At 65.2% G+C, this 57,671-nt stretch carries 51 protein-coding genes and 4 tRNA genes (2 of these 55 cut by a window edge); 38 read left to right on the forward strand and 17 right to left on the reverse strand.

Features of this window, described 5'->3' with window-relative positions; genetic code table 11:
• Positions 1-2,449, reverse strand: partial view of a DNA topoisomerase (ATP-hydrolyzing) subunit A gene (locus LGT36_RS04395; RefSeq protein WP_226096585.1) — the 5' portion only. 14 nt of this gene lie to the left of the window's left edge; the window shows 2,449 of its 2,463 coding nt (coding positions 1-2,449); the start codon lies at positions 2,447-2,449; its stop codon lies off the left edge, out of view.
• Positions 2,450-2,545: 96 nt separating this feature from the next.
• On the opposite strand from LGT36_RS04395, the gene LGT36_RS04400 reads away from it, so the two are divergent.
• Positions 2,546-3,106, forward strand: coding sequence for a DUF5998 family protein (locus tag LGT36_RS04400; protein WP_370634347.1), 561 nt, complete (start codon positions 2,546-2,548; stop codon positions 3,104-3,106).
• On the forward strand, positions 3,057-4,274 hold the full coding sequence (locus LGT36_RS04405) for an alkaline phosphatase family protein (protein WP_226096587.1): 1,218 nt from the start codon (positions 3,057-3,059) through the stop codon (positions 4,272-4,274). The genes LGT36_RS04400 and LGT36_RS04405 overlap by 50 nt, the downstream gene beginning before the upstream one ends.
• 38 nt (positions 4,275-4,312) lie before the next feature.
• Here LGT36_RS04405 and sepH read toward each other — a convergent pair whose 3' ends face one another.
• Entirely contained in the window at positions 4,313-5,326 is a 1,014-nt protein-coding gene (gene sepH, locus LGT36_RS04410) for a septation protein SepH (protein WP_226264699.1), read from the reverse strand.
• 72 nt (positions 5,327-5,398) lie between these two features.
• On the opposite strand from sepH, the gene LGT36_RS04415 reads away from it, so the two are divergent.
• From LGT36_RS04415 to LGT36_RS04435, 5 genes are all read left to right on the forward strand, one after another.
• Positions 5,399-6,205: an inositol monophosphatase family protein gene (locus LGT36_RS04415; RefSeq protein WP_226097015.1), complete on the forward strand. Its 807-nt coding sequence runs from the start codon at positions 5,399-5,401 to the stop codon at positions 6,203-6,205.
• 123 nt (positions 6,206-6,328) lie between these two features.
• Positions 6,329-6,628 (forward strand): DUF4193 domain-containing protein, encoded by a 300-nt coding sequence (locus tag LGT36_RS04420; RefSeq protein ID WP_226097016.1) that lies wholly within the window; start codon positions 6,329-6,331, stop codon positions 6,626-6,628.
• A 36-nt stretch (positions 6,629-6,664) separates the two neighbouring features.
• Positions 6,665-7,114 carry a dUTP diphosphatase gene (dut, locus tag LGT36_RS04425; protein WP_226097017.1) on the forward strand — a complete coding sequence of 150 codons (450 nt, stop codon included), beginning with the start codon at positions 6,665-6,667 and terminating at the stop codon, positions 7,112-7,114.
• Positions 7,111-7,413 (forward strand): OB-fold nucleic acid binding domain-containing protein, encoded by a 303-nt coding sequence (locus LGT36_RS04430; protein WP_226097018.1) that lies wholly within the window; start codon positions 7,111-7,113, stop codon positions 7,411-7,413. The genes dut and LGT36_RS04430 overlap by 4 nt, the downstream gene beginning before the upstream one ends.
• Positions 7,410-8,075, forward strand: coding sequence for a DUF3159 domain-containing protein (locus LGT36_RS04435; protein ID WP_226097019.1), 666 nt, complete (start codon positions 7,410-7,412; stop codon positions 8,073-8,075). Before LGT36_RS04430 ends, LGT36_RS04435 begins: the two co-directional genes overlap by 4 nt.
• On the opposite strand, the gene LGT36_RS04440 is transcribed toward LGT36_RS04435, so the two are convergent.
• On the reverse strand, positions 8,005-8,679 hold the full coding sequence (locus LGT36_RS04440; RefSeq protein WP_226097020.1) for a TrkA family potassium uptake protein: 675 nt from the start codon (positions 8,677-8,679) through the stop codon (positions 8,005-8,007). The two genes, LGT36_RS04435 and LGT36_RS04440, sit on opposite strands and share 71 nt — an antisense overlap.
• Positions 8,676-9,341, reverse strand: coding sequence for a TrkA family potassium uptake protein (locus LGT36_RS04445; RefSeq protein WP_226097021.1), 666 nt, complete (start codon positions 9,339-9,341; stop codon positions 8,676-8,678). The genes LGT36_RS04440 and LGT36_RS04445 overlap by 4 nt, the downstream gene beginning before the upstream one ends.
• A gap of 40 nt (positions 9,342-9,381) precedes the next feature.
• Between LGT36_RS04445 and LGT36_RS04450 the strand changes: the two genes are divergently transcribed.
• From LGT36_RS04450 to dxs, 4 genes are all read left to right on the forward strand, one after another.
• Positions 9,382-11,280 (forward strand): APC family permease, encoded by a 1,899-nt coding sequence (locus LGT36_RS04450; RefSeq protein WP_226097022.1) that lies wholly within the window; start codon positions 9,382-9,384, stop codon positions 11,278-11,280.
• The gene (locus LGT36_RS04455) at positions 11,277-12,467 is read left to right on the forward strand and encodes a class I SAM-dependent RNA methyltransferase (RefSeq protein ID WP_226097023.1); all 1,191 of its coding nucleotides are present in this window, start codon (positions 11,277-11,279) and stop codon (positions 12,465-12,467) included. Before LGT36_RS04450 ends, LGT36_RS04455 begins: the two co-directional genes overlap by 4 nt.
• Positions 12,468-12,515: 48 nt before the next feature.
• Positions 12,516-15,326, forward strand: coding sequence for an aconitate hydratase (locus LGT36_RS04460; protein WP_226097024.1), 2,811 nt, complete (start codon positions 12,516-12,518; stop codon positions 15,324-15,326).
• Between the two features lie 81 nt (positions 15,327-15,407).
• Complete coding sequence (dxs, locus tag LGT36_RS04465) at positions 15,408-17,264, forward strand: 1-deoxy-D-xylulose-5-phosphate synthase (RefSeq protein WP_226097025.1); 1,857 nt, start codon at positions 15,408-15,410, stop codon at positions 17,262-17,264.
• On the opposite strand, the gene LGT36_RS04470 is transcribed toward dxs, so the two are convergent.
• Positions 17,261-18,544 (reverse strand): HRDC domain-containing protein, encoded by a 1,284-nt coding sequence (locus LGT36_RS04470; RefSeq protein WP_226097026.1) that lies wholly within the window; start codon positions 18,542-18,544, stop codon positions 17,261-17,263. The two genes, dxs and LGT36_RS04470, sit on opposite strands and share 4 nt — an antisense overlap.
• The gene (locus tag LGT36_RS04475) at positions 18,541-19,095 is read right to left on the reverse strand and encodes a DUF3000 domain-containing protein (RefSeq protein ID WP_226097027.1); all 555 of its coding nucleotides are present in this window, start codon (positions 19,093-19,095) and stop codon (positions 18,541-18,543) included. The genes LGT36_RS04470 and LGT36_RS04475 overlap by 4 nt, the downstream gene beginning before the upstream one ends.
• 124 nt (positions 19,096-19,219) lie before the next feature.
• Here LGT36_RS04475 and gndA point away from each other — a divergent pair, with 124 nt between their 5' ends.
• From gndA to LGT36_RS04490, 3 genes are all read left to right on the forward strand, one after another.
• Positions 19,220-20,653 carry an NADP-dependent phosphogluconate dehydrogenase gene (gndA, locus tag LGT36_RS04480; RefSeq protein WP_226097028.1) on the forward strand — a complete coding sequence of 478 codons (1,434 nt, stop codon included), beginning with the start codon at positions 19,220-19,222 and terminating at the stop codon, positions 20,651-20,653.
• 44 nt (positions 20,654-20,697) lie between these two features.
• Complete coding sequence (zapE, locus tag LGT36_RS04485) at positions 20,698-21,660, forward strand: cell division protein ZapE (protein ID WP_226097029.1); 963 nt, start codon at positions 20,698-20,700, stop codon at positions 21,658-21,660.
• 128 nt (positions 21,661-21,788) lie between these two features.
• Positions 21,789-22,580, forward strand: coding sequence for a hypothetical protein (locus LGT36_RS04490; RefSeq protein WP_226097030.1), 792 nt, complete (start codon positions 21,789-21,791; stop codon positions 22,578-22,580).
• Between the two features lie 3 nt (positions 22,581-22,583).
• On the opposite strand, the gene LGT36_RS04495 is transcribed toward LGT36_RS04490, so the two are convergent.
• From LGT36_RS04495 to LGT36_RS04510, 4 genes are all read right to left on the reverse strand, one after another.
• Complete coding sequence (locus tag LGT36_RS04495; protein ID WP_226097031.1) at positions 22,584-23,453, reverse strand: polyphosphate kinase 2 family protein; 870 nt, start codon at positions 23,451-23,453, stop codon at positions 22,584-22,586.
• Positions 23,453-25,204: a malto-oligosyltrehalose trehalohydrolase gene (treZ, locus tag LGT36_RS04500; RefSeq protein WP_226097032.1), complete on the reverse strand. Its 1,752-nt coding sequence runs from the start codon at positions 25,202-25,204 to the stop codon at positions 23,453-23,455. The genes LGT36_RS04495 and treZ overlap by 1 nt, the downstream gene beginning before the upstream one ends.
• Positions 25,201-27,633, reverse strand: coding sequence for a malto-oligosyltrehalose synthase (gene treY, locus LGT36_RS04505; protein WP_370634357.1), 2,433 nt, complete (start codon positions 27,631-27,633; stop codon positions 25,201-25,203). The genes treZ and treY overlap by 4 nt, the downstream gene beginning before the upstream one ends.
• Positions 27,634-27,840: 207 nt before the next feature.
• On the reverse strand, positions 27,841-28,410 hold the full coding sequence (locus tag LGT36_RS04510) for an iron transporter (RefSeq protein ID WP_226097034.1): 570 nt from the start codon (positions 28,408-28,410) through the stop codon (positions 27,841-27,843).
• Positions 28,411-28,592: 182 nt separating this feature from the next.
• Between LGT36_RS04510 and LGT36_RS04515 the strand changes: the two genes are divergently transcribed.
• Entirely contained in the window at positions 28,593-29,945 is a 1,353-nt protein-coding gene (locus tag LGT36_RS04515) for a PAS domain-containing protein (RefSeq protein WP_226097035.1), read from the forward strand.
• Between the two features lie 89 nt (positions 29,946-30,034).
• Here LGT36_RS04515 and LGT36_RS04520 read toward each other — a convergent pair.
• The 3 genes from LGT36_RS04520 to LGT36_RS04530 form a co-directional block, all read right to left on the reverse strand.
• A tRNA-Val gene (locus tag LGT36_RS04520) sits at positions 30,035-30,109 on the reverse strand.
• Between the two features lie 6 nt (positions 30,110-30,115).
• Positions 30,116-30,186: transfer RNA gene (locus LGT36_RS04525), tRNA-Cys, on the reverse strand.
• A gap of 32 nt (positions 30,187-30,218) precedes the next feature.
• Positions 30,219-30,291 (reverse strand) — tRNA-Gly (locus tag LGT36_RS04530).
• A 126-nt stretch (positions 30,292-30,417) separates the two neighbouring features.
• On the opposite strand from LGT36_RS04530, the gene LGT36_RS04535 reads away from it, so the two are divergent.
• The 21 genes from LGT36_RS04535 (at position 30,418) to LGT36_RS04635 (ending at position 51,191) form a co-directional block, all read left to right on the forward strand.
• Complete coding sequence (locus tag LGT36_RS04535) at positions 30,418-31,518, forward strand: chorismate-binding protein (RefSeq protein ID WP_226097036.1); 1,101 nt, start codon at positions 30,418-30,420, stop codon at positions 31,516-31,518.
• Positions 31,515-32,396, forward strand: a complete 882-nt coding sequence (locus tag LGT36_RS04540; RefSeq protein WP_226097037.1) for an aminotransferase class IV — start codon at positions 31,515-31,517, stop codon at positions 32,394-32,396. The genes LGT36_RS04535 and LGT36_RS04540 overlap by 4 nt, the downstream gene beginning before the upstream one ends.
• 40 nt (positions 32,397-32,436) lie before the next feature.
• Positions 32,437-32,511 (forward strand) — tRNA-Val (locus LGT36_RS04545).
• Between the two features lie 129 nt (positions 32,512-32,640).
• Positions 32,641-34,305, forward strand: coding sequence for a GGDEF domain-containing protein (locus LGT36_RS04550; RefSeq protein ID WP_226097038.1), 1,665 nt, complete (start codon positions 32,641-32,643; stop codon positions 34,303-34,305).
• 126 nt (positions 34,306-34,431) lie between these two features.
• Entirely contained in the window at positions 34,432-36,429 is a 1,998-nt protein-coding gene (gene thrS / locus LGT36_RS04555; protein WP_226097039.1) for a threonine--tRNA ligase, read from the forward strand.
• Entirely contained in the window at positions 36,429-36,980 is a 552-nt protein-coding gene (locus tag LGT36_RS04560) for an HIT domain-containing protein (protein ID WP_226097040.1), read from the forward strand. The genes thrS and LGT36_RS04560 overlap by 1 nt, the downstream gene beginning before the upstream one ends.
• Positions 36,981-37,000: 20 nt before the next feature.
• Positions 37,001-37,666, forward strand: a complete 666-nt coding sequence (gene pgsA / locus LGT36_RS04565) for a phosphatidylinositol phosphate synthase (RefSeq protein ID WP_226264719.1) — start codon at positions 37,001-37,003, stop codon at positions 37,664-37,666.
• Positions 37,663-38,553, forward strand: a complete 891-nt coding sequence (locus tag LGT36_RS04570; RefSeq protein ID WP_226097284.1) for a phosphatidylinositol mannoside acyltransferase — start codon at positions 37,663-37,665, stop codon at positions 38,551-38,553. Before pgsA ends, LGT36_RS04570 begins: the two co-directional genes overlap by 4 nt.
• The gene (locus LGT36_RS04575; protein ID WP_226097285.1) at positions 38,554-39,705 is read left to right on the forward strand and encodes a glycosyltransferase family 4 protein; all 1,152 of its coding nucleotides are present in this window, start codon (positions 38,554-38,556) and stop codon (positions 39,703-39,705) included.
• On the forward strand, positions 39,702-40,610 hold the full coding sequence (gene pdxS, locus LGT36_RS04580; protein ID WP_226097286.1) for a pyridoxal 5'-phosphate synthase lyase subunit PdxS: 909 nt from the start codon (positions 39,702-39,704) through the stop codon (positions 40,608-40,610). The genes LGT36_RS04575 and pdxS overlap by 4 nt, the downstream gene beginning before the upstream one ends.
• Positions 40,570-41,118: an NUDIX hydrolase gene (locus LGT36_RS04585; RefSeq protein ID WP_226097287.1), complete on the forward strand. Its 549-nt coding sequence runs from the start codon at positions 40,570-40,572 to the stop codon at positions 41,116-41,118. Before pdxS ends, LGT36_RS04585 begins: the two co-directional genes overlap by 41 nt.
• The gene (gene pdxT, locus LGT36_RS04590; RefSeq protein WP_226097288.1) at positions 41,115-41,714 is read left to right on the forward strand and encodes a pyridoxal 5'-phosphate synthase glutaminase subunit PdxT; all 600 of its coding nucleotides are present in this window, start codon (positions 41,115-41,117) and stop codon (positions 41,712-41,714) included. The genes LGT36_RS04585 and pdxT overlap by 4 nt, the downstream gene beginning before the upstream one ends.
• Before the next feature lie 66 nt (positions 41,715-41,780).
• Complete coding sequence (locus LGT36_RS04595) at positions 41,781-42,401, forward strand: winged helix-turn-helix domain-containing protein (protein ID WP_226097289.1); 621 nt, start codon at positions 41,781-41,783, stop codon at positions 42,399-42,401.
• On the forward strand, positions 42,398-42,772 hold the full coding sequence (locus LGT36_RS04600) for a hypothetical protein (protein WP_226097290.1): 375 nt from the start codon (positions 42,398-42,400) through the stop codon (positions 42,770-42,772). Before LGT36_RS04595 ends, LGT36_RS04600 begins: the two co-directional genes overlap by 4 nt.
• Before the next feature lie 62 nt (positions 42,773-42,834).
• Positions 42,835-43,590, forward strand: a complete 756-nt coding sequence (locus tag LGT36_RS04605) for a YebC/PmpR family DNA-binding transcriptional regulator (RefSeq protein ID WP_226097291.1) — start codon at positions 42,835-42,837, stop codon at positions 43,588-43,590.
• Between the two features lie 2 nt (positions 43,591-43,592).
• Complete coding sequence (gene ruvC, locus LGT36_RS04610; protein WP_226097292.1) at positions 43,593-44,147, forward strand: crossover junction endodeoxyribonuclease RuvC; 555 nt, start codon at positions 43,593-43,595, stop codon at positions 44,145-44,147.
• 49 nt (positions 44,148-44,196) lie between these two features.
• Positions 44,197-44,790 carry a Holliday junction branch migration protein RuvA gene (ruvA, locus tag LGT36_RS04615; RefSeq protein ID WP_226097293.1) on the forward strand — a complete coding sequence of 198 codons (594 nt, stop codon included), beginning with the start codon at positions 44,197-44,199 and terminating at the stop codon, positions 44,788-44,790.
• Complete coding sequence (gene ruvB, locus LGT36_RS04620) at positions 44,783-45,886, forward strand: Holliday junction branch migration DNA helicase RuvB (protein ID WP_226097294.1); 1,104 nt, start codon at positions 44,783-44,785, stop codon at positions 45,884-45,886. Before ruvA ends, ruvB begins: the two co-directional genes overlap by 8 nt.
• A gap of 117 nt (positions 45,887-46,003) precedes the next feature.
• A complete protein-coding gene (secD, locus tag LGT36_RS04625) occupies positions 46,004-47,824 on the forward strand; it encodes a protein translocase subunit SecD (RefSeq protein WP_226097295.1) in 1,821 nt (606 codons plus the stop codon).
• A 2-nt stretch (positions 47,825-47,826) separates the two neighbouring features.
• Positions 47,827-48,906, forward strand: coding sequence for a protein translocase subunit SecF (gene secF / locus LGT36_RS04630; RefSeq protein ID WP_226097296.1), 1,080 nt, complete (start codon positions 47,827-47,829; stop codon positions 48,904-48,906).
• Between the two features lie 32 nt (positions 48,907-48,938).
• Positions 48,939-51,191 (forward strand): bifunctional (p)ppGpp synthetase/guanosine-3',5'-bis(diphosphate) 3'-pyrophosphohydrolase, encoded by a 2,253-nt coding sequence (locus tag LGT36_RS04635; RefSeq protein ID WP_226097297.1) that lies wholly within the window; start codon positions 48,939-48,941, stop codon positions 51,189-51,191.
• Here the strand turns inward: LGT36_RS04635 and LGT36_RS04640 are convergent.
• From LGT36_RS04640 to LGT36_RS04650, 3 genes are all read right to left on the reverse strand, one after another.
• Positions 51,160-51,747 carry a hypothetical protein gene (locus tag LGT36_RS04640; protein ID WP_226097298.1) on the reverse strand — a complete coding sequence of 196 codons (588 nt, stop codon included), beginning with the start codon at positions 51,745-51,747 and terminating at the stop codon, positions 51,160-51,162. The genes LGT36_RS04635 and LGT36_RS04640 overlap by 32 nt on opposite strands.
• Before the next feature lie 78 nt (positions 51,748-51,825).
• Positions 51,826-53,178 (reverse strand): DUF349 domain-containing protein, encoded by a 1,353-nt coding sequence (locus LGT36_RS04645; RefSeq protein WP_226264718.1) that lies wholly within the window; start codon positions 53,176-53,178, stop codon positions 51,826-51,828.
• A complete protein-coding gene (locus tag LGT36_RS04650; RefSeq protein WP_226097300.1) occupies positions 53,175-53,906 on the reverse strand; it encodes a peptidylprolyl isomerase in 732 nt (243 codons plus the stop codon). Before LGT36_RS04650 ends, LGT36_RS04645 begins: the two co-directional genes overlap by 4 nt.
• A gap of 79 nt (positions 53,907-53,985) precedes the next feature.
• Here LGT36_RS04650 and hisS point away from each other — a divergent pair, with 79 nt between their 5' ends.
• Together hisS and aspS are read left to right on the forward strand one after the other, a co-directional pair.
• Positions 53,986-55,317 (forward strand): histidine--tRNA ligase, encoded by a 1,332-nt coding sequence (hisS, locus tag LGT36_RS04655; protein ID WP_226097301.1) that lies wholly within the window; start codon positions 53,986-53,988, stop codon positions 55,315-55,317.
• Positions 55,318-55,383: 66 nt separating this feature from the next.
• Positions 55,384-57,159 carry an aspartate--tRNA ligase gene (gene aspS, locus LGT36_RS04660; RefSeq protein WP_226097302.1) on the forward strand — a complete coding sequence of 592 codons (1,776 nt, stop codon included), beginning with the start codon at positions 55,384-55,386 and terminating at the stop codon, positions 57,157-57,159.
• On the opposite strand, the gene LGT36_RS04665 is transcribed toward aspS, so the two are convergent.
• On the reverse strand, positions 57,156-57,671 hold the final stretch of the coding sequence (locus tag LGT36_RS04665; protein ID WP_226097303.1) for an MFS transporter. It continues 738 nt past the right edge of the window; 516 of the gene's 1,254 nt are visible here — the last part of the coding sequence; its start codon lies beyond the right edge, outside the window — the gene reads right to left on this strand; its stop codon occupies positions 57,156-57,158. The genes aspS and LGT36_RS04665 overlap by 4 nt on opposite strands.

Genomic DNA, 57,671 nt, shown 5'->3' on the forward strand with positions numbered 1-57,671 from the left:
CGACGGGAGTGTTCAGCGGAACGCCAGAACCATCGCGTCGTCCGATTGCTTCTGGGAGATCGATCGGCTGACCAGCACCCGACGCTGCGCGTGCTGGTGCAGGCCCCACCCAGGTTGCCAACAGTGAGTCCTCACCCTTCAGGAAGCGGTGAGCACGCACGCCGCCCGTCGCACGTCCCTTGCCGGGGTACTCGGCGAGCGGTGTCACCTTCGCGGCACCTGGTTGGGTGCCTGGCAAGCCGTCGGATGAGCCGGAAATGGTGACGACGTGGTTGTCCTGCTGCGCGTCCACCACAAAGAACCCTGCGACGGAGGCTCCTGCACCGATTTTGATACCCGTCATTCCACCCGCTGTGCGACCTTGAGGCCGCACGGAAGAGGCAGCGAAACGCAAGAGCTGCGCGTCGGACGTCACAAAGACCAGTTCGCGATCGTCAGCTGCAGGGGCAGCGCCTACTACGGCATCACCCTCCTTGAGCGCGATGACGTCCCAGGCGTCCTTCGAGGGCGCGGGCTCGGGGGCGACGCGCTTCACCGTCCCGTCCTTCGTGCCAAGCGCGAGGGGTGTTTGGCCGTCGAGCGGCACCAACGCAATGGGCTCCTCGTCCCGGTCAAGCATGACCAACTCGCGCACGGGCGCCCCGCCTGACAGCGAGGGCGGGCCGTCGGTGGGGGGAAGGCTCGGCACCTCGAGCAGGGACAGTCTGAGGATCCGGCCACGCGAGGTGAGCACCCCCACGTCGGAGCGCACCGTGGAAGCGATCGCAGAGCGCAAGGCGTCGTGCGGAGCACGCCTGCCCTCGCGCGACACCGGGTGTTCGTCGGAAGTGCGCGCGACCAGGCCCGTTGTTGACAGCAGTGCGTGGCAAGGCGTGTCGGCGATCTCCAGGTTCGCTGGGGCCGCGTTGCGGCCGGAAGAGGGCGCGGTCGCCGAGGCAGCACCGGGCATTCCCGCGAGGGAAGCGGCGGCAGGGGCGCCAGCGTCTGCCAAGAGGATGGTCCGCCTCGGCGTCCCATACTCGGCGGCAACGGCGTCCATCTCGCGGCCAACCACGGCGCGGAGAGCACCTTCCGAGTGCAGGATGTCCTCAAGCTCGGCAATCTCTGCCATCAACTGGCTCTTTTCGTTCTCCAACTCGATCCTGGAGAACTTGGTGAGCCTTCTTAGCCGCAACTCGAGGATGTACTCAGCCTGCACTTGAGAGAGGTCGAACGCCGTCATCAGGCGATCCTTGGCCGCACCGGAGTCGTCCGACGTGCGAATGATCTGAATGACGTCGTCAATATCGAGGATCGCGACGAGCAGGCCGTCCACCAAGTGCAACCGTTCGCGTCGCGAGCTCAGCCGGTGTTCCGATCGCCTCCTGGTCACCTCGATGCGGTGATCGACCCACACCCTGAGCAGCTCCTTGAGACCAAGCGTGCGTGGCTCGCCGTCGACCAGCGCGACGTTGTTGATCGAGTAGGCCTCCTCGAGCGGCGTGTAGCGATACAACTGCTCCAGCACGGCCTCGGGGGAGAAGCCGGTGCGGATCTCGATGACGAGGCGCAAGCCGTGATGGCGGTCGGTCAGGTCAGTCACGGCTTGAATGCCCTGCAGGCGCTTCGCCGTGACCCCGTCCTTGATCTTCTCGATCACGCGCTCGGGACCCACCGTGTACGGCAACTCCGTCACGACGATTCCTTGACGCTTGGCCGTGACCTTCTCGATCCGGGCGGTCGCGCGGGTCTTGAAGGCGCCCTTGCCCGTCTCGTATGCCTGCCGGATTCCATCGAGACCGACGATCTTGCCGCCGGAGGGCAAGTCCGGACCAGGTACGAACTTCATGAGCTCGTCGAGGCTTGCCTTGGGGTTGGCGAGCAGGTGGCGCGCGGCAGAGACCACTTCGATGAGGTTGTGCGGCGCCATGTTGGTGGCCATGCCCACTGCGATGCCTGAGGCTCCATTGACGAGCAAGTTGGGAATCGCGCTCGGCAGCACGGAGGGCTGTTGAAGCTTGTTGTCGTAGTTGGGGACAAAGTCGACGACGTTCTCTCCGAGGTCGGCCGTCATGGCCATTGATGCGGGGGCTAGCCGCGCTTCGGTATAGCGGGAAGCGGCAGGGCCGTCGTCAAGCGAGCCAAAGTTTCCGTGTCCGTCGACCAGCGGCAGGCGCAGCGAGAAGGACTGCGCCATGCGTACGAGGGCGTCGTAGATCGCCTGGTCTCCGTGCGGGTGGAGCTTACCCATCACCTCGCCGACGACGCGGGAAGACTTCACGTGCGCCCTGTCTGGGCGCAATCCCATGTCGCCCATGGTGTAGACGATGCGCCTTTGAACAGGCTTCAAACCGTCCCTCGCGTCAGGCAATGCCCTGGAGTAGATCACCGAATAGGCGTACTCAAGGAACGACGCCTCCATCTCGGCGCTCACGTCAATATCGACGATCTGTGCGTCGGACTCGGGCATGCAACACTCCGTTCTGGCTTGGGGCTCACGGCATTGTCTCGCGCCCGCAGCCAAGGGGTTGGCCACGCCACGCGAGCAGGTGAGACAATGCCACACATGTCCACCTCCCTTACACAGGCCGTCGTCGGTGCTGGCTACTACCCGGCCCTGGCCAACCACGTGCTCAGGAACGCGATCGGCGACGAGGAGGTTCGCGGCCACTTTGTGCACGCGGAGACCACCTTCGACACGTCGGAAGTGCGACGGCACATGACGGTGCTCGTCGTGACAAACGCCCGACTGATTCGGGTGCACATTGACGATGGAGCGAGCCCTGAGAGCGGCGGCACGCCGGCGGCGTCTGCGACAGTGGAGAGTGCCCCACTGCGCGTGGTCACTTCTGTCGCATTGACGCACGTCGTGCTCGAACCAGAGTCCTTTCGGGAGGGAGATGTCCCGGGCGAGCTCGTGCTCGCGGTCGGATGGGGGATCCACTCACGCATCGACCTTGAGCCCGCCAATTGCGGCGACGAGTCGTGCGATGCAGACCACGGCTACACGGGGGACTTCACAGGCGACGACACCCTCGCGCGCGTGAGCGTGCTCGCAGACGGAGCAGACACCGTGCGTGCTCTCGAGGACTTCACGGCCACCCTTCAACGCCTCGCCGGCCACTGAATTGGGGGCGATCGCACGGCTCAGAGCTGCAGGGCTTGAGCTGCCCGACTACGGCGGCAGGGAGCTTGGCGCCGTCCTATCGGGGTCGCTCGCAGCGATTGGCGCTGGCCATGCGGTGGCACACCGCGACGCGGAAGCCGACCGTGAACGCCTCGGAATCCCACACTCACGCCACGTGGTCGTGGTGCTTCTCGACGGACTCGGGCACTATCAACTCGAAGCGAGAAGAGGGCATGCCCCCTTCCTGCGCAGCATCGAGTCGGGCGTCGTCACCGCAGGCTTTCCCACGACGACGGCGGCGTCGCTATCGCTTTTTGGCACCGGACTGCCAGCCGGACAAACGGGGATGTCTGGCTACACGGCACGCAACCCGCGCACCGGGCAGCTTGCCAATCTGATTTCTTGGGAGGGGGCCTACCGCGCCGAGGAATGGCAGCCGATGCCGTCGCTCCTTGCGGAGGCTGATCGAGAGGGATTCCCCGTCACGACGTTGGGCAAGCGCACCTTCGCCGGCTCCGGTCTGACCCATGCGGTACTGCGCGGCGGCCAGTTTGTGGGCGCCGAGCATCTTGCCGATCGGATCGATGTCGCGCTTGCCGTGGCGCAGAAGCCCGGAGTCTCGTATTGCTATTGGGGAGAGATCGACGCCGCGGGACATGCGAAAGGCTGGCAATCGAATCAGTGGGTCGCCGCTCTGGAGGACGCCGACAGGGAGCTAAGGCGGCTCGCTGGCAATCTGCCAGCCGATGCGGTCATGGTGGTCACGGCGGACCACGGAATGGTCGACGTGCCTGGCGCGCCCAGGTGGGACGTCGGCCAGACCGCCGCACTGGCTCAAGATGTCGAGCTTGTCGCAGGCGAGCCGCGCGCGCTGCACCTCCACGTGGACCCTTCACACGTCGCATCCGTCGCAGCTCGCTGGCAAGACGTGCTGGGCCACGATGCCGTCGTCATGACGAGGGACGAGGCAGAGACGGCGGGGCTTTTTGGTCCCATCTCGCTCGAAGTCAAAGAGCGCATCGGCGACGTGGTGGTCGCGATGGCTGGGCGAGCAACTGTGGTGGACTCGCGGGCGCAGAGCGCGCGTTCCATGGCGCTCGTGGGGATGCACGGATCGCTCACCCCCGAGGAACTGCACGTCCCTTTGCTGATGGCGCAAGGACGCTAGCAGCGGCGCTCGCTCATGGTGAGCGAAGGCTCCGGCTGTCAGTCGTTCTTGGCTCCGAAGACGATCTCGTCCCAACTGGGAACGGACGCGCGACCCTTGCGGGGGCGCTTTTCTGCAGGGGGACCCTGAGGCGCCGGTTGCTGAGGAGCAGCCGGGCTGTGAGCGCCTTGGCCAGGTGGGTCTTGGCGAGCATTTCCCGCCGGGTGGGGGATGGTGGTGGGCCGCTGCGATGCCGCTCCACGTGCGGGGCCAAAACCTTCGAAGGCCTCGTCGTCTTCGTCGTCGTCCAACTCGAGCGGCTCCCGCATGCCCCTGCGACTGGCAAGGTCCTCGAGCAACGCGTCCGTGGTGTCGGGCGGAGCCGCCTTGCCATCTGCCACCTGCTCAGCGCTCGTAATCTCCGCGGGACGGTGGGGCTGCAAGGGGATGGGGCCACTGTCGGCGCGGACCGCGCTCAAGTGGCGGCGAGGCACCGGCGCATCGAGAAGCTCGGTTTCCGTCAACCAGGAAGCCTCGTCGTCCTCCGCAGTGAGCGCCTTGGCGACGTGGTCGTAGGTCCAGAGCGCTCGCACCGACCTACCGTCGACACGGTAGTCAGCGGCGACCTTCCACGGCTCGTCGATCTCGCGCCAGGCGTCCCACACCACGGACTCGGGGTCGACGCCGCGGCCGGCGAGGCGGTCGCCAACCAGGTCTCCCAACGTCGGGGAGGTGTGATCGCGGCCGATGCGCGTCGTCTTCGCCATGTCGACGATGTAGGAACGTTCCGCGAGCACGGGAGCCTCGAACTTGGTGATGGCTTCGACGGGCTCGCCCGTCAGTTCGGCGAGCTCTGCCGCATTGAGGCCCGCTCTGATGCGCTGCTGGATCTCGCGAGGGCTCAGCCGCGTCGCGGGTGGATCGTCGTCTCGGTCGCGGCGCATGACACGTGCGTGGCGCACCAACTCACGTAACTCGTCAGTAATGGCGAGCCGATGCTCGTCGCCGTCTGTCGTGACAACGATGAGATGGGTCCCGTCCTCTGACAGTCCCTTGAGGCTCATTCCGGTCATTGCTCTACTGTGCCACGCCGGATGCCGCGAGGGGCGGCGCCGCGCCAGCGCGTCCTGTGCGAGGCTCTTGGTATGCACTCAACGCGCGAACTCATGGACCTTGCCGCGAGCCTTGCGAGCCAGGCAGGACAACTGGTGATCGAGGGTCGATCGCAAGCGGAGGTCACCCTCACCAAGAGTTCGCCCATCGACATCGTGACGCAGATGGATGTGGCGGCAGAGAAGCTCTTGCGATCGCGGCTCGCTCAGGAGCGCCCTGATGACGCGATCCTCGGCGAAGAGGGCGAGGACGTCCCCGGCAAGACGGGCGTGACCTGGGTGATCGATCCGATCGACGGGACCGTCAACTACCTGTATGGACTGCCGCATTTCGCTGTGTCTGTTGCCGCCGTCGAAGGGGGTACCGACCCTGCGTCTTGGCGCGTTCTTGCCGGCGCGGTGTATGGGGGCGGGGGAGTCGAGTGGAAGGCCGCGGCCGGGCATGGTGCGTGGCGCAACGGAAAGCAGCTGGAACGGGGCGAGGCGCCTGCACTCGCGTCGACGCTTGTGGCGACCGGCTTCAGCTACGTCGCAGAGAGACGGGTCGCTCAGGGGCGCGTTGTCGCCGAGTTGCTCGGACAGGTTCGCGACATCAGGCGGCTGGGGGCGGCAAGCCTCGACTTGTGCCTGGTGGCTGAGGGTTCGGTGGATGCGTATTACGAGCACGGACTCAAGCCTTGGGACTTCGCTGCAGGATCGCTGATCGCTCAGGAGGCCGGCGTGAGGGTCGGTGGAATCGACGGGGGAGCAGCGGACGGTGAACTCCTCATTGCCGCCGCGCCTGAGGCGTGGGACGAGTTCAGGGACGTCCTCGAGAGGGCCGGCGCGCGACTGCCGTGAGGCCGGTGGCAACCGCCAACTCGCGCAAATGCGGATTGTGGTGCAGAATGCCTGCGCTGAGTGGGAACAAAACCTCGGCCGCAAGCATTCATCACACACCTACAAGGTGAAGGAGATCCACGGATGGCGACCGACTATGACGCCCCCCGCAAGACCGACGACGAAATCGCGGCTGACTCGATCGAGGAGTTGAAGGCGCGTCGCTCGGATAAGAGCTCGGGCGTGGTCGATGAGGATGAGGCGGAAGCGGCCGATAGTTTTGAGCTTCCTGGCGCCGACCTGTCCGGCGAGGAACTGTCTGTCAGGGTTCTTCCGCCACAACAGGACGAGTTCACGTGCATGTCGTGCTTCCTTGTCCACCACCGCAGCCAACTTGCCGAGTTCAAGGGCGACCAGCCGATCTGCACTGAGTGCGCCGCGTAGCGTCGGCCGCACCCACGGTGGCAGCCCTGAAGGCCCATGACTGACGTCGAAGTTCTCATCAGCACGACGGCAGCCGATGTCCCGCTGCCCGCCTATGCCCACCCTGGTGACGCGGGAGCAGACCTCACGACCCGTGAGACGCTGGTGCTCGCTCCCGGTCAACGTGCCACGGTGCGCACAGGCGTGCGCATCGCGTTGCCTGCCGGCTATGTCGCGCTCGTGCACCCGCGTTCTGGGTTGGCGGCGCGTCACGGAGTGACGATCGTGAATGGTCCAGGCACTGTCGACGCTGGCTACAGGGGCGAGATCAGCGTCACCTTGCTCAACACGGACCTCCACTCGTCAGTGGAGTTCGCGGTAGGGGACAGAATTGCTCAACTGGTGATCCAGAAGGTCGAACAGGCGGTCTTTGTCCCCGTCGCGACTCTGCCTGGTTCTCATCGCGGCGAGGGGGGCTTCGGCTCCACGGGAACCGCGAGCCCATGAGCGTGGCAGGCAAAGTGCCAGTGCACAGCGACTGGACGCCGCTCGGGGAGGTGACCGCCCGCTCGCTCGAACGCACCGGTGGGCGGATTTCCTACGTCGAGGTCAGTCCGCGTGACGCGCCGGCTCGACTCACTGTGCGACTCGTCGATTCGACCGGCGCGCTCGATCTGGTGTTTCTAGGCCGACGAGTGGTCGCCGGGCTCGAGCCGGGCGCAATCGTCAGCGTCGAGGGCCGAGTCGCGGCCAACGAGGACGTGCCGCGAATCTTCAACCCGCGATATGAACTGTGTCTGACGTGACGCCCTCACAGCCAGCGGGCGGCGCGAGTTCGCTCCTGGGCGATGACTTCGACTGGTCGGAGGCCATCGGCGGCTGGCGCGGCCTTGTCGAGTCGGTCGCCCCCGGCGGCGTCTTCGTGACCGCCTACCTCATCTGGGGAGGCTTCCGCGTGCCCGTGATCGCCGCCATTGCGACGGTCGTGGCGATGGTCGCGGTGCGGCTCATCCAGAGAACTCCAGTGACGCAAGCGCTCGGCGGGCTTCTAGGCGTCGCCATCGGCGCCATCTGGGCTTGGCGTGCAGGGGACGCCACCGAGTTCTTCGTCCCCAGCTTCTTCTACACCGGCGGATATGCGGTCGCCCTGCTCGCATCGATGCTGCTGCGCTGGCCGGCGGTGGGAATTGTGGTGGGCCTGCTCAAGGGCTGGGGAGGTCGTTGGCGGCTCTACCCGCGTGTGGCGCGCCGCTTCCAAGCAGCCACCGCGTTCTACTTGGGCACGCAGCTGGTCAAACTCGCTGTGCAGCTCCCGTTGTACTTCGCGGGCGCAACGGCGGCGCTCGGAGTGGCGAAGCTGGCTCTCGGCTTGCCATGGTTTGCCGTCGCCCTGTTCGTTATGTGGCGGATGGTGCGGAACGTAGAACTTCCTGAAGAGCCTGAGGATCAGCTTCAGCAGAGAGAATGAACAACAGCTCGTCACGTGCCTCGACGGTGTCTTCCGGGGTGGGAGCGATCGTCCTATCGCCTCGCACGATGCACGACAAGACCGTGTCAGCGGGCAGCGTGATGTCCCGCAATGCGACGCCAACGAGCGGAGAGTCGGACGGCAGCGTGACCTCGATGATGGACGCGCCAGACTGGTGGAAGGTGAAGACCTTGACTAGATCGCCGACGGCGACGGCCTCTTCGACCATGGCCGTCATGATGCGCGGCGTAGACACGGCGACGTCGACTCCCCATTGAGCGTCGTACATCCATTCGTTGCGCGGATTGTTCACGCGGGCCACCGTGCGAGGTACCCCAAACTCGGTCTTGGCGAGGAATGAGATCACCAGATTGGCTTTGTCGTCTCCTGTCGCGGCGACCACCACGTCCATGGACTCGACGCCTGCCTCGCGCAAAGCCATGAGCTCGCAAGCGTCGGCAAGCATCCACTCAGCCTCCGCGACTTGCGACACGCGCATCGCGGCAGGGTTCTGGTCGATGAGCAGAACCTCGTGAGAGTGCTCGATGAGGTCTCTGGCGATGGAACGGCCAACGGAGCCAGCGCCGGCAATCAGGACCTTCATGACGCCGCCTTCGGCGGGTGAGCAAAGGCCTTGGCGACGGCGCGCTCGGTGGCGGTCATCACGAGCGCGTAAACATCGTCCCCGTCTTGAAGGACGGTGGCGTCGCTGGGCAATACCGCGTCACCAAAACGGGTGAGGTACGCGATGCGCGCGCCGGATGCCCGCTCCAACTCTTCGCATGTATGACCAACCCAGCCGTCGTTGAAGGGAAGCCTGCGCATGGCCAAGCCAGCGTCGGCGTCTTCATAGAGCTCTTCCGAACCGCCTGGTAGCAGCCGGGTGACGATCTGGGCTGCCGTCCACGGCACCGGCGCGACCGTAGGGATACCGAGTCGGCGGTACACCTCAGCGCGTCCAGAGTCGGCGATGCGCGCGACGACGTTTTGCACGCCGTAGGTTTCGCGGACGACGCGAGCAGCGAGGATGTTCGAGTTGTCGCCGTCAGAAACGGCGGCGAAGGCGTAGGCCTCTTCGACCCCTGCGGTGGTCAGCGTGTCCCTGTCGAAGCCGAGTCCCGTGATCTTCTGACCCTTGAAGTCGGAAGGAAGCCTGCGGAAGGCATCGGCGCGTACGTCAATGACAGCCACCGTGTGGCCGCGCGACTCGAATTCGCTCGCCAACGTGGCACCTGTTCGGCCACAACCCATGATCACCACGTGCACGCCACCACGCTATACCGCCCGGAGCCTAGGATGGTGCGACGTGCGACGGTTTCTTGAACGAGTGAAGCGACTTGTGTTCGGCGCGCCCGTTGCGACCGACCTGTCGAAGCCCCAGGCGCTGCGCAGCAGACTCGCGCTTCCAGTGTTTGGCGCTGGCGTGGTCTCGGCCGTCGCTTACGGTCCCGACGCCGTGGTGGCCGCGTTGCGGTCAGGCTCGCAACAGTCGGCGATTCCCTTCATGGCCGGTGGCGTCGTCGTCATCTTGCTACTCATTGGCTTTGCGTACGCGTCGCAAGTGCGCGCCTTCCCCCATGAACGCGGCGACTACGGGGTGGTGAGAGACCGGCTCGGCCAGAGGTTCGGCATGATCACCGGGGCGTCTTTGCTCATCGATTACCTCTTCACTGTGTCGATCGCCGTCTCGGCCATTGCCGAGATTGTCGTGTTCTTGATCCCCGAATGGTTTGGATCCGAGGCCACGATCGCGGTCGCTGCCCTCGCCTTCATGACGCTTGCGAACCTGCGCGGCGTCCGTGACAGACGGCGCGTGCTGTTGGCGGTCTGGCATGGCTTCTTGGTGGTGCTCGCTGTGCTCGCGGTGGTCGGCATCGTGCGCCAAAGCGGAACCACGGCCGCGCCTGTGATGGCGGATTCGACCAACACGTGGTCGGTATTGGTCGCCTATGCGGGTGCGGTGGCGTCGGGCGCGGTGATGGCGACAGGCCTTGAGCACCTCGCCTCATCGGGCCCTTATCACGCGGAACCCCGTGGTAAGCGGGCCTCGCGCACTCTGCTGACAGCGGTCGTGGCGGCCGCGATCGCGTTCTTTGTGATCAGTTGGCTCGCGTGGACGTACCGACTCACGGGTTGGGCCAATGGCTCGATCATGATGCAAGTCTCGGAGCGGGTGTTCGGCAACTCGATCGGCGTATGGGCCGTCGGCATCTCAGCCGTTGCGATCCTGTACGCGGCCGCGACGTCGGTGTTCAGGCGCTTCGCACGACTGACGGGCCTCCTCGCCTCCGACGGCGTGTTGCCGCGACAAATGGCAATGCGCAACGACCGACTCGTTCTTCGTGGTGCCATCCTGCTCGTCGCCGCTCTGTCGGCAACCATCGTGATCTCCCAGCATGCGAGCGTCGACCGCCTCGTCCACATGTTCATCGTGGGCGTCTTCACCGCGATCGTCCTCAGCCAGCGGGCGATGATCGAGTGGACCACCGCCAAGCTGAAGTTGGTGACGGAGCCACATGAGCGTTGGATGCTGCAGGCCCGCCGCGTCCTTCACATGGTGGCGTCAGTGGTCGCGGTCGGTGTGCTCGTCGTGACGGCGGTCTTCAACTTCGCCAACGGCGCATGGATAGCCATCGTGCTCATCGTGGTGGTGGTCGTGATGATGCACTCCATCAAACGCCACTACGCCGCGGTGAAGGCGGACATCTCTCTTGACAAGGCCGCGAGGTCCCCAAGCCTGCCTTCCGCCACCCACGGGATTGTTCTCGTTGCCCAGATGCACCGGCCGGCCCTGCACGCCCTGGCCTACGCGAAGGCCGCGCGTCACAGCACGCTCAAGGCCGTCACGGTGCAAATCGACAGGGGCGCAGCGGTGGCGCTGCAGCGCCGCTGGTCGACCATGGACCTCGGCGTGCCGCTCGTCGTGCTTGACTCGCCATACCGCGACCTGGTTGGCCCCATGCTTGAGTACGTCAAGAACATGCACAGGGCGTCGCCGCGAGAGGCAGTGTTCGTCTATGTGCCCGAATACATCGTCGGGCGATGGTGGGAGCAACTGCTCCACAACCGTGCGACCGCTCGGCTACGGGCTCAACTTCTGAACGTGCCAAACGTAGTCGTGAGCGCCGTGCCGTGGATGCTCGAATCTGCGCGCCGCGAGGGGCCAGTCGACGATCTCATCAACAAAGGACCGGAGCCTCAGTGACCCACACGATTCGCCTGACCATTGGTGCCCCAGCCCACGGCGGTCACTGCATCGCTCGGCACGAGGGCCGCGCCGTCTTTGTCAGAGGAGCGTTGCCAGGCGAAGTCGTCGACGCTCGTATCGACGATGCGGCCGCGGATGCCCGATTCTGGAACGCCGAAGTCACGGCCGTCCTGGAGGCCTCGCCGGACAGAGTCGAACACCCGTGGCCCGAGGCAGGGGTTGGTGGCGTCGGCGGTGCGGAGCTCGGCCACGTCGCGCTTCCCGCCCAACGGGAGTGGAAGCTCGCGGTCGTGTGCGAGTCCCTGTCCCGCTTCGCCGGTATCGAGTACCAGGGCGACGTCAAGGGGGCTCCTGGAGACGACGAGCGGGCGGGCTTGCGCTATCGGACCAGGGTGGCCGCGACGGCGGGTGAGGACGGGCGCGCGACGATGGCCATCCCCGGTAGCGGCGTGAGGCACGCTCTGAGCGCCATGCCGCTAGCCGTTGAGGAGGCCGAGGCGGCGTTGCTGTCAGCCAAGGCCGAACCAGGTCAGTTGATCGAGGTGGCGAGGACGTCGCTGGGGGAGACCTACGTCTCCCGCGGCAAGGGCGACCACAAGATTCTCACCGAAACGGTGAGCGTCGGGGGGCGTAGCTTTGCATACGCCTTGCGAGCGGGCGAGTTCTGGCAGGTCCACCGCGAGGCCCCTGGTGTCCTGCTTGCCGAGGTGCTCCGTCTGGTGGGCGACGCGCCGCGGGTTCTCGACCTGTATTCAGGCGCGGGACTCTTCGCCGTCCCCTTCGCGGCCGAGGGCAGGGACGTCACCGCCGTGGAACTGGCAGGAGCGAACTCGAAAGGAAAGTCGAGCCTGCAGCAGAACCTGCGTGGCTACGCGAGCGCGACTGCAGTGGCAGGGGACACGCGCAAGACGGTCACGGCCATGGTCGCGGCCGATCAAGACTGGTCGCGCGGCGCGGTAGTGCTCGACCCTCCTCGTTCGGGAGCGAAGTCAGCGACCGTGCAAGCGATCGCTGCGCTTGAGCCACAACGCATCGTCTACGTCGCTTGCGACCCCGTCGCTCTGGCACGCGACGCGAAGACCCTCTCCGAGCGCGGATACCGCGCCGCGGAGATTCAAGCATTCGACCTGTTCCCCATGACCCATCACATCGAGACGGTGGCACTCTTCGAACGCACACCTTGAGCGTGCGCTCGCCTCGGTAGGATGGAATCTCACGAGTCAAGGAGCGCAATGAGCATCAACAGCCTGGGATCAAAGTCCACCCTCACCGTGGGCCCAACGTCGTACGAGATCTACCGCCTGGATGCAGTGCCAGGGCTGGAGAAGCTTCCGTACTCGCTGAAGATCCTGGCAGAGGCGCTCTTACGGACAGAGGACGGTGCCAACATCACCGCCGATCACGTGAAGGCGCTCGCTGGGTGGAATCCTGCGGCCGAACCCGACACGGAGATTCAGTTCACCCCGGCCCGTGTGGTCATGCAGGACTTCACCGGCGTCCCTTGCGTCGTCGACCTCGCCACCATGCGAGAAGCAGTGGTCGAACTCGGCGGGGACCCTGCGGTCATTAACCCGCTCGCCCCTGCAGAGATGGTCATCGACCACTCGGTCGTCATCGACATCTTTGGCCGCGGGGATGCTTTGCAACGCAACACCGACCTCGAGTATGAGCGCAACCGCGAGCGCTACCAATTCTTGCGCTGGGGCCAGACGGCCTTCGACAACTTCAAGGTGGTGCCGCCAGGCACAGGAATCGTCCACCAAGTCAATCTTGAGTACCTCGCCCGTGGTGTCATGACGAAGGACGCAGACGGGGTCACGCAGGCGTACCCAGACTCGTGCGTCGGTACTGACTCTCACACCACGATGATCAACGGCCTGGGAGTACTCGGCTGGGGCGTCGGCGGCATCGAAGCGGAGGCGGCGATGCTCGGCCAACCGGTGTCCATGCTCATCCCCAAGGTGGTCGGCTTCAAGCTTTCCGGCCAGATCCCTGCGGGAGCGACGGCGACGGACGTGGTGTTGACCATCACCGAGATGCTGCGCAAGCACGGGGTTGTGGGCAAGTTCGTGGAGTTCTACGGAGAAGGTGTGGGCGCAGTGCCGCTCGCGAATCGCGCCACCATCGGCAATATGAGCCCCGAGTTCGGCTCGACTGCCGCGATCTTCCCGATCGACGACGTCACGATCGAGTACTTGCGCATGACGGGTCGCCAGCCCGAGCAAGTGGCACTCGTCGAGGCGTACTGCAAGGAGCAGGGGCTGTGGCATGACCCGAGCGCGGCCGACTACGTGGAGCCGGTGTTCTCGGAGTACCTTGAACTGGATTTGAGCACTGTGGTGCCCTCGATTGCAGGGCCAAAGCGTCCCCAAGACCGCATCGCTCTCACCGACGCGAAGACGGGTTTTGCGGGCGTCATCGGGGACTACGCCCGCCACGAGGAGCAGGTCACCAAGGGACTCGACGAGTCAGTAGAAGAGACCTTCCCCGCTTCGGATCCCATTGCCGCCGAGTCGCACGCTGGCGACGCGCCGCAGCCGCGCGCCGTCGCGAGTGAGGCGGGAAACCGCCCCCAGAAGGTGGTCCCGTTGACTCTGGCCGATGGCACGGCGACCGACCTCGACCATGGTCGCGTGGTCATCGCTTCGATCACCTCGTGCACGAACACCTCGAACCCCTCGGTCATGCTCGCGGCTGCTCTGCTCGCTCGCAATGCCAATCAGAAGGGTTTGAGGTCCAAGCCTTGGGTCAAGACGTCGATGGCTCCCGGCTCTCAGGTGGTGACGGACTACTACGAGAAGGCCGGACTGTGGCCAGACCTCGAGGCACTCGGCTTCCACCTGGTGGGCTACGGCTGCACCACGTGCATCGGCAACTCTGGGCCGCTACCCGCCGAGGTGTCGGAGGCCGTGAACGAGCACGACCTTGCCGTCGTCTCTGTGCTGTCAGGAAACCGCAACTTTGAGGGACGCATCAATCCAGACGTCAAGATGAACTACTTGGCGTCACCTCCGCTCGTCATTGCCTACGCCCTCGCTGGCACGATGGACTTTGACTTCGAGTCGGAGCCGCTCGGTGTCGACCACGACGGCAAAGACGTCTACCTCAAGGACATCTGGCCGTCACCAGCTGAGGTGGAGTCTGTGGTCGGCTCCTCGATCACCGAGTCGATGTTCGCGACCAACTACGCGGACGTCTTTGCCGGAGATGAGCGGTGGCGCGGCTTGCCCACGCCTGCAGGCAAGACCTTCGAATGGGATGCGGACTCGACGTATGTGCGCAAGCCCCCGTATTTCGAGGGAATGGCCGCCAGCCCAGAGCCGGTCAAGGATATCGCTGGCGCGCGCGTCCTGGCGCTGCTTGGCGACTCGGTGACCACGGATCACATTTCTCCCGCTGGCTCGATCAAGGCGGACAGCCCGGCGGGCGTGTACTTGGCCGAGCACGGGATCGACCGCAAGGACTTCAACAGCTACGGCTCACGGCGCGGTAACCACGAGATCATGATCAGGGGCACCTTCGCCAACATTAGGCTCAGAAACCTCCTGCTTGACGGCGTGGAGGGCGGCTTCACGTTCAACTTCCTGAGTGACGCCCAGGACACCATTTACGATGCCGCACAGGCCTACGCCGAGGCAGGCGTCCCGCTCGTCGTGCTAGCCGGCAAGGAGTATGGCACGGGCTCCAGCCGCGACTGGGCGGCAAAGGGCACCAGCCTGCTGGGCGTCCGCGCCGTAGTCGCCGAAAGCTTCGAGCGCATTCACCGCTCGAACCTCATCGGGATGGGCGTGCTGCCGCTGCAGTTCCCTGAAGGGAAGTCGGCGGGAGACCTTGGTCTCGACGGCACGGAGACGTTCAGCATCGAGGGCATCGCGGCCTTCAGCGAGGGCGATCACCCCAGGTCGCTCACCGTGGTGGCGGAGAAGGCCGACGGGTCGGCCGTCAGTTTCGATGCCCGCGTACGGATCGACACGCCAGGAGAGGCCGACTACTTCCGGCACGGTGGCATCCTGCAGTACGTGTTGCGTTCGCTCGTCGCTTGACGGCCAACGCGCGGAAGCGAACCTCGCTCCCGTTCGTTGGAGGACTTACAGTGAGACCGAACCGGGAAGTCAGGAGAAAGCGTGCTGGAGCGCATCGAATCACCGCGTGATGTGCGCTCGCTGACCCCAGGGGAGTTGCGCGAACTTGCTGAAGAGATCAGGGACTACCTCGTCGACGCCGTGTCGAAATCGGGTGGGCACCTTGGTCCCAACCTCGGCGTCGTCGAACTGACGCTCGCGCTGCATCGCGTCTTCGACTCACCCACCGACCGCATCGTGTTTGACACTGGCCATCAGTCGTACGTCCACAAGCTGCTGACGGGACGGCGCGACTTCTCGACGCTGCGCAAGCGCGGCGGCCTGGCGGGCTATCCCTCCCGTGCAGAATCCGATCACGATGTGGTCGAGAACTCGCATGCCTCGACGGCACTGTCCTGGGCTGCTGGCATCGCGAGGGGTCACACCTTGAGAGGCGAGACTGACAGAACGACGGTCGCCATCATCGGCGACGGCGCGCTGACGGGCGGCATGGCCTGGGAGGCGCTCAACTCCCTTGCGGACTGCAACGACAGGGTCGTGATTGTGGTCAACGACAACGGCAGGTCGTACGCCCCCACGATCGGCGGGCTGGCCCGCCGCCTTGACGGCATGCGCACGTCTCAGGCGTATGAGAACTTCCTCAGTTGGGGCAAGCGCACGTTCCACGCGCGCGGGCCGGTCAGAGACTTCACGTATCAGACAGTCATGCACGGCAAGCGCGCGCTCAAGGGTCTCATCGGCCCCCAAGGCATGTTCGAGGACCTCGGCCTGAAGTACATGGGGCCTGTCGACGGGCACGACGTGGCTCAAGTGGAAGCGGCTCTCACTCACGCCAAGGGCTTCGGTGCGCCGGTGATCGTCCATGTCGTGACCGAGAAAGGGCGCGGCTACGAGCCTGCTGAGCTGGATGTCGCCGATCGTTTCCACGCCGTCGGGCAGATTCACCCGGAGACAGGACTGCCCGTTGAGCCGTCACGGTTCGGGTGGACGGCTGTCTTTGCCGACGAGATGCTCGCGGCAGGCTCCGAGCGAGACGACCTTGTGGGAATGACGGCAGCCATGCTGCAGCCCGTCGGCCTCCAGCCTTTCGCCGATGCCTACCCCGGCAGGGTGATCGACGTCGGCATCGCCGAACAGCACGCTGTCACGGCCGCCGCAGGGCTCGCGTTCTCCGGAATGCATCCTGTTGTGGCGGTCTACGCGACCTTCCTCAACAGGGCCTTCGATCAGCTCTTGATGGATGTGGCGCTGCACAAGGCGGGCGTCACCTTCATGCTCGATCGGGCGGGCATCACTGGGGATGACGGGCCGAGTCACAACGGCATGTGGGATATGGCTCTGCTGCGCCACGTCCCTGGCTTGCGGATGGCGGCCCCTCGCGATGAGAAGACCTTGCGTTCGGCCTTCCGTGCGGCCATTGACATCGACGACGCCCCGACAGTGGTGCGCTACCCGAAGGGGGCAGTGGGCGAGGCGATGCCCGCAGTGCGCAGTGTCGAGGACATCGACGTGCTCGCCGAGCACGGAACGGTGCCGCAGGTGGTGGTGTTTGGCATCGGCTCGATGGCAGGCACCGCGATTGAGGTTGCAGGCAAACTCGCGGCGGGCGGCACCTCGGTGATCGCCGCGACCGCCACCTGGGTACACCCGGTGCCAGAAGGCTTGCTCGAGGTGCTGGGCGATGCCGAACTCGTCGTGACGGTCGAGGACGGACTGACGGACGCCGGTGTGGGCGAAGAGTGGGCCGAGTTCGCGAGGCTCGCGGGCCACGAGGTCCACTGGTCGCACCACGGTGTCCCGCGGGAATTCATCGAACACGCGTCTCGGGCACAGGTGCTCGAGCAAGTCGGGCTTGAGGCCTCAGTGATCGCCGACGCCGCGGCAGCGCGCCTCGGCTAGCCCTCGGACGTGCCGGACCGCTGGTCAGCGTCGAGCACCGCAGCGCGCATGAAGGCCTCAGCGAGGGGTTGTGCGGTGAGGTCGATCTGCCAGGGCCGTGCTGAACGCGACGTCAAGAAGTCCCTGACCCACTGAACGCCGCCGTCTCGGTACTCCCAACAGGCCCTCCTGGCCGCATCCGGCTGCAACAGGTTTTCCACGGGAACGTCATGGCGTTCGGCCAAGGCGGCGAGTGCGAGCTTCGCCTCCGTGAGTCTCGCCGCCGCCTCTGGTCGCTTGTCAGGCCAGGCCCTTGGCGGGGGAGGGCCGTCGCCGGCCGGAGCTCTCCGTGCGGGAAGGGCCTTCTCTGACAGGGCGAGCGCCGCCTCAATGGCTGGCCACCAGCGCGGGGCCGCCTTCTTGGTGCCGCGGGTGCGCCACTCGGGGATGTCCAAGAGCGCTTCAAGAGAGGCTGGCTTGCTGCTCGCGGCAGCGATGATCGCCGCGTCCCTCAGCACGCGACCAGGAGTGACGTCGCGTCGTTGGGCCTCCCGCTCTCGCTCCTCCCACAGGGCACGCACGATCGCGAGCCCGCGCTGGTCACGCACCGTGTGAGTACCAGAGGTGCGCCGCCAGGGATCTATCCGGGGCTCGGCTGGGGGAGCCAGGCGCACCGCTTCAAACTCTTGGCGAGCCCATTCGCTCTTACCTGCCGCTTCAAGATGCCCAGCAAGGCCATCCCTGAGTTCCAGCAGAATCTCGACGTCAAGGGCCGCGTAGGCAAGCCACGAGTCGGGAAGAGGGCGCACCGACCAGTCCTGTGCCGAGTGCTCCTTCGCAAGAGCGAAACCCAGTTCTCGCTCCACGACGGCCGCGAGTCCCACCTTGGGCCATCCGAGCAGCCTAGCTGCGAGTTCTGTGTCGAAGATGGCGGATGGATGGATTCCCAGGTCCTTCACGCCCGGCAGATCCTGGCTTGCGGCGTGGAACACGTACTCAGCGTCCCCCATGGCTTCATGAAATGCGCTGAGGTCGGGCAGTGCGGCCGCATCGATGAGGGCGATGCCGGCGCCTGCACGCTTGAACTGCACCAGGTACGTGGCTTGGCCGTAGCGAAAGCCCGATGCACGTTCAGCGTCGGCCGCGATGGGACCCTTGCCTGTCTTGAAGGCTTCAATGACGCCGTGAAGTTGCTCAGCAGTCGTGACGATGTCGGGAACCCCGTCGGCAGGCTCCGTCAGGAGGATGGGCGCGGGGCCTTCCTCCTCTGTCGCTGCCGGTTCTTCTTGTGGTGAGCTCATCTGTGTCCTCCTGGAAGCACGGAAACCCCCTGTGGCGCTGGCGGAACACCCGCGCACATGGCGAGCAGTTCCGTCCACGCAACGATGTGCGGGGCAAGATCAGAGTCGGTGGGGGTCCACGACACCCTCAACTCGACGGTCACGTCGTCTTCATTCCGCGCGAGCTGGCCGAACGACCGTGACACCACCTTGGTCACCGTGCCGCCGAAATGCTCGTGAGGAACGTCGCTGAGTGCCTCGTTAAGCCACGACCACGCCGCGTCCGCCCAGAGATCGTCTTGGCCGACCTCGGCCTCGACTCGCGCCTGGACCAGCGCCACCACACGGAAGGTCCCGTTCCACGCATCCTGACCCGCGGGATCGTGAAGAGCGACAAACCGGCCGGTCGTCTCGAGGTCCTCTGGCAGGACGGTGCCGTTGATGGCGACAGCGAAGGGTGCGATGCGCGACGGCGCAGGCGTTTCGACCAAGCGCACGTCGCGACGCGTGCGCGCCCCCTGCAAGGACAGCAGTGCCTCGCGGAACGCGGCCGGGACGGCCGTGGCATTCATGGCATGAGCCTATGGCGCGGCCGACTGCGTGGCTGGTACGCCACGCCCTCGGCGCTGCGGGTAGGCCCTTTGGGCATTCCCGTCTAGGCTGGGATGCCGTACCCCTGACGGACAAGGAAGTGACATGGCGCTTGCCCAGATTGGCGTGACCGGACTCGCAGTGATGGGTCGGAATCTCGCGAGAAACTTTGCTAGGAATGGCTTCACGGTGGCTGTACATAATCGCAGCCCGCAGAAGATGCGGTCCTTGATTGCCGACCATGGCGACGAAGGCGAGTTCCTCGGCTCCGAGTCTCTCGACGACTTCGTGGCTTCCCTAGAGAAGCCCCGCAAGATCGTCGTGATGGTCCAGGCTGGGGCCGCGACCGACGCCGTGATCGATGCGCTCGTGCCCCTCATTGACAAGGGCGACATCATCGTCGATGCCGGCAACGCTCACTTTCCCGACACCCGCCGACGCGAGGCAGAGCTCAGCGCGAAGGGCATCCTGTTCGTGGGTTCCGGCGTGTCAGGTGGCGAAGAGGGCGCCCTTCTTGGACCGTCGATCATGCCCGGTGGGCCAGCGGAGTCTTACGCCTCGCTCGGACCGATCCTTGAGAAGATCTCGGCCAAGGTCGATGGTGTGCCCTGCTGCACCCACGTCGGTCCAGACGGCGCTGGTCACTTTGTCAAGATGGTGCACAACGGCATCGAGTATGCCGACATGCAACTCATCGCAGAGGCATACGCCGTGTTGCGTGCTGGTCTCGACCTTGAACCGCGTGAGATTGCGAAGATCTTTGCCGAGTGGAACGAAGGCGATCTTGAGAGCTTCCTGATCGAGATCACGGCGGAGGTGCTGTCACACAAGGACGCCGCGACGGGCAAGCCGCTCGTCGACGTCATCCTCGACGAGGCAGGGCAAAAGGGCACGGGCCGTTGGACGGTGCAGAATGCGCTGGATCTTGGCGTGCCGGTGACGGGCATTGCCGAGGCAACCTTTGCGCGTGCCATCTCCTCGCAGCGGGCGCAGCGCGAGGTTGCCCCCGAACTCTTGAGTGGTTCCGCAGGCGACTTCCATATTGGCAACAAGGAGGGGTTCATCGAAGACGTGCGCGTCGCCCTGTATGCCTCCAAGGTCGTGGCCTACGCGCAGGGCTTCGATCAGATCCAGGCCGCGTCAGAGGAGTACGGCTGGAACATCGACCGCGGCGCCATGGCGCGTATCTGGCGCGGTGGTTGCATCATCAGGGCGAGGTTCCTCAACCGCATCACCGAGGCCTACGAGCGCAACCCTGAGCTTCCCAGCCTGTTGGTCGACCCGTACTTCACCGATGCTGTCGCCAACGGTCTGTCTGGATGGCGCAGGGTGGTGGCGCAGGCGGCACTTGCAGGAGTGCCTGCGCCCGCGTTCGGATCCTCGCTCGCGTACTACGACTCCTTGAGGAGCGAGCGCCTGCCTGCCGCGCTGATTCAGGGCCAACGCGACTTCTTTGGGGCGCACACCTACAAGCGGATCGACAAGGAAGGCACCTTCCACACGCTGTGGTCGGGCGACCGTTCCGAGGTAGAGGCTTAGCGGCTGAACTATCCACCGCTCGTGTACTGCTCTTGGGGTCGACCGTGAAGATTGTGGGACGTCGTCCCGTTGTCGAGGGAGTTGACCTCGTCGCGTCCCTTACAGTGCCAGCGCACTTTGCCGACGCAACGTTCGACACGTACCGACCAGACCCCCACTTCCCTTCGCAGGAGAGGGCCCTCGCCGCCGTTCGCGAGTTCGCGGCGGGGGCGAGCGGTCGGTTCCGCAGGAGCTCCGCCGGTAAAGGCTTGTATCTCGACGGCGGTTACGGCGTGGGCAAGACGCACCTGCTCGCGGCTCTCGCCTCCCACGTGGGTCACGGGGCGGCCTTTGGGACCTTCGTCGAGTACACGCACCTGGTAGGCGCGCTCGGCTTCACCACCGCGAGGGACGCGTTGGCGGGCTTCCGCGTGGTCTGCATCGACGAGTTTGAACTCGACGATCCTGGCGACACGGTCTTGATGGCCAGGCTGATGCGTGAGCTGGCAGACGCTGGTGTGGCTCTCGCCGCGACATCGAACACTCTTCCCGACTCTCTGGGCGAGGGCCGGTTCGCTGCTGATGACTTCAAGCGAGAGATCCAGGCGGTCGCTCGCGTGTTCGAGGTCGTCACGATCGACGGCCCCGACTACCGCCACCGTGGCGAACTTGCCTTCGTGAATTCGAGTCCAGAGGCCGTGGCGCTCGTGTCGCAAAAGTGGGGCGGGACGGTCGAAACGTGGCCTGAACTCGTCGCCGATCTCCAGCACGTCCACCCAAGCAGACTTGGCGCCTACATCGATGGCGTGCGCTACCTGGGCCTCATGGACGTGGCTGCCTTGAACGACCAAGCGCAGGCACTGCGCGTTGTCAGCCTGGTGGACAGGTTGTACGACGCAGACGTGAGCGTCGTCGCCTCGGGAACATCCCTTGGTGAGGTGTTCACGGCCGAGATGCTGGCCGGTGGCTATCGCAAGAAGTACTTCCGTGCGCTCTCACGACTGTCCGCGCTCAGCGTCGGCGAATAGCAGGCAACACACCGCGTGCGCCACCGCACCGACGAGCTGCACGGCCGCTGTGGCGAAGTCGACACGTGACGCACCAGCAGAGGGCTCAGAAACGGACGCGAGGCGACGATGGGCACCATGAGGAGGGTGTGCCCCTTCACGGGCATGTGCCTGTTGCTGGGCTTGAAGAGAAGGAGTCAGTGGTGGTCAACATCTACGGCCGTGCGACACCGATCGCGATCGGGACGGCGGCCCGGACCCCGTTGACGGCGGCGACGGGATTGGATCCGGCCACCCCCGAGGCGGTGAAGGCCGCACATCACCAGGGTCGCATCGAAGCCGTCGCCCAGGCATTGGCGGTCATTGGCACGATCGAGGGCACCTTCAGGGTCGACGCCGACGGTGATACCAGCCACCCGTCGTTCACGACCGCTGACCTACTGCGTCAAGTGGCGCTCCAGATCCGTGAAGAAGTCTTCGACCCGACCTCTCGCTCCACTCTCGAGATCGCCGCCCGAGCCAACGAGGCGCACGAGTTGTCGAACTACGTGCTTGAGGTCTCCAGCCACTACGCGGGTAGTAGCAATAACCCTGTCTCGGAGGCGCTCACCTTTGTCGCGAGCGACATCCGCAAGGGCACCGAGGGCGTCAACAAACTGCGCCAGGCCTCCAGCGTAGAGACAGAGCCTGAGCTTCTCACTGTGCTCGCGGTAGACGAGGACGACGACGTGCGGTGGTGGGCGGCACAGAACCCTGCCACCCCTGCAGAAGGCTTGCTTGAGGCACTCCACCGCGAGAAGCACCCGATGGTTCTCACGGCGCTGCTCGCCAATCCACGCGTCCCGGCTGACGAGGCCGAGCCCTTTGTCACGCACTCCGCGCGTGATGTCAGTAGAGTCGCTCAGCGTCGGCTGTCGGAGGAAGAGCAACCGCCGATGTAGGTGCTACGCCTCGTGGCGTAGCGCCGTCACCCGTGCTTTCTCTTTGTCCACGTCGAAGTCCGCCACCGGCCACGTGAGGTTCATGCTCTCTAGGGTCGAGGCGAGCAACTCGGTGACCGCGAGTCGCGCGAACCATTTGTTGTCGGCGGGGATCGCGTACCAAGGCGCCGCGTCGGTCGAGCATCGGTCAAACACGGCCTGGTAGGCCTCCATGTAGGAGGTCCACCGAGACCGTTCGTCGAGGTCTGCTGGGTTGTACTTCCAGTGCTTGTCTGGACGGTCTAGCCGTGACTCAAGGCGATCGAGTTGCTCCTCAGGGGAGACCATGAGCGCGCACTTGAGAATGAGCGTGCCCTCGTCGACACGACGGCGCTCCCAGGCGTTGATCTCGTCGTACCGGGCGCCCCACACGCTGGAGTCCACGAGTTCGTGCACCCGCACCACCAAAACATCCTCGTAGTGCGAGCGATCAAAGACTCCGATCCTGCCGGCTGCTGGTAGTGCGCGTTCGATCCTCCACAAGTAGTGATGTGAGCGTTCCTCTTGAGTGGGCACTCCAAACGACGTGTGCTGCACGCCTTGAGGGTCGACCATGCCGAGGACGTGGCGGACGATGCCGCCCTTTCCAGAAGTGTCCATTCCCTGCAGCACCAGCAACACTGACCGCCGACCCCCCGAGCGACCTTCCGCGAACAGTTGTTCCTGGAGTTCTTCGAGTCGCTCGCCGCGCCTGGCCATCAGCCGTTCGCCGTCCTCTTCGTCGCCGAAGAAGCCGGGCGTCGAGGCGCAATCGAAGTCGTCGATGGCAAAGTCGTCGCCAACCAGAAGAGTCTCCACCGGCGACGCCCTCCACGCGCCCTTCTTGCTGGCCACTACTCCTCCTCCGCGACCACGAGGGCGACTGCGTCGGGGGCAAGGGAGAGTTTTCCCTCGGCGTCCGTGACGTCGCCGAAGGTGGCGAAGGCCTTCCCCTGAACTCGCATCGGCGAGTCTGAGAGGTTGGCGTGGACGCGCACTGGCCCGCTCATCGTGACCTGGCGGGCGGCGGCTTCGGTGACGGTGACAGGGTGACGCTTCCACGCGCCCTCGCCGAGCGTGAACGGGCGAGCTTGCATGACCGAACGCATCCACTCCTCGATCGCCGCGTGGTTGGTGCCAGCGGCACTGAGCCCAGGCCCCAGCTTTGACCTCAAGAAGGTTTGCCTGTCTTGAGGATCGGGTACCTGTACTTGGCCGCCGTAGAGCTCTTCCCACCCGTGACCTGCGAACTCGCTCATGCGCCCTTGCGAGACCGCTGAACCTAGCGGCTCGTCGTGATCGGTGAAGAACATGAAGGGCCTGGTCTCCCCGTACTCCTCACCCATGAAAAGCATCGGCGTGAACGGGCTGAGGAGGATGAGGGCGAGCGAGGCAGCCTGGGCGCCTGGACTGAGTGCGGATGACGGTCGATCGCCTAGAGCCCTGTTGCCCACCTGGTCGTGATTGGAAGCGAAGACGACGAACCGCTTCCGATCCATCTCGTCCGGTACAGGCGCGCCCCAACGCTTGCCGCGGAAAGTCGACACGCCCCCGTCGTGGACGAACACCTTGCGATACGCCTTGTCGAGCGCTTCGATCGAGCCGAAGTCGGCGTAGTAGCCGTGCGTCTCTCCCGTGAGGTAGGCGTGAAGCGCGTGGTGCACGTCGTCAGCCCACTGAGCGGTCATGCCAAGGCCTCCGTGTGTGACGGGCGTGACCATTGCGGGCTGGTTGAGGTCGGACTCTGCGACGAGGGATAGCGGCCTGCCGACGCGCTGCGAGAGCGCCGCCGTGCGCTCGGACAATTCGGCAAGAATGTGGGTAGGGGAGTCGTCGACGAGGGCGTGAACAGCGTCGAGCCTGAGCGCGTCGATATGGAAGTCTTCGAACCACCGCAACGCGTTGTCGATGATGAAGTCCCGCGCGCCTCGCGCGCCGGCCTGATCGAGATTGACCGCCCAACCCCACGGCGTCTCGTGCGCGTCGGTGAAGTACGGCCCGAACTGGCTTAAGTAGTTGCCGTCGGGACCCAAGTGGTTGTAGACCACGTCGAGGCATACGCCGATGCCCTGCGCGTGTGCCGCGTCAACGAACCTCTGCAGGGCGGCTGGGCCGCCATATGCCTCGTGGACTGCGTACAAGGACACGCCGTCGTAACCCCAACCGCGATTGCCTGGAAAAGCAGCGACCGGCATCAGCTCGATCATTTCGATGCCGCGAGCAGCCAGATCCTCGAGTTGACGGCCCACGATCGCGTCGAGAGTGCCAGCGGGCGTGAAGGTGCCCACGTGAAGCTCGTAAGTGACGGCGCCGCGTGCATCTCGGCCCTCCCACATTCCGTCAGCCCAACGGTGGATAGAGGCGTCGAAGGCTCGTGAGAAGCCGTGGACACCGTGTGGCTGCCAGGGACTGCGTGGATCAGGGAAGGGGCCTTCGCCGTCGATCTCGAAAGCGTAGTCGTCGCCCGCGCGTACTCCCTGGGCGCTCCACCAGCCGTCGGAGTCTTTGATCATCTCGACGGACGTCTGCGGGTGGCCAGCACCTGCTGGTCTTACGTGGCACGTCACGGCGGAGGCTTCTGGGGCCCATACGGTCGTCTTGTTCATACACGCTCCAAGAGGGCAACGGGATGTGCTTTGAGAATGTCGGCAAGCGCCGCCTGGCCCCCCTCGAAGGTGGCTCCAGTAAGCGTGTCTTCCCATGCGCCGTCTGGCAGTGTCACCGTGTGTTCACCCCATCCGCCAAGGTTCTCAAGTTCGATGGCGATGCGGGTGGCGATCGTGATGACTTGCGGCACATCGTCCTCGGTGCGGGCGAAGACCACGGCGTGTCCCGAGGAAGAGGGCAGCGGCACGTAGCCAGCAGATTGGCCAATGAAGGCACCTGGATGAGTGGCTCGCGCGTGCAGTGCCCTTGCGGTGACCCTGTGCTTCTCCTCCGAGACGTTGCGGGTCTTGCTGCGACCGGTCACCCGACCAAGTTGGCTCGCGAGGTGAACGAAGTCTACGGGCCTCCTATTGTCGGGATCGACGAGCATCGGCCGGAACTCTTCTGTGCCTTGATACACGTCGGGGACCCCCGGAATCGTGAGCTGAACGATCTTCTGGGCAAGAACGGCTGCCCTCACACCGTCAGCCGTGTGCATCGTCCACTCGTCAACGAGTTGACGCACCGCGGGGTCCGCGTGTGTCGCCTGAGCGAACCACAACACCGCCGTTTCGTAGGGCTCGTTGACGCCTGTCCAGGTCGTGTGGGTCTTCGCCTCGCGCATCGCCTTGATGAGGTAACCCTCCAGGCGATCCCACTCCATGAGCGCTCCGTCCACGGCGACGGTCCCCACGAGCGTCTGCCACCACAGGTTCTCGGTCCGACCATCGAGTTCAGCCGGACGTAACTCCGAGGTCGCTGCGCGCACCTTGGAGAGCCATTCGTCCCACGCCTCGGGTACCTCGCTCAATGTTCCGAGCCGAGCTCTCACGTCCTCCGATCTCTTGGTGTCGTGAGTCGTGAGCGTCGTCATGGCGTGCGGGTAGGTGTACTGCTGATCAGCCGCCCACGCGTGGAAGGCCTCTGGCGGCACCGCGAAGCGATCCGCGGGGGAGCCGACTTCGCACAAAGGAAGCAAGTGCGTCCACCGGTAGTACGCGGTGTCCTCAACGCCTTTGGCCATGACCGCTCCGCAGGCCTGTTGGAAGCGTGTCACGAGGTGCATGCGGGTCGCGTCGAAGGTCTTGCCTGCCGAACCGACCTCGGATCCCTTCAAGAGGTCGACGACGACGTCGAGCGTTTCGTGACGCTCAGGGTCGAGTTGGGCTCTCGCGTTCGTGGCCGCGGTGTCGATCGCCTCAATGGATGGAGGCTGAGACGTCGCACCAGGAATGACGTAGGCGCGATAGCGGCCGAAAGTGACGAGCATCGTGCGCAAGCAGTCGTAGAGAGCGCTCCAAGTGTGGTCGCGTAGCCGCACGTCTGACTTGCACACCTCGTGGGCCAGGGTGGCGAGTCTGCGCGCCTCTGACGACAGCGATTCCTGGACGATCTCCCTCTTGGCCTCGTCGATGATGCTCGGCAGCGCTCCCATGGCGTCGCCTGTCAGTTGGAAGAGTGTTCCCGCGAGCGGAGCGGAGCCCGCGGGGTTGCGTAAGAGGGCGCCGATGCGCCACGAAGCGTCGTAGCCCGTGGTTCCCGCCGTCTTCCACGAGGTAGGCAGTCGCTCCTCATCTTCGAGGATCTTCTCGACCACAATCCACGCACCATTGGTGGCATCCGAGAGCTGAGCGATGTAGCCGGCGGGGTCGGCCAGGCCGTCAGGATGATCGATGCGCAGCCCCTGAAGGGTGCCGTCGTTGACTAGATCTACGATGCGGCGGTGCGTTGCCTCGAAGACGTCGGGATCCTCGACACGTACCGCAACGAGCGAGCCTACGTCGAAGAAGCGCCGGTAGTTGAGCTCCTCGTTGGCCACTCTCCAATAGGCGAGGCGATAGTGCTGCTCTTGGACCAAGGTATCCATTGGCAAGTTCTCGGTGCCCTCCCTGACAGGGAAGACGTGGTCGTAGTACCTGAGCACAGGAACCTCGCCGGCCTCCTCGAAGCCAGGGATCTCCATCGAGTCCAGCGCCAGTTCACCCCTTGCCAGGACGGAGCCGATCCGATCTCCTAGCACCGGCATGAGGACGCCGTCATTGGACGACCAGTCGACGTCGAACCAGTGCGCGTAGGGTGATGCCTCGCCTTCCGCCAAAACCGACCACAAGGCCTGATTGTGAAAGACGGGGGTCGGCACGGACATGTGGTTTGGCACCACGTCCGCGATCAATCCGAGCCCGCGTTCGCCTGCCTCCCACGACAGCCTTCTCAACCCCTCTTCGCCGCCAAGAACCGCCGCCACGTGTGAGTGATCGACCACGTCGTAGAAGTGGGTTGAGCCGGGAGCCGCCGTCAAAATGGGAGAGAGGTACAGGTGGCTGACCCCGAGTGCCACAAAGTAGTCCAACTGATCCCGCGCGTCGTCAAAGGTGAAGTCAGGAGTCATTTGGAGGCGGTACGTCGAGACGGGCACAGGCGCGTCCGGTCGATGTCCCAACCGTTTGGGGCGTTCGTGAGGTGCATCTGCCATGTGTGTTTTCCCAGGTTCGTCAGGTACTTCAGCCATCATGTCACGGGGCTCTTGCCGCGGCATTGCGCAGGGCGTCGGCTGATGAAACCCTTGCTCGCGCCCTCGTCCGCAGTGGGAGGTTCGCTACCTCGGGGGCTCCACCGGCTCGGCACCCCGTTCGATCGCCACGCCGGTGAACTCGGCGTCGACGGCGTCGGCAAAGCGTCGGCCGTTGATCTCGTCATGCCGACTGAAGCCCGCCGGTTCGATGTGCACGCGCAAGGTGTACTCGCCGTCCTCAGGAACCGTCCAGTTGCGTGCGTAGTGGTAAATCATGGGGTGCCAGACCAATTCTTGGGTGTACGGACCGAGAACGGCGCCTCGAGGAGTCTCAAGCGAGGCTGTGACCGTGAGTCCCGGGACGAATCTGCCGTCAGCCGCATCGCAGACGATGACCTCAACGTGCGCATTCGTTTGGTCAGGGTTGTGCCACACAAGTTCGCCGTCTTCCATGGCGTACACCCCCTCAGCGTCCTCAATGGCGTAGGCGATCAGATAGTCGCCCTTGAGCTGGAGACCTCCGTCATGCGCGACGTCGTTGGCCATGTGGTCAAGGGCGGCCCTATAGGCGTCACCTTGTGCGCGAGCCAGGTCAAGCTGGCGGTCCGTGGCCTCTGAACTTGCAGGGTTCATCGGGGGCGTCGTGTCGTTCATCATGATCCTTTCTCAAGGTCTTGTCAGAAACGAGGTCGCTACGACCACACCAAGCGCCAACGATCACATCGCCGCGAGGCATTCCCCCCGCGAGGCGTGTCGGCGGTCCTTGGCGACTGCGGCTAGGGTGCGAAAGGTCAGCACAGGCTCCTCAAGACTGGAACGAAAGAGGCACGCGATTCATGGCATCACGAGGTGTCCAGCCGACCGGCGAATGCCGTCAGTACACGCCAGATCAGGTCTTCTTCTCCACCACTGACAAGCGCGGCACGATCGTGACCGTCAACTCGACATTCGTCGAGCTCTCGCGTTACGCGGAAGAGGAACTGGTGGGTTCGCCCCACAACCTGATTCGGCACCCCGACATGCCAGGAGGCGTCTTCCACATCATGTGGGAGCGACTGCACGCGGGCTTGTCCATGATGGGCTACGTGCAGAACCTCGCGAAAGACGGGGCGTACTACCTGACCTTCTCCACAGTCACGCCGCTGAGCGAGGGCTACATTTCCGTACGTAGCGCCATTTCGCGCCCCGACTTGTGGGAGCCGATCGCTCACGCCTACGCGCGCACCCGAGCCCTTGAGAACTCTTGGCGCGAGTCAGGAATGTCGAAAGCGGAGGCCGCTTCGCGCGGGGCGACCGAACTCGGCCAGCGGCTGGCGGCGATGGGATACGAGAGCTACGACGATGTGGTGCGCGCGATCGTGCCTGCGGAGGTAGACCGGCGGCGCACCTTGGCCCCTCCCACGGCCCCTGTCACGGAGCCAGGGCAGTTGCTCCATGACGTGGTGCAGGCGATCGGCGCGGTGGACCGTGAACTCGCGAACCTGCGGACCCGTTACGACGATGCGACCGCGGTGGCGGCGAGCTTGGATCGCGCTCAAGCCGCCTTCGCGTTGACGCTCGTGGGTTTGGAGGAGGCTGCCGCCGCCGCCGACACCGCCGCCGCTACCGTGGCAGCGGAAGCGCCAGCGGCTGCTAAGACGGCGCACGCCGCTCTCTCGCTCGCCGCCGCGGCCAGAGCCAACCTCGGCCCGCTCTCGCGGCTACTCGCCGACGTGCGAGCGGTCGTGTTGGACTTGCGCGCCAGCCTTGCGCTATCGGTTCTTCACAACGACATGGCGATGGGGTTCGCGAGCGAAGTCGCTGCGGGGTCGTCTGTGGGGGACCCGCAGGGCACCGTGGTACTGCTCGGCGAAACGGTGGCGACGTCGGTGCGTGGTGGAGAGACGCTCGGCCGGCGGGTGCAAGAGGAACTCGGTCAAGTGGTTGCTGCGATCAGTTCAGCGCGCGAGTCGCTCGAGGAGTTTCAAAGGATGCTCACGAACTGGCGCCACGTCATCGTACGCTCGGGCGTCTCCGCACGCCTCACCGGCCTCCTGGGTCCCATTGACGCGCGGCTCTCCCTCGGGTTGACCGAGCTGAGGGACCTCGACGAACTCGCGTCCAGATGCGAGACGCTCAGCCGCACCCTTGAAGCCCAACAACTGCTCGACGCCGCAGATGCGCTCGTGATCGCTGCAAGGCGTCTCTAGTCCCACGGGCCACGCGAGGGCTGGTCGCCTCTCGGGCGTCCCCTGAAATGCAAAATACGCCCGGGGCCTCGGCCCTGGGCGTATCCGCATGGTGGGCGATACTGGGTTCGAACCAGTGACCTCTTCCGTGTCAGGGAAGCGCGCTACCGCTGCGCCAATCGCCCCATGCGAGGTGGAGACGGGATTCGAACCCGTGTAGACGGCTTTGCAGGCCGCTGCCTCGCCTCTCGGCCACTCCACCGTCAAGCGGACGCCCTAGGGCGCCTACCACCGAGCGGACGACGGGATTCGAACCCGCGACCCTCACCTTGGCAAGGTGATGCTCTACCAACTGAGCCACGTCCGCGTGCAAGGTTTTGAGGCCTTGAACGAGGATTGACTGTAGCCCATCCCCGCGCCGATTACCAACTCTCGCCGCGCCGCGCACGCCAGGCGGGCGGCGCACCGTGTGGCGGGCCAGTAGCGTGAGCGCATGACGTGGCTCGATGATCCTCGCCGGCGCGGTAGCGCGGCATTTCGAGGGGTGCGAGCTGCACGACCGGTGGAGCACGTGGACGCGAGTGTCGACGGTCATCGCTTGAGTTCCGGCGGGTTCTGGGTCGTTGTCGCGACCTTTGAGGGGCGCCTCGATGCGTGGCGCATGGCAGAAGTCGAGCGCGCGCCGGCGGCGGGCGAGGACGCTGCAGACTCTCGGGAATGGCATGGCCCCGACGCTTCGGCGTGGCGGAGTTCGTTGTCACGCGACGAGTACCTGCGAGGCGTCGAGGCCGTTCGGCGGGACATTTTCGAGGGCGAGGTCTACCAGGCAAATCTGTGCCGCGTACTGAGCGCACCGCTCCCGGCGCCGCCGCCAGGGCCAGACGCCGTGGCGCTTTCCCACGTCCTCGCCACAGGAAATCCCGCACGGCATGCCGCGCGCATCGTCATTCCTGGCGCCGCCCCATGGCCCGGGTGCTGGGTCGTGTCTGCCTCGCCGGAACTGTACCTCCGTGTCGATGGCGGAACCATAGCGTCGTCTCCCATCAAGGGGACCACCACGCCAGGTGCGCCCATGCTCGATAAGGACGTCGCGGAGAACGTCATGATTACCGACCTCATCCGCAACGACCTCTCGCACGTGGCTGTGCCTGGCAGCGTGGCTGTTCCTGAGCTTCTCGGGCGTCACGAGCACCCCGGTTTGGCGCACCTGCAATCGACGGTGACCGCGACGCTGGCCCCCGCCTACGACTGGACCAGCGACCTGTGGCCCGCACTGCTCGCTGGCACCTTCCCACCGGGTTCAGTGAGCGGTGCGCCCAAGTCGTCGGCGCTGCGCATCATTGCGCGGGAGGAGACGGCGGCGCGGGGACCCTATTGCGGTGCGATTGGTTGGATCGATGCTGACAATCGGCAGGCGGAGCTTGCCGTGGGGATCCGCACCTTCTGGTGGGATGAAGGCGCTGGCGGGACGCTGCACTTCGGAACCGGTGCCGGGATCACGTGGGGCTCCGACCCTGCGGGCGAGTGGGCGGAGACGGAACTCAAGGCCAGGAGGTTGATTGGCCTGGCATCTGCGGACACAATGGCGACATGAGCGCTCTCGTGTGGGTGGACGGAACCCTTCACCCGGCGAGCGCGCCAGTCATCCAGGCAGGTAACCACGGAGTCACCGTCGGCGACGGAGTCTTCGAAACGCTAGCGGTGCGAGGCGGCGAGCCCTTCGCGCTGACACGGCACTTGGTCAGGCTGCAGTACTCACTCGACCGGATGGGGATGCAATCCCTTGACATGAGCTTGGTGCGCGACGGCGTCAGGCAAGTGCTGGACGCCAACGGCGCGGACGTCAGCAGGCTGCGCATCACCGTGATTTCCGGACAAGGTCCCATGGGCTCTGTGCGCGGCCCTGGAACCCCCAACATCATCATCTCGGGTGGAAAGGGCAACGCACCCAAGACCTGCAGGGCCGTGAGGGCTCCCTGGCAACGTAACGAGCGTTCCGCGGTTGCAGGGGTCAAGTCCACGTCGTATGCAGAAAACGTGGTCATGGTGCAATACGCGACCAAGCAGGGCGCCGACGAGTCGCTCATGTCCAACACCTACGGCTACCTGTGTGAGGGCACAGGATCCAACGTCTTCATCGAACGTCACGGTGAGGTCGTCACGCCGCCGCTTTCGTCTGGCTGCCTCGCGGGCATCACCCGCGGGTTGATCCTCGAATGGGGAGCGAAGGCTGGCATGCCAGTCCGTGTTGCCGCGCCGGGTGAGTTGAAGATGACGGTGCTGGAGGAAGTGCGCCACGGCGAGGCCTTTGCGGCGGTGAGTTCTTCCACGAGAGGGCTCGCACCGGTCGTGTGGCTCGACGGTGCCGATCTGGGACAAGGCTCCTTGCTCCGTCGGCTTGCAGACCTCTACGAGTCCCACGCCGACGTGGAGCATGACCCGCCACCGCCGCGCCAACGTGCGGCTGTGTGACACGAGCGGGTCAACACCCGCTAGTATTGAGTCCGCTTCGGGGCGATTGGCGCAGGGGTAGCGCGCTTCCTTCACACGGAAGAGGTCACTGGTTCGATCCCAGTATCGCCCACCAACTTTTGCTTCCACCGCTGTGCGAGCGCCACGTGCGCTCCGGCGTTGCCGTCCCCCTCACGGCCTGCCCCTGAGAGAGCGCTCACTTCGCTGCCGAGCTAGCCGATGGGCCACTCAGGAGGCAACCAGCGTGAAGGCCGCGCATGTGACGACGACGCGCAAGATCGGTCTTGCGGTCGGGGTGGTGGCGTGCCTGTTTGCTGCCCGGCTCGCCCTCGGAGACAGCGGACTCCTCCTGGACTCCTCACTTGCGCTGTTGGCTGCGTTGAGCGCCTGGCGCGCGAGACGACTCGCTCGCCGCGCACGCAGCCGTCGTGCTTGGCGCTTCCAAATCCTCTTTCCCCTGGTGTGGTCCGTTGCGCCTGTGGCATGGCTCGCAGGCGATCAGGCCGTGATCGCCGATGCGCTCCGCTTGGCCGCCATTCTGTGCGCCATAGCGGCGTGGTGGCACACCTCCCACGCGGTCGACACCTGGTCCAGAGTGCGCCTCGTCGTTGATGGCGGCCTTGCAGCGGTCGCGATCTTTGTGGCGGGTTGGGGCTTTGTTTTCCACGAGGCGTGGAGTCAGAAGGGCGGCGGAGCCCAGGGTGCCATGGCCATAGCGATCCCGGTTGCGGCCGTGGGGGCAGCAACCTTTCTCATCGGCCTGACGCTTACTGAGATGCAGGGAAGAAGTCGCCTCATGCCGGCGCTCTTCGTCGCGGCCCTCGTCGTGCTCGCGTGGTCAGACGTCGCGTGGGCCCGCGCTGAGACGCCGTTGTGGGCGGCGGGGTGGGGAATTGCCGTGGTGGCCACCCGTACTTATCAGGGGACATCCGACCGCCGTGAGGTCATCAGTACTCACTGGCAGTACGCCCTTGCGCCTTATCTTCTGGTTGCTCCAGCCGCTATCGCGGTCGCCGTTGGATGGGACAGGGGCGGTGTTGCGGGGCCCCAGGCGGCCGGCGGCGTGGTGATGGCCTTTCTGCTCCTGGTGCGTCAACACGTCACATTGCTAGAGAACCGACGGCTGGTCCAGCGGTTGGCCGAAACCGAGAGCCTTTTGCGTCATCAGGCGACGCACGACCATCTCACGGGGCTCGCAGGCAGGGTTCTTCTGCTCGAAAGGCTGCAGAAGATTACGACGATGCCGAGCGTCACCGCCTTCCCTGTCGCCTTGATCTTCATCGATCTCGACGGATTCAAGGCTGTCAATGACCGCCACGGCCACGCCGGCGGCGATCACCTCCTTATGGAGGTCGCACGGCGACTCGGCCGCCTGCTTGAGCCGGTGGGTGATAGCGCCCTGGCCGTGCGTGTCAGCGGCGACGAGTTCGCGGTGCTCCTCGAACGGGACCAGGCGATCGCGGCCGAGCCCCTTGCCCGCCAGATCCTCGATGAGCTCACACACCCCATCAATGTCAACGGCGCCGTCGTCTCCGTCGGTGCAAGCGTCGGCGTCGCGTCTGCCACGAGCGCCTCCCTGGACGCCTCTCGGTTGCTCGCAGCGGCTGACGAGGCGATGTATCGCATGAAGCGCGAAGGAAAGGGCGGCGTAGAGATCGCGGATGGTGCGCTGCCGACGCAAGGGCGGAATGCTCGCCCATCACCTCATGTTGCCCTTGGTGCACCCATTGACGACGAGAGGAGCGTTGCCATGAACGACCACAGTTGGTCAGACAAGGCCAAGGGCGCTCTGCCCGACGACGACACGGTCGAGCAGGCGTCCGACAAGGTCCAGGACAAGTCTCCTGACCAGGTCGACACCGAGGTTGCCAAGGCCGAGCAGTGGACCAAGGACCACAACAAGGACTGAACAAGGTGTCCACGCCACGGCCCCGTCCCCAGCGGGCGGGGCCGCCGTGTGCCCACGCGAGGCCCCGGGTCGGTAGCATCGTCTGCGAGCGCGCCTCGCGTTCCACACGACTCAAGGAGACCTCACGTGCCGAGCATCAACGCGACCATTGACGGAGTCGAGCGTCAGGTCGAACAGGGCACGACTGGTCTCGACCTGTACGGAGACCGTCGCGACGTCGTCGTCATGAGGGTCGATGGAGAACTCAAGGACCTCGCGGCGCAGATCGGTGCCGACGACGTGGTCGAAGGCGTCCTGATTTCTGAGCCTGACGGCCTCAATGTCTTGAGGCATTCGGCGACCCACGTGATGGCACAGGCCGTGCAGCAATTGCGGCCGGAAGCCAAACTGGGCGTCGGCCCGTACATCACCGACGGTTTCTACTACGACTTCGATGTCGCCGAGCCCTTCACGCCCGACGACCTCAAGGCCATCGAGAAGTCGATGCAGCGCATTGTGAAGGAAGGCCAGACCTTCCGTCGCAGGGCAGTCACCACTGAGGAGGCGTTGGCGGAACTCGCCGACGAGCCGTACAAGTGCCAACTGCTCAACAAGGCGGCCGGTGTTGACGGAGCAGAGGGAGTCTCGGTCGAGGTGGGTGCTGGAGAGACCACCATCTACGACAACCTGAACCGCCAAGGCGAGACCGTGTGGAAGGACCTGTGCCGCGGTCCCCACGTTCCTAGCACCAAGGTGTTGGCCAATGGTTGGAGCTTGATGCGGTCAGCCGCCGCGTACTGGCTCGGTAGCGAAAAGAACCCGCAGTTGCAACGCGTCTACGGCACCGCTTGGCCCACCAAAGAAGAACTGCTCGCGTACAAGGACCGCCTCGCAGAGGCCGAACGACGCGATCACCGCCGCCTCGGCGTCGAGATGGATCTGTTCTCCTTCCCCGACGAAATCGGCTCTGGCCTCGCCGTCTTCCATCCCAAGGGCGGCATCGTCCGCATGGAGATGGAGAACTATTCGCGCAGGCGCCACATCGAGGAAGGCTACGAGTTCGTCTACACGCCTCACGCCACCAAGGCCAACCTCTTCGAGGTCTCCGGCCACCTCGACTGGTATGCGGACGGGATGTACCCGCCTATGCACATGGACGAGGAGCGCGACGCGCAGGGCAATGTCACCAAGCAGGGCCAGGACTACTACCTGAAGCCCATGAACTGCCCCATGCACAACCTGATCTTCCGGTCCCGCGGGCGTTCCTATAGAGAACTGCCGTTGCGCATGTTCGAGTTCGGCACTGTGTATCGCAACGAGAAGTCCGGCGTGATCCACGGCCTGACGAGGGCCCGCGGTTTCACTCAAGACGACGCTCACATCTACTGCACCCGCGAGCAGATGAAGGACGAGCTCACCACCACCTTGAACTTTGTGTTGGGCTTGCTCAAGGACTACGGCCTGCAGGACTTCTACCTCGAACTGTCGACTCGCAACCCGGAGAAGTCTGTCGGCTCTGACGAGATATGGGAGGAGGCCACAGAGACGCTGCGCCAAGTGGGCGAGGAGTCAGGCCTCGAGCTGGTGGCCGATCCTGAGGGCGCCGCCTTCTATGGTCCGAAGATCTCGGTGCAGACCCGTGACGCGATCGGCCGTTCGTGGCAGATGTCCACCATCCAGCTGGACTTCAACCTGCCCGAGCGCTTTGAACTCGAGTACACGGCCGCCGACAACACGCGCCAGCGTCCCGTGATGATTCACCGGGCCCTGTTTGGCTCCATTGAGCGCTTCTTCGCGATTCTCACGGAGCACTACGCCGGGCAGTTCCCCGTGTGGCTCGCGCCGGTGCAGGTCAAGGCGATCCCCGTGGCCGAGGCGTTCGACGGCTACCTCCAGGACGTCGCTTCGCAACTGCGCGCGAAGGGCGTGCGGGTCGAGGTCGACACGTCGGACGAGCGCTTCCCCAAGAAGATTCGCACCGCCTCGAAGGAGAAGGTCCCGTTCGTGCTCATTGCGGGCGGCGACGATGCCGACGCAGGTGCAGTGTCCTTCCGGTTCCGTGACGGCAGCCAAGACAATCAAGTACCAGTCGACGTGGCCGTGGCGCGCATTGTGGAAGCTATCGAGTCGAGGGCCCAAGTCTGATGGTCGAGTGGGCCGATGCGGACACCATGGGCGGCGAGCCTGATGGTTTCGAACGCTTGTGGACTCCGCACCGCATGGCATATGTGCGCAATGCCTCCGACCGTGCCGACGTCGAGGGCGGTCAACAGTGTCCGCTGTGCAAGACCGCCGAGGACGTTGATCGCGATCACCTCATCGTGCATAGGGGTGAGACCTGCTACGTCGTGCTCAACCTCTTCCCCTACAACCCCGGCCACCTCATGATCTGTCCCTACCGACACGTCGGCTGGTACACGGACGTCACCGACGCCGAACGGGACGAAATAGCGGCGCTGACCCAAACGGGCATGCGAGTTCTGCAGAGCCTTACCGGTACCCAAGGCTTCAACATCGGCATCAATCAAGGCAAGACTGGCGGAGCTGGCATCCACGAACACCTGCACCAGCACGTGGTGCCTCGCTGGGTGGGGGACTCGAACTTCTTGCCCATCATCGGGCAAACAAAGGCTCTTCCAGAGCTTCTGGATGACACGTGGCAGCGTGTCAGTGACGCGTGGCCGAAGGCCGCATAGCGGTCCGACGAGGAGAAGACATGTTTGGCAAATTGCGGCCGTTGATGGCCGCGCTCTGGCGGGCGCCGGCGAGCGCGCTGGTCAAGATTGGTGTACATCCGAATGCGGTGACCATTGTGGGGACGGTCGGAGTCGTCGTTGGTGCGGTCGTGTTCCTTCCGCGCGGCGGATCCGCGCTGTTTTGGGGCGTCATGGTCATCACCTTCTCTGTGATCACCGACATGCTTGACGGGACGATGGCCCGCCTGTCTGGCAAGAGCAGCAGGCTGGGCGCCTACCTCGACTCGACTCTTGATCGCGTTGCCGATGCCGCGATCTTCGGCTCTTTGCTGTGGGGCTTCAGGGTCGATGAACCGGCCACGGCACTTGCGGCGCTGTTGTGCCTCACGCTCGGCTCCTTCGTTCCCTACGCCAAGGCGCGAGCAGGAAGTCTCGGAATCGAGACGGCGAATGGCATTGCCGAGCGATCGGACCGCTTGGTCATTGCACTGACAGCGACTGGCCTGGTGGGCCTTGGCCTCCCATTGACGGTGCTCACGGTGACTTTGTGGCTGCTCGCGGCCGCTGCGGCCTTCACCGTCGGTCAGCGCACCTGGTCGGTGATCAAGGTGCAACGCGAAGAAAACCGTGCGGCGCACGAAGACGCTGTCGCCCCCGCTTCGGCGGATCCCGCTGCTCGAGGATGAACGCCTTTGTGGTGGCATGGCGCGTGTCGCGGCGCTTGCCCGTCAGTGCGATTCGTGGCGCTGCCTGGCTGATCGCCATGTACGCGTGGCTCAGAAGGGCGAAGCCGAGCCGACGTCTTGAGCAGAACCTCCATAAGGTCACGGGGCTTGAAGGGCGTGCGCTGAGGCGCTTGTCCCGGAAGGGAATGGCCTCGGCTGCCAGGTACTACGCCGAGGTCCTGGAGCTGCCGCGCATGACAGGTGAAGTGATTGACGCCCGCGTACGCATGGAGGGATTCGCAGATATCGAGTGGGTGTTCGAGCGCGACAACGGCATGGTTGCGGTGTTGGGCCATTCAGGCAACTGGGACCTCATTGGTGCTTACGCTTGCCGGAACATCATCGGGGTAACGTCCGTCGCCGAGGTGCTTGAGCCGCGCTCGGTCTACGACGAGTTCGTCGCGTTTCGCGAGCAACTCGGCATGCAGATCCTGGGTCATGAGGGCGGGTCGACCTTTCGGAAGCTACTCAGGATCGCGACATCGGAGCACACCCTCGTGTGCCTGCTGAGCGATCGCGACTTGTCTGGCAGCGGCGTCGAGGTCACGATGTGGGGTCATCGCGTGCGAGTGGCTCCAGGGCCGGCTGCTTTGGCACATGGTGCGCGCACGGTGCTCCTACCGGTGAGCGTCCGTTATGAGCGCCTCAAGGGAGCGCGCAGGCGCGCCGCGAAGTCGCGATGGGGGATCGTGATGACGTTTGGCCCGGTCTTGAAGCCTGAAGACTTCCCAGGTAGTGACAGGGTGGAGACCATGACACAGGCCTGGGCGACGTCGCTGGCAAGCGGCATCGAGAAGCATCCAGAAGACTGGCATATGCTGCAACGGTTCGGCTGGGTGGAGGCATAAGTGCGCATCGGCATTGTGTGTCCCTACTCGCTGGATAGACCTGGCGGCGTTCAGTTGCACGTCATCGACCTCGCAGAGGCGCTCATTCACCGCGGACATCAGGTTTCCGTCCTTGCTCCATCGGCAACGGACGACGGTCTTCCCGGCTACGTGCGATCGGCTGGCCGCTCCTTCTCCGTGCATTACAACGGCTCCACCGCGCGGCTTACGTTCGGGCTGGTTGCTGCCGCTCGAGTGAGGCGCTGGATGGCCGATGGCCACTTCGACGTGGTGCACCTTCACGAGCCGGGAGCGCCCTCGCTGAGCGTCATTGCGATGTGGGCCCGCCTGGGTCCAACGGTAGGCACCTTTCACACGTCGAACGACGCCTCGCGACTGATGAGGCTGGGCAAGCCGTGGATCAAGCCAGGCTTCGAGGAACTCGATGCCCGCATCGCTGTCTCGCCCTCCGCCGCACGCACGGTGAAAGAGCACTTGCGCGTCGAGGCGACGCACATCATTCCCAACGGCGTGGACACGTCGACCTACTTCGAAGCCAAGCCGCGAGAAGAGTGGACAGGGACGGCCGACGCGCCGACGATCGGGATTCTGGGGAGGATGGACGAGCCGCGCAAGGGTCTCGATGACTTCCTCGCTGCCATCCCGTACGTGCGGGAGCGTCACCTCAGGGCGCGCTTCTTGGTGGCAGGGCGATTCTCTGATCGCGTCGCGGCGCGGATCGCGCGTGCTGGGGGCGAAGTCGTCGGCGAGGTCGACGAAGCCCAGAAGGCGTCGTTCATGTCTTCTGTGGATGTGTATTGCGCCCCGAACACCGGCGGCGAGTCCTTCGGCATCGTGCTGGTGGAAGCGATGGCCGCTGGAGCCGCCGTCGTGGCGAGCGACCTGGTGGCCTTCAGGGATGTCGCTACCTCCGACGACGGCGAAGAGTGCGCGGCGTTCTTTCCCGTCAACGAGGCCGAGGGCCTCGCCGCACAAGTGTGTGCGCTGCTGGACGATCCCGTTGGCAGGGCCGCTCTGGCGGAACGTGGGCGGGTGCGGGCAGGCACCTTTGACTGGCACCAAGTCGTCCCTCGCATCGAAGAGACCTATCGCGACGCCATTAGACTTGACGCAAGCTTCTTCCCCCAACGAGCGAAGGAAACACCAGCATGAGCGACACCCCAGCATCCGTCAGCCCGCAGGTCGGCACCGACCTTGTCAAGCGTGGCATGGCCGAGATGCTCAAGGGCGGCGTCATCATGGACGTGGTGACGGCCGATCAGGCGAAGATCGCAGAAGACGCCGGTGCGGTAGCGGTCATGGCGCTCGAGCGTGTGCCAGCTGACATTCGCGCTCAAGGCGGCGTGGCCCGTATGTCGGACCCCGACCTTGTCCAGGGCATCATCGACGCGGTCTCGATCCCCGTGATGGCCAAGGCGCGCATCGGTCACTTTGTCGAGGCCCAGGTCCTGCAGAGCCTCGGCGTCGACTACATCGATGAGTCAGAAGTGCTGACGCCGGCCGACTATGCCCACCACATCGACAAGTGGAACTTCACTGTGCCGTTTGTGTGTGGTGCGACAAACCTTGGTGAGGCCTTGCGCCGCATCTCCGAGGGCGCCGCCATGATTCGCTCGAAGGGCGAGGCTGGCACTGGCGACGTGTCCAACGCGACGACGCACATGCGGAAGATCCGCGCCGAGATCAGGGCCCTCACGTCGATGCCGGAAGACGAGCTCTACGTGGCAGCGAAGGAACTGCAGGCGCCGCTGCCGCTTGTGAAGGAGATCGCCGCGACCGGCAAACTCCCTGTGGTGTTGTTCACCGCCGGCGGCATTGCCACCCCAGCCGACGCCGCCATGATGATGCAGTTGGGCGCAGAGGGCGTTTTCGTGGGCTCCGGCATCTTCAAGTCGGGCAACCCTGCCGAGCGCGCCAGGGCGATCGTCAAGGCAACCACCTTCTTTGATGACCCGAGCGTGATTGCTGAGGTGTCGCGCGGACTGGGTGAGGCGATGGTGGGCATCAACGTGGACGATGTCCCTGAGCCGCACCGCCTCGCCGAGCGTGGTTGGTAACGCGCCCACTAGTGGGCAGGTGACGCGGGAAGGCGCCCGCGTGCTGTTGCTGTCGCACGACGGCAAACTGTTGGCGCTGAGAGGTCACGACCCGCACGTGCCCAGCCGGTCATGGTGGTTCACCCCAGGCGGTGGCATTGAGGGGAATGAGACTCCCCGTGAGGCTGCCGTCAGGGAGCTTGCGGAAGAAACGGGGTTCGTCATTGACCCCGGCGAACTTGTGGGGCCCGTCTGGGAACGTACGGCGTACTTTGACTTCATGAGCAGGCCCTTTGTGCAACACGAGTACTTCTTTGTCGCCCGGCTTGGCGACGCCGACGCTGCGCCGGCTGGAGCCTTCGCATGGACGGCAGATGAGGACGAGACCATTGACGAGATCGCCTGGTTGACCCCTTCGCAGCTCGCGGAGGCGACGATTGAGGTGTTTCCCGAGCAGTTGCGGGAGTCGTGGGACGCCTTCGCAGACTGGGGAGGCGCGTTGATTAGCCTGGGCGAGGCGTACGAGTGAGCACCATCGGAGTATTGGCCTTGCAGGGCGATGTGCGCGAGCACGAGGCCGCCTTGGAGCGCGTGGGTGCGACTCCTGTGCGGGTGCGAAGGCTGGCCGAACTTGAGGCCGTCGACGCGCTCATCATCCCCGGCGGTGAGTCCACGACGATCGACAAGTTGCTCAGAATCTTCGGGCTCTTCGAGCCCCTGCGGGAGCGCATTGACGCCGGAATGCCGGTGCTCGGCACGTGCGCAGGGATGATCATGCTGGCTACGGACATCATTGGCGGCATCGAGGGGCAGCGGACACTCGGAGCAATTCCGATGACCGTGCGGCGCAATGCCTTCGGGCGCCAAGTCGATTCCGCCGAGGTGGAGTTGTCGTGGCTCCCTGACGGCTCGACGATGCACGCGACCTTCATCAGGGCGCCGTGGGTGGAGTCTCACGCCGACTCGGTAGAAGTGCTTGCCACCGCGGCAGGGCCAGACGGTTCCCGCCATCCCGTCGCGGTGCGTCACGGCAACGCGCTAGCGACGAGCTTCCACTCGGAGATCTCTGATGATGACAGGGTTCACGCGCTGCTCCTGGCGATGACGCAGTCGTTGAGCCGGTAGAGCCCGCGCCGCCAGTATCAAGGCCTGGCCCTTGATAGTAGGGCATCAAGTGCGTAGGCTTGATCCATGTTTGTGGTGACAGCCGACCAAAGACGATCCACCCGACACGGCGACCGTGTGGATGGGTTGCTCGCATCTCTTGAACCCTGGACGATCGCATGGTCCGACCAGGTGACACTCGCGCCAGAGCGCACCGTGGGCGACGAGGTGCAAGCCGTACTCGATGGCGCCGAGGCCACTGTGGACTTGGCGCTGACGCTGATGCGCGCGAGCGACTGGTCCGTCGGTGTAGGCGTGGGTCCTGTGAATCTCCCCCTGAAGTCGACAGCCCGTGCCAGTTCGGGTGCGGCGTTTGTCAACGCGAGGCGCGCCGTCGAGAGGGCTCGCGGCAGGGGAGAGCCCGTTCCTCTCGTCGTCGCTGGCGACAACCCGGCAACCGAGGAGGCCGCCACTGCGCTACTCCAGTTGCTCGCCTCCGTCGTGCGCAGGCGCTCGGACGCTGGGTGGGAGGTCTACGACCTGCTCCAACCGGGCGTGACTCAACGCGACGTCGCGGCACGGCTCGGCATTTCTACCCAAGCGGTGAGCCAACGCATTGCCTCTGGCATGCTGGACGAGGAACGCAGGGCACGCCCGGTGGCGGTCGACCTGCTGAGAAGCGCCGACGAAGGGGATGGGCGGTCATGACCGTGCTGGTGTTGGCCTTGGTGGCCGTCGCTTCGTTGTCGCTGTCGGCAGGGGGCGGGCTCTGGCTCGTCGGCGCCATCCTGAGACGCATCGGCCAGGAAGTCGAGGCGCCAGGGCTCCTTCGCGGCGGGCGGTGGATCGGAGTACTCGAGCGTCTCGCCATTACAGGAGGCATCCTCGCCGGGCATCCAGAGGCGGCCGCCGTCGTGATCGCCGTCAAGGGTCTTGGGCGGTATCCGGAACTGCGCGGTGGGGCCGGCGAGACGGCAAGTAGAGCGTCCGAGCGCTTCATCGTCGGCACCCTTGCGAGCTTTCTCTGGGCAGCGCTTGTAGGAGTCGTCGGCGTGATGATCGCCGGTGCTCTTGACTGAGAACCAGGCGGCGACCTCGGCTGGCCTAGACTGGACGGCGATTCCCGACGTCAAGGAGCAACGTGTCCGGTCACTCTAAGTGGGCTACCACCAAGCACAAGAAGGCGGTTGTTGACGCCAAGCGAAGCAAGCTCTTTGCGAAGCTCATCAAGAACATCGAAGTTGCCGCCAGGGTGGGCGGGGGAGACCTCGCGGGCAACCCGACGCTCTACGACGCCGTGCAGAAGGCCAAGAAGTCGTCTGTTCCGAACGACAACATCGACCGGGCGGTCAAGCGCGGTTCTGGGCTCGAGGCTGGGGCCGCCGAGTACGAGACGATCATGTACGAGGGCTACGGACCCGGCGGTGTCGCGATGTTGATCGAGTGCCTCACCGACAACCGCAACCGCGCCGCCATGGAAGTCCGCACAGCGTTGACTCGCAACAACGGAACTCTTGCCGATCCTGGCTCCGTGTCTTACCTGTTCTCCCGCAAGGGTCAGGTCATCGTCACCAAGGACACGGGCGCCACTGAGGACGACCTCATGGAGGCCGCTCTCGACGCAGGTGTCGAAGAGATCAACGACCTTGGCGAGGCCTTCGAGTTGGTGTCGGAGGCCACCGACGTGGTGGCAGTGCGGACCGCCGTGCAGGCGGCGAGCATCGACTATGAGCAGGCAGAGGTGACCTGGATTCCCTCGATGAAGGTCGAAACTGACGTCGACACGACGCGAAAGATGCTGCGCCTCATTGACGCCCTTGAAGACAGCGACGACGTCCAGAACGTGTACGCCAACTTCGACGCTTCCGACGAGGTCCTCGCAGAAGCCTCCGAATAGCCATGCGCGTCCTCGGCGTCGACCCTGGCCTCACCCGCTGCGGCCTTGGCGTTGTCGAGACCGGACGTGGGCGCTCGGTGAGTCTGGTCGACGTGAGCGTGGCCATGTCTCCCGCCGACGCCGAGCCCGCTGATCGGTTGGTGATCATTGCCGACGCAGTTGAGGCGGCGCTTGATCGGTTTCACCCCGACGCTGTCGCCGTGGAGAGGGTGTTCGCACAACACAATGTGCGAACCGTCATGGGCACCGCCCAGGTCTCAGGACTCGTCATGGTGGCGGCGCGCAGGCGGGGCATTCCCGTGGCCCTCTACACGCCCTCTGAGGTCAAGGCCGCCGTCTCTGGCTCGGGGAGGGCCGACAAGGACCAGGTCGGATACATGGTGGTGAAGCTCCTGGGACTCGATGCCCTGCCCACTCCCGCCGACGCGGCGGACTCGTTAGCGATCGCGCTGACCCACGCGCTGCGATACAGCGCGACGGCAGGCAAGGGCCTCGCCAAGACGTCGGCGCAACAGGCGTGGGCTGAGGCGGAGAAGGCGGCGCGTCGGCGCGGCTGAGCGACGGAGTCCACCTACTCTGTTCGTACAAGCGTTCGAAGGGTCCGGTGTGATTGCGCAACTGACGGGAACCGTCATCCACGTAGGTGCGAGCGCGCTCGTGCTCGATGTGGGCGGCGTCGGCTATCGGATCTTGGCGACCCCAGCGACCCTGGCGATGCTCCACGCGAGACAAGAGGCGAGCCTCGCCACTCATTTGGTGGTGCGGGAGGATTCGCTCACGCTTTTTGGCTTTGAATCGGTGCACGAGCGGGACATGTTCGAGACGCTGCAGTCGGTACAGGGCGTCGGCCCGCGCTTGGCGCTGGCGCTCTTGGCTGTCCACGCGCCCCACACGCTGGTCTCCGTCATCGCTGCGGGCGACGTGAAGGCGCTGCAGAAGGTGCCTGGAGTGGGTGCAAAGGTGGCCGCGCGGCTGATGCTTGAACTGGGCGGGAAGCTGAGCCTCCCTGAGGACGCGGTGGCGCCGACGGTGACGGCGGACGAGCGAGAGCAAGTGGCCGACGCTTTGGTGGCGCTCGGATGGCAGGCCAGGGCAGCGTTGGCCGCTGTTGAGAAGGTCGCTCCCGAACCGATAGCCCAGGACGATGTCGCCGCGACGCTGCGGGCGGCGCTGCAGACCCTTGGCGGTTCGCGTGGCTGACGACTCCTACGACGCCCAGGCGGGCGAGGGCGCTCCGGTCACGAGCGTGGATGCCGACGCCGTGGAGCGTTCAGCAGAGGCGGCCCTGCGGCCTCGCAGCCTCGACGAGTTCGTCGGACAGCGCGTGGTGCGGGAACAACTCGCCTTGGTGCTGCGTGCGGCCACTCAGCGAGCGGGCAGCGCGGAGCACATTCTGTTGTCCGGGCCTCCTGGGCTCGGCAAGACCACGCTGGCCATGATTGTGGCGGGGGAACTGGGCGCGTCTTTGCGCCTCACGTCCGGACCCGCGATTCAGCACGCGGGGGACCTGGCGGCGATTCTTAGCTCGCTCGAAGACGGGGACGTGTTGTTCGTCGATGAGATCCACCGCCTCGCAAGGCCCGTCGAAGAGATGCTGTACCTCGCCATGGAGGACTTCAGGGTCGACGTGGTGGTGGGCAAGGGGCCGGGAGCGAGTTCGATTCCGCTCACGCTCCCGCCGTTCACCGTCGTGGGCGCCACCACGCGCGCTGGCCTCTTGCCAGCGCCGTTGAGGGACCGCTTCGGCTTTACCGCCCACCTTGACTTCTACGAGTCAAGTGACTTGACCAGCATCGTCACGCGTTCGGCCCAACTACTCGGCTTCACCCTGGCTGGCGATGCGGCGGCAGAAATCGCTTCACGGTCTCGCGGCACCCCGCGCATCGCCAACCGACTCTTGCGGCGGGTCAGGGACTGGGCGCAAGTACACGGAAACGGCAACGGCGACCTGGAGGCGGCGAGCGCCGCGCTCGAGGTGTACGAAGTAGACGCCAGGGGGCTTGACCGGTTGGACAGGGCAGTCTTGCGCGCCTTGTGCACCCGTTTTGGAGGCGGACCGGTCGGATTGTCGACCCTTGCCGTGTCCGTGGGGGAAGAGCCGCAGACCGTCGAGGAGGTAGCCGAGCCCTTCTTGGTGCGTGAAGGGCTCATCTCCCGTACCCCGCGGGGGCGTGCGGCGACGGCGGAAGCATGGGCCCATTTGGGGCTGACTCCACCAGAGGGTCAGGTGTTCTTCGCGGGCCAAGGAGGGGGACAGACGTCCCGTGATGAGGGCGGCAGCAGGTTGTTCGACTAGCCCGCGCGGGGCCGCGCCGGGACGCGTATTCGACGGCGCACCACCAACTCACCTAGAATCGCGGGGGCTTCTCGCATGGTTCGGTGGCCTCTCTCGTACGGAAAGCGTAGGAATCGCGTGTCATCAGCTGTCTCAGGCGCCCGCAAATCCCTCTTGTGGCTGGCCGCACTGTTGGTGCTGCTCTTTGGCCTCCTGAGCGTGGGGGTGCTCACCGACAAGACGTCCCCGACGCCGGGGCTTGGCCTCGACCTAGCCGGCGGTCAGCAGATCATTCTGCAGGCGGTCACGAGCGACGAGTCCGAGATTGACGAGTCCGACATCAACCAGGCGGTGGAGATCATCCGCCAGCGCGTCGACGCCTCGGGCGTGGCCGAGGCCGAGATCGCCACTCAAGGTGCCACGAACATCATCGTGTCGCTTCCCGGTACTCCCGACCCTGCGACCCTCGACCTGGTGCGCCGTAGCGCGCAACTCCAGTTCCGACCCGTCCTATTGGTGGGGGACCCGGCACCGATCTCGCTTGATGGCAGTGCGCCGGCCGTCGAGCCGTCCGCCACGCCAACGCCGAGTCCAGACGCCGCCACTGACGGCGATCCGACGCCCAGCCCGTCGGCCGAAGCAGCAGGAGACGACGTTCCTGCGAGCGAGGTGTCGAACGTCAAGACGGGCGTGAGCGAAACCTCTAGCGCCACTCCAGAGCCAAGCCCTGTCCCCGCAGAACCAGCGCCGGCCGTCGAGCCGACCAACCCTTCTGACACGGCGTGGATCACCGAGGCACTCCTGGCCGATTTCTATGCGCTCGATTGCTTCGACCAGAACAACCGCACCGGAGTGGACGTGGGCGATCCCGACGCGGCTTTCGTGACGTGTGCGTCCAACGGCACGGCCAAGTACATCCTTGGGCCGGTCGAACTCACAGGCGAGGACGTCGACACGGCGACGGCTGGTCCTGAGACCAACCAGCTAGGCACCGTGGTGCCCGGCAGGTACGAAGTGAGGCTGTCCTTCACCGGTGGTGGGGGCTCCGCGTTCGCCGACACCACGGCACGGATCGCTGAGTTGCCGTCCCCGCGGGACCAGTTCGGAATCCTGCTTGACGGCGTGGTCATTTCGGCGCCATCGGTCGAGCGCTCCATTGCAGGAGGGCAAGCCTCCATCACCGGCACGTTCACTCTCGACGAGGCACAGCAGCTTGCGAACCAGCTCAAGTTCGGCGCACTTCCGCTGACGCTCCAGGTCGAGTCGGAGCAGGTCATTACGGCGACCAAGGGAGAGGCAGACCTGCGCAATGGGCTGCTGGCAGGCGCGATTGGCCTGATCCTCGTGGTGATCTACACGATGTTCCAGTACCGCGCCCTTGGAGCCGTCACCATCGGCTCGCTGGTGGTGGCCGGGGGCATGAGCTACTTGATCATCACGCTGTTGTCGTGGGGCCTCGGCTACCGACTGTCGCTCGCCGGTGTCGCCGGTTTGATTGTGGCCATCGGCATCACTGTTGACTCGTTCATCGTCTACTTCGAGAGAGTCAAGGACGAACTGCGCGAGGGCCGCTCCCTCGCGAGCGCCGTCGACCACGCATGGAAGCGTGCCCGCCGCACCATCTTGGCGTCGGATGCGATCTCGTTCCTCGCAGCCCTGGTGCTCTACTTGCTGGCCGTGGGAGGCGTGCGAGGGTTCGCCTTTACGCTGGGCTTGATCACGATCGTCGACCTCATCGTGGTCATCTTGTTCACGCACCCCGTGCTCGTGTTGCTCGCCAGGACCAAGTTCTTTGGCGAGGGCCACCGGTTCTCGGGCCTCGACCCTCGGCAACTCGGCCGGGAGACGATGTACAAGGGACGAGGGAGGGTCGCTGACCCAGCGACCACGGCGCCAACGCTCGCCGAGCGCAAGGCCGCCCAGTCCCGCGCCGCTGCAGGCACCCAGGACAAGGAGTAATCATGGCGAACCTGTCTACGTGGGGTAACCGCCTCCACTCGGGCGAGAAGACGTACGCGATCGTGGGCAAGCGCCAGCGCTTCTTCGCGATCAGCGGAGTGCTGATGACTCTTGCTCTGCTGATCCTCCTGATCAAGGGTCTCAACCCCGGCATCGACTTCCGCGGGGGCACTGAGTACACGCTGTCAGGCGTGGAGAACACCGACACAACCATCGCCGTTGAGGTGGTGAACGAGGCGCTTCCCAGCGAAGAGCCTCGCGTCGCCCAAGTGGGAACCGACGGGATCCGTGTGCAGCTGGGTGAGCTCGAGCAGGCGCAGGTCGACGACGTTGCCGCCCAGCTCGCCGAGGCTTACGGAATCGACCAGACAGAGGTCAGCTCCAGCTTCATTGGCCCCACGTGGGGTGAAGACGTCTCCAGCAAGGCCGTCCAGGGCCTGGTGATCTTCTTGCTCCTGGTCACCGTGGTGATGACGTTGTACTTCCGCGCCTGGCGGATGGCCGCTGCGGCCCTGGTGGCCCTCGGCCACGACTTGCTGTTCACCGCAGGCATCTACGCACTGTCAGGGTTTGAAGTCACCCCAGCGTCCGTCATCGGCTTCCTGACGATCCTTGGCTACTCGCTGTACGACACCGTCGTGGTGTTCGACAAGGTGCGAGAGAACACTGCCGACCTCTTCACACAACACCGCTACACGTATGCCGAGATGGCGAACCTTGCGGTCAACCAGACGCTCGTGCGCTCGATCAACACCTCCGTCGTGGCGCTGCTGCCAGTCTCCGCGATTCTCTTCATCGGCTCGTACTTCTTGGGTGCTGGCACGCTCAAGGACATCTCCTTGGCGCTCTTCGTGGGTATGGCAGTCGGAACCTACTCGTCGATCTTTGTGGCGACGCCGCTCGAGGTTGCGCTGCGCGGCAACGAGGCTCGCATTAAGGAACACACGGCGGCCGTGTTGGCGTTGCGTGAGAGCGGCGAGTCAGACGTGATTCGCCCTGACGGCACGGTTCGCGTCGGCGCACTCACACCCGGCCACCACCAGGGCACCCAGGCGCAACCGAGGCGCAAGCGCCGCAAGTAGAATGGGTTCCTCACAGGTGAAGGGAGGACCGCGTGCCACGTACCCGCGCGGACTCCGACCTTGCCAGGCTGCTGGGGATTCGTAGAACCGCTCGCGACCCAGGGGCGCTCGACCAGTTGCTCGAGACGTACCGGCGCATGTACCCGCGCGCCAAGACGGGAATGATTGAGCGGGCTCACGCCGTCGCGGAGCAAGCCCACGAGGGTCAGTTCCGCAAGAGCGGCGAGCCCTACATCACGCATCCGATCGCGGTGGCAGAGATCATCGCTGGCCTCGGTCTGCCCGACACGGTCATCGTGGCCGCCTTGCTCCACGACGTGGTCGAGGACACCCCGTTCCTGCTGGAGGACATCGCTCAAGAGTTTGGCGACGAGGTCGCCTCCTTCGTGGACGGCGTCACCAAACTGGACAGGCTGACCTTCGGCGAGGCCGCCCAGGCCGAGACCGTGCGCAAGCTCGTGGTCGCGATGGCACGAGACATTCGGGTCTTGCTCTTGAAGCTCGCCGACCGCCTCCACAACGCGAGGACATGGGACGCGGTCTCCCCGGCGTCGGCGAGGCGCAAGGCCCAAGAGACACTCGAGATCTATGCCCCGCTCGCGCACAGGATGGGCCTCAACGCGATCAAGTGGGAGCTTGAGGACCTGTCCTTCCGCACCCTGTATCCCAAGATCTACCAAGAGATCGTCGAGGTGGTCGCCGACAGGGCGCCAGAGCGCGACAAGCTCCTGGATGAGGTGCGCGCCGACGTCGCGAAGGAGCTCAGGGCCCAGAAGATCAAGGCCGAGATCTCTGGACGGCCCAAGCACTACTACTCGGTGTACCAAAAGATGATCGTGCGAGGCCGCGACCTCAACGACATCTATGACCTGGTGGGGATGCGTATCTTGGTGGACTCGGTCCGCGACTGCTACGCGGTGCTTGGCGCGATGCATGCGCGTTTCCAGCCTGTGCCAGGGCGCTTCAAGGACTACATCGCGATGCCCAAGTTCAACCTGTACCAGTCGCTGCACACCACGGTGATCGGACCCCAGGGCAAGCCGGTCGAACTGCAGATCCGCACCTGGGAGATGCACAAGCGCGCGGAGTACGGCTACGCGGCGCACTGGCGATATAAGGAGAACGCGCGCGGCGAGAAGGTGCCGGCGATGGCCAACGACATGGGTTGGCTCCGTCAGATCGCCGACTGGCAGCAAGAGACGGCCGACGCCAGCGACTTCTTGGACTCGCTACGGGGCGAGATCTCCAGGGCAGAGGTCTACGTCTTCACTCCGCGCGGCAAGTTGCTCGAGCTGCCGCAAGGCGCCACGCCTGTCGACTTCGCCTACGCCGTCCACACCGACGTGGGACACAAGACCGTCGGAGCGAAGGTCAATGGCCGCCTGGTGCCGCTCGATTCGACTCTCGACAACGGCGACACCGTCGAGATCATCACCACGTCAGACGAGAACGCCCACCCCAAGCGCGACTGGCTCGAGTTTGTGCAGTCGACAAGGGCCCGCAACAAGATCAGGCAGTGGTTCACGCGCGAACGTCGCGAGGAGTCGATTGAGACGGGTCGCGACATGCTCGCCCGCGCGATTAGGCGCCAACACTTGCCGATGCAGCGGCTCATGTCCAAGTCAACGCTGCTCGCTTTGGCCAAGGAGATGCATTACGAGGACGTCGAGGCGCTTTACGCCGCGATCGGCGAGCACAAGGAGCAGCCGGGAGACGTCGTCGGCCGCATGGTCGAGGCGGTGGGTGGCCAAGAGGGCGCCGACGAAGACATCACCGAGATCACCAGGCCGGGCACTCGCCAGCGCGCCCGGCGCGGTGACCCTGGAGTGTCGGTGAATGGCATGACGGACGTGGTGGTCAAGTTGGCCAAGTGCTGCACTCCGGTGCCAGGAGACCCCATTCAGGGATTCGTGACGCGAGGCCAAGGGGTGAGCGTGCACCGCGCCGATTGCGAGAACATGGTGGCGCTCCAAGACCAGGCAGAGCGGCTGGTTGACGTGCAATGGTCGGGTGCTTCTGACTCCACGTTCTTGGTGCAGATCGAGGTCGAGGCTCTCGACCGCAACCGCCTGCTGTCCGACGTCGTTCAAGTGCTGTCCGACCACCACCTGAACATTCTTGGAGCGCACGTGTCGACTAGCAATGACAGGGTGGCGCTCAACTCTTTCGCCTTCGAGATGGCCGATCCTTCACATCTTGGTGCCGTCCTGAGCGCTGTACGGCGCATCGACGGCGTCTACGACGCGCGCCGCATCACCGGCGGTCGTCGACAGCACCAGTTCTAGCGGCCTCGAGAGCCCCGCTGACGGCCTGCCAGGCGGCACGCATCCTCGTGGACCCTGCGCCGCCCTGGTGCGCCCAAACGGCCCCACGGAGCTCTTCCGTGCTTGCCAGGCGCAGTGTGACCACGGAGTACACAGCGGGGATGGCCTCTTCGAGGCTCGCGCCGCGTAGGGCTGAGGCAACGGCGTCCGCTGGGTGAACGACGCGCACGCCCGCAATCGTGGCGGCCCTGGCGTAGGCACCGGGGTTGGTGCAGAAGCTCCAGCGGCAGCGCGGGATGCCTAAGGGCACGTCGGGATGCGCGCCGCGCGGCACGACTACCTCGACAACGGCGGGAGATAGCTTGCCCCGCATCGCCCCATGAACCCACAGCGCCGCGAGGCCGGTCACGGCGGCCCTGCGAGGCACCCATGCTCGCAGCGAGAGAGCCCTCGCGACCGAAAGCGGGACGGGTCCGTGAGCCGCGCCGGCGTCGTCCGTCAAGGCAGTGAGGACGCCGTCGCGCCGCATGCGCGCGAGCGCCGCCCCTCCCACGTCTTCCGTCGTCACCACGAGCATGAGCCCGATTGTGGCGTGCCAGCAACTGCGCCCAGGCCTTCCGCAGCGGATCTGTGGACAAGCAGGGGAGCGGAGGGACTACTTCGCGAGCGCCTCGATCTGCTTGAGCCACGCCTTGCGTGCAGCGAGCGACTCGGTGAGCTCCTTGACCTTGCGGGTGTTCTTCGCGGCCTTCGCATCGTCGAGTTGCTTCTCAAGATCTGCGATCGCGGCGTGAAGCTGTGCAGCGGCTCCGGTGGCGCGAGCCTCGACTTCAGGATTGCGGGTAGTCCAGGCCGACTGGTCGGCCTCGCGGATAGCCTTTTCAACCGCCGACATGCGGCGAATGAGCTTCTGGGCTTCGCCCCTGGGCACCTCGCCCGCGCTGTCGAAGCGGTCCTGGATGGCCCGCAAATCGCGCTTCGCGGCTCGGAGGTCCTTGATGGGAAGCAGCGCCTCGGCATCCTTGACGGCCGACTCCTTGGCGGGAACGTTCGCCGAGAGCGCCTGCTCTTCCTGCTCAGCGGCCGCCCTGCGTGCCGTGAAGAAGCTCTCCTGTGCGGCCTGGAAGCGAGCCCACAACGCGTCGTCAACGCTGCGTCGGCCGCGGCCGGCACCGCGCCACTGATCCATCAGCTGCTTGTACTGGCGCGCCGTGGCGTCCCAATCGGTCGAGGTCGCCAAGGCCTCGGCGCGCTTGACCAAGTCCTCCTTAGTGCTTGCGACTGACGAGTTCTCCTTGTCGAGCGTGGCGAAGTGGATCTTGCGGGCCTTCTCGAAGGAGGACCGCGCGTGCGTGAAACGCTTCCACAACGCGCGCTCGGCTTCCTTTGCCATGCGCGCGCCCGTGCGCTGCGCCTCTTTCCACTCGTCGAGCAGTTCGCGCATGCGCGCGGTGTCGTTCTTCCAGTGCACCTGGCCAACGGGCTTGGCGGCGAGCTCTTCCGCTTGTGTCACGATGACTTCGCGTGCGGCGGCGGCGGCTTCGCGAGCGGCCGCGCGCTCTGCGCGAACCTTCTCGGCTACCTCGTTGGCTTCGGCTTCAACAATCCCGAACCGCGCCCTCAGGGCCGCGAGGTTTCCCACCACCGTTGGCGACTCGAGAGCAGTGCGCAGGTTGCCCAGCGAGTCCTCGATGTCTTTGGGGCCTAGTTCCGCTCCCACGAGCCGAGCGTGGAACCGCTCGACTGAAGCAGCCAGCTCGATGAAGGCGCGCGCATAGGGCGCAATCGGCTCATCACCGGCGGCAGGGCCCACGGGGGTGCGATTGTCGCCATCGACCACGACAACCTGCTCGCCCTCGACAGCGCCGAAAGCGCTAGCGGCGGCGATCTGCTCCGGCGTGATCTGGTCGACCACAGGAACCTTCACAGGGTGCGTCGAATGCGCCGCCAATGAAGCTGGCGATGGCGCCTTGGGGCGAGGAATGGGCCTGGGCTTTGCGGGCGTCATGAGGCGGTGACCTTTGTGATGATGACGGACAGGGCTGGACGGCCATCGGTGGCACCGGTAATGGTGCCGCCTTCGGCAATCGACCTCACGATATCGAGACCTTGGGTCACCGTGCCAAACACGGTGTACCCGCCGGCCTCATCTGAGGTGATGGTGGAGTCTTCATAAACCACGAAAAACTGGCTGCCCATCGACGTTGCGTCGTCTTCAGCGCGTGCCATGGCGACCGTCCCCGCAGGATAGACGTCGTCTGAAGGGGCGTTCTCGATGGGTCCGAACTTGTAGCCGGGGTCGCCACTGCCTGTGCCCGTTGGATCGCCGCACTGCAAGACGTAGATGCCTGCCGTGGTGAGGCGGTGGCAGTCAGAGCCATCGAAGTACTCGCCGTTGGCGAGGGTCACAAAATTGGCCACCGCTTGCGGGGCTGACTCGCCATCGAGTTCCATCTCGATCGTGCCGAGATTGGTCTCCATCGTCACGTCCCACGTGCGCGACTCGGCCAGGCTCGGCGCTGGCGCAAGTCCGTTGGGGTCGTTGACGGTGGTTGCCTCGTCGTCGGAACCCCCCGAGGTGACAAGCCAGAGGGCGAAAGCGCCGAGAATGAGCGCCGCGCCAATCCCCACGAAGGTGCGGCGACGACGCACAGCCGCGCGGCGCTGCTCGAGGGCGGCCTGCTTGGCCGCGCGCTTGCGCTGCGCTGCAGCGCGGGCGCTCTTGCTGGTCGTCATGATCTCCATCCGGGCGCACCAACGTTGTCGATGCGGGTCTGCGACAGTGTACGTGCCACCGGATGGAACAATAGGGCCCATGTCGCGACTAGCGCCCCTTTCCGGATTTCCCGAGTGGTCACCTGCCGAGCGCATCGTCGAGGCATTCGTCCTCGATACCTTGCGGGACGTGTTCGCTCTGCACGGCTTTGGCGAGATCGAGACGCGCGCCGTCGAGCCGCTCGAACGCCTTGGAGGAGAGGCGGAGGCCTCCAAGGAGGTCTACACGCTGCTGCGCAGGGGCGGCGACAAGGCGGAGTTCGGTCTGCACTTCGACCTCACCGTGCCCTTCGCGCGGTACGTGGAGGAGCGACAGGGTCAACTCCACTTCCCCTTCCGCCGCTTTCAGATTCAGAAGGTGTGGCGGGGGGAGCGCCCGCAGGAGGGCCGCTTCAGGGAGTTCTATCAGGCCGATATCGACGTGGTCGCGAGGGAGAGCCTCCCCGCCCACTTCGAGGCGGAGGTGGCCGTCGTGATGGCCAAGGCGCTCGCCGCGTTGCCCTTGCCACCTGCTCGCATGCGCATGAACGACCGCAGGCTGGTCGAAGGCTTCTACCGAGGGGTGGGTATTGACGACGTTGCCGCGGCGCTGCGGTCGGTCGACAAGCTCGGCAAGATCGGTCCAGAAGGCGTGGCCAAGGAGCTCGGCAGCCAAGGCGTGAGCGAATCCGCGGCGGCCGCCGTGCTCGAGCTCGCCAAGATCCAGGCACCTGACGCATCGTTCCGAGACGCCGTACTCGACCTGTGGGAAACTACCCCCACCCACGACGATGCTGACGCCCAAGCGCTACTGGGAGACGGCCTCAACTCCCTCGCGGCTCTCATCGAGTCGGTCAACGCCGCCGTGCCGGGAACCGCGATCGCCGATCTCAGCATCGCGCGCGGACTCGACTACTACACGGGCGCGGTCTACGAGACGACGCTTGACGGGCACGAGGACCTTGGCTCGATTTGCTCAGGGGGCCGCTACGACTCGCTCGTCGCCGGGGGAGGGTTCCCTGGCGTCGGCATGTCCATCGGAGTCTCCCGCCTGGTCTCCCGCCTGGTGTCGCGCGAGTTGCTGGTAGCGACCAGGTCGGTGCCGAGCGCCGTGTTGGTCGCTGTCGTCGACGAGGCGGGCCGCAGGGCCTCCGACGACATCGCGGCGCGGCTACGCGCGCGGGGCATCGCTTGCGAGGTCTCCCCGACGGCGGCCAAGTTTGGCAAGCAGATTCAGTACGCCGACAAGCGGGGCATCCCGTTCGTGTGGTTCCCTGGCAACGACGGCGACGGTGAGGTCAAGGACATCCGCTCGGGCGAGCAGGTGGTTGCCGACGCCGACGCTTGGGTGCCGCCGGCCGACGACCTCAAGCCGCGCGTCGTCCGCGGCTAGACTTGCCCGTGCTCACTTGCGGTGAGCGAACTCCTTGATTGACAACGCTCCAACGAAAGGCCGATTGTGCTCCGCACTCACCTCGCCGGAAACCTCCGTGCCGCCGACGCAGGCGCCACCGTCACCTTGTCTGGCTGGGTGGGTAGGCGTCGTGATCACGGCGGCGTGGCGTTCATCGACTTGAGGGACGCTTCCGGTTTTGCACAGGTGGTGTTGCGTGAAGAGATCGCACACTCGTTGCGCACGGAGTACGTGATTCAGGTGACGGGCGAGGTGCGGCTGCGGCCGGAGGGCTCCAACAACCCGAACCTGCCGTCCGGCGAGATCGAGGTCGACGTCAAGGACGTCGTGATCCTCAATGAGTCAGCGCCCACGCCTTTCCCGATCGACGAGCACGTGACCGTGGGTGAAGAGGCCCGCCTCAAGCACCGCTACCTCGACCTGCGCCGCCCGCGCCAGCGCGAGGCCATCGTGTTGCGCTCCAAGGTTAACCAGGCCGCGCGTCGGGTGCTTGATGCCCACGACTTCCTGGAGATCGAGACCCCAACCCTGACGCGCTCGACGCCGGAGGGCGCGCGCGACTTCTTGGTGCCAGCACGCCTCGCGCCAGGCTCCTGGTACGCCCTGCCGCAGTCGCCCCAGCTGTTCAAGCAGTTGCTCATGGTGGCAGGCATGGAGCGGTACTACCAGATCGCCCGCTGCTACCGCGATGAGGACTTCCGCGCGGACCGCCAGCCCGAGTTCACCCAGCTCGATGTCGAGATGTCTTTCGTCGACCAAGACGACGTGATCGCCCTTGGCGAAGAGATCGTGCGCGAGTTGTGGTCGCTCATCGGCTACGAGGTGCCGCTGCCGATCCCGCGACTGACCTTCGCCGACGCGATGGCCAGGTTCGGCTCCGACAAGCCAGACCTTCGGTTTGGGCTCGAGCTGACGGAACTGACGGAGTTCTTCAAGGACACCCCGTTCAGGGTGTTCCAGGCGCCGTACGTGGGCGCCGTCGTCATGCCTGGTGGCGCGAGCCAGCCTCGCAAGACGCTCGACGCATGGCAGGACTGGGCCAAGCAGCGCGGCGCGCGCGGGCTTGCCTACGTGCTGGTGGGGGACGACGGCGCGCTGTCAGGCCCGGTGGCCAAGAACCTGTCTGAGGCCGAGCTCTCCGGCCTTGCCCAGGCCGTAGGGGCGAACCCCGGCGACTGCATCTTCTTTGCCGCAGGCGACGTTGACTCGTCGCGGGCGCTGCTGGGCGCGGCGCGGAACGAGATCGCCAGCCGCGTCGGCCTGATCGACGAGTCTCGCTTCGAGTTTGTCTGGGTGGTCGACGCCCCGCTGTTCAAGCCCGTCAAGGCGGACGACGACGACGTCGCCTTGGGTTCAAGCGCCTGGACGGCCGTGCACCACGCGTTCACGAGCCCCAAGCCCGAGTGGATTGACTCGTTCGAGAGCGACCCAGGCAACGCGTTGGCGTACGCCTACGACATCGTCTGCAACGGCAACGAGATCGGCGGCGGCTCGATCCGTATTCACCGCCGCGACGTGCAGCAGCGCGTGTTCGAGGTCATGGGCATCGGCGAGGAAGAGGCCCAAGAGAAGTTTGGCTTCCTGCTCGACGCGTTCCAGTTTGGCGCGCCGCCCCACGGCGGCATCGCGCTCGGTTGGGACCGCGTCGTCATGTTGCTGGGCGGCTATGACTCGATCAGGGACGTCATCGCGTTCCCCAAGTCTGGCGGCGGATTCGACCCGCTCACGTCGGCTCCCGCGCCGATCCCTGCGGAGCAGCGCAAGGAGACGGGCGTCGACTTCGTTCCTGAACCAGAGGCAGAGTCTGCCGAAGCCCGCTAGCCGGCAGGTGCATCGGCGCTGCGCATCCCGTGTGGGAGGCGCACGAGTGCGAGCGCTCCTGCGGCAAGGATCAGGGCAGGGGCTGCCAGCGCTGCGCCCGGGGAGACGATGTGGGTAAGGAGCCCCAGGGTGAGTCCGACTCCGATGCCAGCGAGCTGGAGTGCCATCGAGTTGACGGAGAGCATCGTGGCGCGTTCTCGAGACGTGACAGCGTCATGTGTCAGTTCGTCGATCAGGGGCGAGCCGATGCCTAGCAGCACGTAGAAGGCGACGTACGCAGCCGCGATCGCGCCGAGCGCCGAGAACCCGGAGACGGCCAACGCAACCGCCGCTCCTAGCGAGCCGAGTAGCGCTGCTCGGGAAGGAGACTTCACCAGGCGGGTTGCCAACGGTGCCATGGCAGAACCAAGTGCAGAGCCCGCAAAGCCGAGGGTCGCGAGCAGGGCGTAAGCAGTGCCCGCCTTTTGTCTCGAGCCCAGCACCTCCGCGAGGTGCGCGGGCATCAGCAGTTC

The organism is Demequina sp. TMPB413, from assembly GCF_020447105.2.
Lineage (GTDB): Bacteria > Actinomycetota > Actinomycetes > Actinomycetales > Demequinaceae > Demequina.

What these genes read in the sequence shown, in the direction of transcription:
- LGT36_RS04400 (WP_370634347.1), top strand. Translation starts at nt 2,546, where the DNA reads ATGTCCACCTCCCTTACACAGGCCGTCGTCGGTGCTGGCTACTACCCG.
- sepH (WP_226264699.1), bottom strand. Translation starts at nt 5,326, where the DNA reads ATGACCGGAATGAGCCTCAAGGGACTGTCAGAGGACGGGACCCATCTC.
- LGT36_RS04415 (WP_226097015.1), top strand. Translation starts at nt 5,399, where the DNA reads ATGCACTCAACGCGCGAACTCATGGACCTTGCCGCGAGCCTTGCGAGC.
- LGT36_RS04420 (WP_226097016.1), top strand. Translation starts at nt 6,329, where the DNA reads ATGGCGACCGACTATGACGCCCCCCGCAAGACCGACGACGAAATCGCG.
- dut (WP_226097017.1), top strand. Translation starts at nt 6,665, where the DNA reads ATGACTGACGTCGAAGTTCTCATCAGCACGACGGCAGCCGATGTCCCG.
- LGT36_RS04430 (WP_226097018.1), top strand. Translation starts at nt 7,111, where the DNA reads ATGAGCGTGGCAGGCAAAGTGCCAGTGCACAGCGACTGGACGCCGCTC.
- LGT36_RS04440 (WP_226097020.1), bottom strand. Translation starts at nt 8,679, where the DNA reads ATGAAGGTCCTGATTGCCGGCGCTGGCTCCGTTGGCCGTTCCATCGCC.
- LGT36_RS04460 (WP_226097024.1), top strand. Translation starts at nt 12,516, where the DNA reads ATGAGCATCAACAGCCTGGGATCAAAGTCCACCCTCACCGTGGGCCCA.
- LGT36_RS04470 (WP_226097026.1), bottom strand. Translation starts at nt 18,544, where the DNA reads ATGAGCTCACCACAAGAAGAACCGGCAGCGACAGAGGAGGAAGGCCCC.
- LGT36_RS04475 (WP_226097027.1), bottom strand. Translation starts at nt 19,095, where the DNA reads ATGAATGCCACGGCCGTCCCGGCCGCGTTCCGCGAGGCACTGCTGTCC.
- gndA (WP_226097028.1), top strand. Translation starts at nt 19,220, where the DNA reads ATGGCGCTTGCCCAGATTGGCGTGACCGGACTCGCAGTGATGGGTCGG.
- treZ (WP_226097032.1), bottom strand. Translation starts at nt 25,204, where the DNA reads ATGAACAAGACGACCGTATGGGCCCCAGAAGCCTCCGCCGTGACGTGC.
- treY (WP_370634357.1), bottom strand. Translation starts at nt 27,633, where the DNA reads ATGACTCCTGACTTCACCTTTGACGACGCGCGGGATCAGTTGGACTAC.
- LGT36_RS04510 (WP_226097034.1), bottom strand. Translation starts at nt 28,410, where the DNA reads ATGAACGACACGACGCCCCCGATGAACCCTGCAAGTTCAGAGGCCACG.
- LGT36_RS04515 (WP_226097035.1), top strand. Translation starts at nt 28,593, where the DNA reads ATGGCATCACGAGGTGTCCAGCCGACCGGCGAATGCCGTCAGTACACG.
- LGT36_RS04535 (WP_226097036.1), top strand. Translation starts at nt 30,418, where the DNA reads ATGACGTGGCTCGATGATCCTCGCCGGCGCGGTAGCGCGGCATTTCGA.
- LGT36_RS04540 (WP_226097037.1), top strand. Translation starts at nt 31,515, where the DNA reads ATGAGCGCTCTCGTGTGGGTGGACGGAACCCTTCACCCGGCGAGCGCG.
- LGT36_RS04560 (WP_226097040.1), top strand. Translation starts at nt 36,429, where the DNA reads ATGGTCGAGTGGGCCGATGCGGACACCATGGGCGGCGAGCCTGATGGT.
- pgsA (WP_226264719.1), top strand. Translation starts at nt 37,001, where the DNA reads ATGTTTGGCAAATTGCGGCCGTTGATGGCCGCGCTCTGGCGGGCGCCG.
- LGT36_RS04570 (WP_226097284.1), top strand. Translation starts at nt 37,663, where the DNA reads ATGAACGCCTTTGTGGTGGCATGGCGCGTGTCGCGGCGCTTGCCCGTC.
- pdxS (WP_226097286.1), top strand. Translation starts at nt 39,702, where the DNA reads ATGAGCGACACCCCAGCATCCGTCAGCCCGCAGGTCGGCACCGACCTT.
- LGT36_RS04585 (WP_226097287.1), top strand. Translation starts at nt 40,570, where the DNA reads ATGTCCCTGAGCCGCACCGCCTCGCCGAGCGTGGTTGGTAACGCGCCC.
- LGT36_RS04595 (WP_226097289.1), top strand. Translation starts at nt 41,781, where the DNA reads ATGTTTGTGGTGACAGCCGACCAAAGACGATCCACCCGACACGGCGAC.
- LGT36_RS04600 (WP_226097290.1), top strand. Translation starts at nt 42,398, where the DNA reads ATGACCGTGCTGGTGTTGGCCTTGGTGGCCGTCGCTTCGTTGTCGCTG.
- ruvC (WP_226097292.1), top strand. Translation starts at nt 43,593, where the DNA reads ATGCGCGTCCTCGGCGTCGACCCTGGCCTCACCCGCTGCGGCCTTGGC.
- secF (WP_226097296.1), top strand. Translation starts at nt 47,827, where the DNA reads ATGGCGAACCTGTCTACGTGGGGTAACCGCCTCCACTCGGGCGAGAAG.
- LGT36_RS04640 (WP_226097298.1), bottom strand. Translation starts at nt 51,747, where the DNA reads ATGCTCGTGGTGACGACGGAAGACGTGGGAGGGGCGGCGCTCGCGCGC.
- LGT36_RS04645 (WP_226264718.1), bottom strand. Translation starts at nt 53,178, where the DNA reads ATGACGCCCGCAAAGCCCAGGCCCATTCCTCGCCCCAAGGCGCCATCG.
- LGT36_RS04650 (WP_226097300.1), bottom strand. Translation starts at nt 53,906, where the DNA reads ATGACGACCAGCAAGAGCGCCCGCGCTGCAGCGCAGCGCAAGCGCGCG.
- hisS (WP_226097301.1), top strand. Translation starts at nt 53,986, where the DNA reads ATGTCGCGACTAGCGCCCCTTTCCGGATTTCCCGAGTGGTCACCTGCC.